This is a genomic window from Nostoc sp., from assembly GCF_036917465.1.
Lineage (GTDB): Bacteria > Cyanobacteriota > Cyanobacteriia > Cyanobacteriales > Nostocaceae > Nostoc.
Genome location: NZ_JBALDL010000055.1, coordinates 1 through 48,810 on the forward strand (window position 1 = coordinate 1; position 48,810 = coordinate 48,810).

Consider the following 48,810-nt stretch of genomic DNA (forward strand, 5'->3'; position numbering starts at 1 on the left):
GATGGCATTAACGGACAACCAGGAACCAACGGACATGATGGGGTTGATGGTCATCCAGGGAATGATGGCATTAACGGACAACCAGGAACCAACGGGCGCGATGGTGTTGATGGTCATCCAGGGAATGACGGCATTAACGGACAACCAGGAACCAACGGACGCGATGGTATTGATGGCAAAGATGGAGTTGATGGAAAAGACGCAAAAGTGGAATATTCAACTATTAATGTTCAAATTTTTGATACTTGTGATCCTGATACTAAAAAACCTAAATTTAAGACCAAAGCTATTCAGGTTATTCAAGGAACTGAGGCGCTCGAATCATTGAAATTTGAAAGACTGGCTGAAATTGACGGGCAACAATGTAGTGGAACTGAATATTACGCAGCAGTGCCTGAATGGTGGCAAGTGCGGATTGAAGCGGGTAGACCACAGATGATATTTATGTTTGCGGAAGACTTGGGTGAAGGTAATTTTGATTCAGCTAAATACCCAATAACAGTCCCTCATCCGATTGTTAAGCATTATGAAACCTCACCTTTACCTTCATATCAGAAAGGTCAATATGAAGGGATTGTTATTCTTAAAGATAATTCCAAAATCATTATTAATGCTATCTCTAACGAGGAAGCAGAAAGGGTACTAACCGCCATCAAGCAAATAGTAATACCTGAGTTCCTAGAAGGATCAATACAGAAAATCTCACCCCGAAGAGGAGTGGAACTTCTTACTATCACAGTGTATCCCAAACGTGTAGAGTATTTCTCGACAGGCTTAAAAAAAACTAAATCCGATTGGGTAGATGTTTTTAAGTAAATTTACTAAACAGATGAGGACTGAAGATTGATTTATACGGAATTTATAAGAGCAGTATAGAACCTTATAGGCTTTGGCGAGGCTTAAGGGGTCGCATAGAGCAACATAAATTGCGTAAGCTCTTGAAAGCTTATGTATCAACGCTTTTTAATCAAAAGTTGGATTAGATTAGCAATATCTTTTCAACCAGAATTATTGCTTTATGGCTAAAAAGCATAAACGCTTTGGGGCGCTACACAAAACCCTCAAAGATACGAATTATTCAGCGACTAGCGGCGCGGCAGGCGAGTATCTTAAGTACTTGCAAGGTACAAATAAGTTAGTTGTTGCTCGTAAACTTGACTCGAAATACCTTGTTAGGTTTAATGTTGGTGTTATTCCCTTTGATATTGAGCCAAGTAGTACCAGTGGTGCTATTAATGCTTATCAAGGAACTATCACGGTTGTTGCAAATAATATTTTGACAAAGTTTGCTGCGACAGCAACCGATGCTTTGTTGGGGATTGAAAGAGACCTAACTAAAACCAAAGAACAAGCAGGATTTTACCCTGCCTTGGCTCACATTGCAGTTATTCCATCAACCACCACTGATAAAACCGCCAAAACTTCTGGCATCACAAAACGAGCCTATAAAGCGTATCCGACGCGGACAGGTGGTGTGCCTTATGGTCGGACTACAACAACAGTAAAAGACCCTAGCGGGGCAGCAATTACTGATGTCACGAAGGAGACTGAGGAAGACTCACGGGGGTACATTATGACTGCCCTCAAAGGCATAACCGCAAATAATTTTAAGTGCATTGGTGTCAGCTTTACGCCGGAATTGCATCCAGAGGCAGGTTTCTTTGGTGTTGCCAAGCCAACAGGGACAGGCGTTCCAACAGACATTCCAGCAAATTAGTAAATGCTACAAGAACTTGTACAACTTCAGCGATCTGTTGGGGAATGTTTTCATCTTTTTATCCCCAACGATCCTTTTTTAGAAATGCAGCAAGCAATCAGCAATTCAATGCTTGTTGAATCGGCTGTAAAACTGATGATTTCTGGTGCAATTTCTCCTGAAGACTTGCTGGAGATGGTCGAGCCTGCAATCGAAAACATGGACGACTACATTGAAGAAGTTGAAGAAAACTTGATAGAAATTCATCTAGCTTAAGGCTTGGCATGGGCAATCCAGTTTTACAGCTTGGGAATTCAGCCAATTGGGATTTATTCTATAGCACTACTGTTGCGGCAGTAACTAGTAGCAATGGAGAATCTTATACTCCAATTCCTACTATTACTGTTCCCACTCTTTTAGATAGTCACATTCTGGCAATCTCTGTTAGTTGCTCTAACAGTAAACCAACTTGGTATTTCGGTGGTTTTTTAAATCAGCGAATTAATTTAGGTTTAACTGTTGGTGGACTTCCAGACTCAGACGCAGTGCAAAAGCGCAGAGTCTATCTTAATCGTCTGACTCTGATTATTTTTCCTAAGCTAGTTGATACTTATGCTGTCACTTTTGATGTACCGAAATGGTTCCAGGATGTAACTTTTACCCTCTTTGAGTACACCGGAACTGAAAGCGACTCGACAGACGATTTGGTTAATCAAATTATCAATGTAGACCTTCCACGAATCGAAAGCAAGATTGATGCTTTGTCTCATTAGGATATTTTTTACAGTAACATTCCTGTGAATGTTGCTATAAAAGTCTATTCTCGGAGAATTTTATGCGGATAAGTGTTTCTACTGTTTTTCAAATTATATCCCTGTTTGTTCAAGATGTTTTAGCGTACGAAGCCAAACAAGCTGCTTCTAACCCTACTCAGCCTTTAGCAACTTCACAAACAGAAACGCCTACTACCTCTACCCAAACTCCAGTTCAATAAATACAGGAGCGATTGCAGAAGTAAATTTTAATTACTTCTGCAATTGAAATACAAAATGGTTCTTCATGATTATGTTGCTCTTATTGTTGGCATTATTGCAATCTTTTCTGCTCTTTACAAATTCGTAATAGAGCCAAGCATAGATAATAAGATTTCTAATTTACAAACAAGTGGCTTTCTTTTAATTGATAATTTAAAAGATAAACTTGGTGAAAGAATCACTGTCATAGACAGAAAAGTCGATATCCACTTGCAAGATTATGCTAACTATAAAGAAGCTAATCTTTTACACTTCAACGGCTTAAATGAAAAAATTACTCATAGTTGGAATAAAACAAAAGAACTATTTCATGAAGAGAAAGCCGATAGAAAAGAAGTTCATGCAATGCTTCAAAAGCAGAATGAACTAATACTTCAGAAGCAGCATGACCTTCAAATCCGTGAGTAATTTATGATTATTGTCGCGTGGGGATTCACTCTTCAATTGCAAATCCCCTACAAACTCGTTTTATAGGGGATATAACTAATACATTGTTTGTTTAATTTCTCAGCCTTGAACTATTGGCAAACTTTATTAGCCACAGCTCCACTCCCAACAAATGCTGCTTTTCCACACTCCGATCCGTTTTTAAAAATTTTAATTTCCACTGTACCCTGATTAACTGTTCCGCCTGCCGCAGAAATTAGGGTATTTTTTGGAGCAGAAAAACTAACTTTATAAGGAAGTATCTCTGTTACCTTTTCTGCTCTTGAAGGTGTACTGGGAGTTTTAGAGCCAACAACATAGCTTCCAAATAGCTTGCTTCCCTTAGTTCCAGTCCACTGAACCTCATAATTGTCTAAGCCACTGAAAGAATTCAAATTACTCAAAGGGGTACACGCTGCTAATGAAATGCCTACAAATACTAGGCTTAAAAATCTTTTCATCTTGGTGAAAATAATAGGTATAAGCCTAACCTACCCAGTTGCCCTTTAATTCTTGCTGGGGATTCACTCTAGCGATTTGAGAGTTTAAAAACTTGAGTGCATATTTTCAGATGCCCTTGTATAGCCTCGTCCCAAGTGGGGTACAGATTCTTTTTTCCGTCCATTACCCCACCCATGACTAATGTCTCAAATACCATCGGTTGAGATTCAAAGTTGCAACTGCCAGAGTTTAAGTCTATGCCGACGAATCTGGTTGAAATGATACAATCCCTAAGTTCATTGATCATAACTGTGGTGCTAGCCGACATTATCCACAAAGACCACTCCATGAAAGACCCAACAGGAACAGGGGTCTGCCCTTCTAGCTTGTAAAACTGGCTAGTCATAATCTCCATTTTGTCACTTGAGGCTGCTGAGTATTATTGATTTCATTTATAAAAATTTATAAAAAGTCTATATTATCGAATTTCTCTTTTATCGATAACATGGATTTTTGCTTATCTCCATTTTGTCACTTGCACTCTGCTAAATGCCTTAATTGCGTTTGGCATTTAGGGCAATTTGTGATCAGCGATGAGGCTTCACCAAAACTAATTTCAGCACCACAAAGGGCAACCACGTAAGCTTCACCGTTCCAGCCACCAGAAACATAATGCGTGGTCGGTGGACCTTGGTAAAAATCACAGTGTTCAGCCCAATTAACGCCTGAGTTAAACTGCCCTTCTAAAAAATCAGTATTAGGAGAAGCACAGAACGGTTCCCACGAACCGCCAACGATATCCTCACTGGCATGGGCGCAGTTACGGCAGTAGTTAGTCATAATTCCTATTTCGTCACTAAATTGTCATAAATGACCTTAAAACTTTTGTGGCCCCATGCCCAACTGAAAAGGGACACGTCCTCAATTGCCTTTTTATCTATCTCTTTCTTGATCAAATCTAATTCTTCCAAGGAAAGAACTATTTTTATCTCAAGTGTTTGATCCAAGATTTTTAATTCTGCTTGGGTGGTCATAATTCCCTTTTTGTCACTTAGAGTCTAAAAGCCTTATTTTAACTGCCCAGTGGACACGCCAGACATTCCACTGGGCAGTAGGCGTTTTTATTTAAATTAGTCAAAGCTTCAGTGGTGTTTATCCTTGAAAATTGCGGCTTTTGGAGCGCACCGTCAACTCGATTTAGTCAAGAATTAGTCAAGGGTAAATTTGTGAGGCTGTGAAAGGTGGGTGACGAGGGAATCGAACCCGCAACCAATAGATTAAGAGTCTACTGCTCTACCGTTGAGCTAGTCACCCACACGAGAAATCATCATAGCAGACTTCTAGCAATTTAGCTAGTGCCGCGCTAAAAAACGAATTAAAGGGGGAATTTGATGGTGAAGGTGGTTTGACCGGCTCCACTCTCTACATAAATTGAGCCACCTAAATGTTTGACCATTTTCTGGACTAATGCTAATTCCAGTCCTGTGCCGCTATGTTTCCAAGGATCGTGTTTGGAAGGGTGATAGAAAGGCTCAAATATCCGTGAGAGTTCGTTGCTGGTAAGCTCTAGTCCAGAATTGCTAATATTAAGCTCTACTGCGTCCCCTCTTAGATGAGCAGAGACTGTGACAGACTTACCTGCTGGGGTATATTTGCAGACATGGCTGAGTAGTTCGGTGATAATCCTCTCCATATCTGTGATATCTGTCTCTAAAAGCGGGAGTTCACCATCGACACTTAGGTTTAACTGCTGTTGCTGGCAGTTGGTGAGTTCTCGAAAAGACTCGACAATGGGTTTAAGCCAGCTTTGTAAGTCAATGGCAATCAAAGTCGGGGGTTCTGGTTCGGCTTCGAGATATGTGAGTGTGAGTAAATCGTTAATTAACTTGCTTTCTCGCGCACACTCGTTATGCAGTATCTGCAAGAGTTGTGGAACTATTTCTATCTCTAATATCTCTGCTGGTGTGAGGACACTTTCGAGGGTTTGGACTGCAAGGCTGATGCTAGTTATGGGTGTCCGCAGTTCTTGGGAGAGGTTTCTCAGAAATTGGTTTTTGAGCCGATCGCAATTTTCTAATTCTTTAACTTGTGTCTGGGTTTGTTGGTAAAGTTGAGCTTGACGAATTGCGATCGCACATTCATTGGCAACCTGCTGCACTAATTCAATTTCAAATTCATCAAATGCCTCTTGTGATGGTCTTGTCAACCAAAGATTTCCTAAAATTCCTTGGGTATCGAAAATGGGACAAGCCATCTGGGACATAACCAACAGGTTGAGTTGCCATCCGGGATCAATTTCCAAAAATTGCAAAGGTTGTTTTTGCAGCAAGGACTGATAAACTTCTAGACGGTCTGCAATTTGTCTAGTCGATCCTTGATACTGGGGTAGGTTAATGCTGTACTCGTAGGCAATAGTTACCAGGGTTTGGCACTGGCTGTAGAGTTCAATTTGGCAACGTTCAAGGTTGAGTAACTCGGTTAATTCCTGAGTTACTGTCTGCAACACCTGAGTTTCATCTAGACTGTCGCGGATTTGTTCTGTCATCCGTCGCACTAAGGCTTCAAAGTTTCGTACCTGCTGCAACTGATTTTTCTGCTTCTGTTTTTGCAACTCCAACTTGGCATGGAGATCCTTGATCTGCTGACGAAATTCGGCTTGTTGCACAGCAATGCCGATTTGAGTTGCCAACTGTTTGAGTAAGTCCGTTTCAGTTTGCTGCCATTGACGCGATTCCTGGCAATGCTGGGCAATCAATAGCCCCCACATATCTTGCTCTTGGAAAATCGGCACGACTAGATTAGCTCTGTGCAAAGATGCCAGAAAATCTATATGGCAAGGATCTAAGCCGGCTGCATAGATATCTTCAACAACTTGAATGCAACCTCGCCTGTAGTGTTCTGAATGTTTGCCATTCAAGCAGGGATCGCTGATGGTTTTTCCCAACAGGGGATCGCTCACAATCACAGTTGATTCGGCAACGATTACCCCACTGCCATCAGCCTGGAAGCGATAAATTAGAATGCGATCGCAATTTAAGAACTGTCGCAGTTCAATTGTTGTCTGATGCAGAATTGTCTCTAATTCTACAGATTGGTGAATTCGGGCGGCGATCGCTTCTAGCAATCTTTCCCGTTCAATCTGGAGTCCCACTGCTTCTTGAGCTTGCTTCACAGGAGTGATATTGCTACTAGTACCAATCAGTCGATAAATCCGGGAGTTGGCATCCCTTAACGGCGTGAGAGTTGTACTCCACCAAGTCGGAACTCCCTGGAATTGCAAACATTGTTCGTAGGAAATAGTTTTGCCAAATAGCACACAATCAGCGTAATGCTGACGCACCCTAGTAGCATCGATGGGGGAAAGAATATCTTCTGGTTTTTTGCCCCGGAGATCGTCTGAGCGAATGCCTATCCACCGCTCATGAGTGGGATTAAGTGCCACATACTGAAAATCTCCATCATCTAGAACATCTACTACAAATATTGATGCCTGCACAGAATCGTACATGCTCAGTAGAAACTGCTCACTACTACTGTTCTCATCTACTTGTGTGCCGAAGATAATTTGAGGAGGAGATAATTTTGTCAACTCCATAGTTGATTCTGCTGGATTTATATTCATGCGAGAGTCCCTTTCTGGTATGACTGACTCTTCTAGGCGCTCTCTTCTCTTTACGCTTGTAGTAGATGCACTTTAGCGCCTATAGCAAAGTATTGTCAGCTATTGCTCATGGAAATTTTGATCTTTCTCTACTTCTTGTCAGAAATCTAGGAAAGCTAATAGAAGTCAGCTTAACAAATCCTGCTTTTTGAAGGCGAAAACATATTTGCAGGTTAGGGCAAACTTAGGAGATTGTGATTTTTTGACGGTTTTTCAGGATTTTTGCATACATCTAAGTGCAATCATCAGTATATATCAAATAATTTGATAATTCTTAATAACTTTTTGTTTAGGAACAAGAATTAAATAACATACAGTTTATGTCCCTAGCTTACCTCACCCTCAATCCCTCTCCTTTATAAGGAGAGGGAAGCTAGAGACAGGACGAAGTTTTGGATTTTATTTAATCCCCAATATTCCGAGAAAACAAGCAGGGAAGTAGGAACTTACAATCGCAATTTATGAGCATTCATTCCCGTGAGAATACCAACCAGCAGCCAAGTGATAGCTAGTCCGATGACTTCGCCTAAGAATAACTGCGTTAAGCGGTGCAAAATCATTCCCACAACAGAACCTACGGGAACAGCAACAGCCCAACTTGCCGAAGAGACAAATATCCATCGCCACGCCATCGCCTGAGGAATTGCCAACCATTGCGCTAATCCGATCCCCAAGCCGCCAAGTGCGCCATAAATCGCTCCCGACAGGATTCTCAGGGGAAGAATCTGAGTGCTAGGTACTATCCAACCCACAGCACCAATCCCGATGGCGGTGATGATACTCGAACCCAAAAGACTTGACAAAATCCACCTGATGCAGAATACAGGTTCTTTGAGAAGACAACCTTGAAAAAGTGCGATCGCAATTGAGCCGATAGCCGCCTCCACTACCCCAACATCTGGCTTCTCGCCAACTTCAACAAAGAATAAACTCAATAAAAAACCGCCACAAGTAGCGACAGTCCACAGCCATGTAAAGCTAAATCTAGTATTTTCCGGCGCGAATGACATTGAGGGTACTAGGGACTGGGGACTCGGAACATGGGAGAATGACAAATGACAATATCAAAGTTTCTTTGGTTTGAATAGTCTGACAGTTCTAGTATTAAACATCTCAAAAAAAGCTTTGCGTCGCTGTTGGGGCGATTCTGGTACAATGTAACCCCACAGACTCTCCCAATAGAAAAAGGAGATGCCATCAAAGTTGCGATCGCGCACAGCTTGAACCTGTTCTCTAACTTGTGCCATTTTCACAGGATTACGCACGGTTCCTGTAGATATCCCAATTCCGACAGGAATTAGACTTTGAGCCAATTTTATCGATGGTTGCTCCAGTTGAGCGATAAAAGAGCTTTGATCGTTTCGATATACTTGCAAAATTAACTCATCAACTAAACCTTTTTTTACCCAATTTTCCCAATCTTGTAAATAGTACTTGTAGGCAAAAGCTTGATAGTTGGGAGATAGAGATATTTTTGCTTTGGGCTTAACCGCCTTCACAGCCTGATATATTTCTGCCATAAAATCGGTAATTTTGTCTGCCCGCCAACGCATCCATTCTGAGTCAAAAGGGTTGATAGGGGGGCTTTTACCTTGATGCTCTTGCTGGTACAATTCAATAGTGAAGCGATCGTAACCAAACTGTACTGGCATTCCAAAATGGTCATCAATTTGAATACCATCCACATCGTAATCTCTGACTACTTCTAAAATTAGCCCTTGAATAAACTCTTGCACTTGTGGATGTAAGGGATTCAACCAAGCCAGCTTATTTACTAAACTATTATCAATTTCTTCTGGTGGTGCATCTTGGATAGACTTTATACCTTCTTGTCCAATCGTCAACCAGTCAGGATAATGCCTTGCTAATTGTGAATAATGCGGTGTCATAAACCCGTATTCAAACCAAGGGATGACTCTCAAATCTTTCTTTTTAGCAAGCGTTACTATCTTTGTTAAAACATCTTGTCCACCGTGCATAAACTTGAGAAAAGGTTGAGTATCCGAGCCTGTAGTCATTTTAGCTACAGTACTTTTATAAAAAGTATGTCCTCGGTTCCAAACCACAGGATAAATTGTATTAAAGTTGAGAGCCGATAATTGGCTGATAGCACGGTTAATCCCCCAGGGGACAAATAGCACACCACTAGCAACATTAGTGAGCCAAACGCCGCGAATTTCTGTAGTTAAAGGACTTATTTTTTGGGAATAAACTGGGAGTGAAGAGAGTGAATAGACTGTTAAAATAACTGCTAATCCCAAACACAGTAAGTAAGAAATACAACGGCGAACAACCCGATTCATTTGTAAGCGTGACCTAGTGCGATCGGAATATATATAACTACAAAATAAAGTTATAATCCTCCGGGTTATATAAACAAATGATGATTTTACGCCAACGTATAAATTAATAAATGTGCCTTAACGGACAATTATTACTATTTTTAATTCTGTGAAATACATGAAACCATGATGTGTGTTGTTTTCCAACGTTAGCTCACCCCTTAAATTCTCGTTCCTAATCAGAGACTAGGAACGAAAGGAAACTCCTAACTCATGTACAGATGCGATTTATCGCGTCTCTTCTAAAATCTTTCCACACCTTCAAATTGCTTGATAGCTGATGCATTTGCTGCTTCACCACAAGTTCGTGGTGTGGGAAATATCTTTTCAGGATTTGCTAACCCTTTAGGATTAAAAACTTGCCGCACCCATTGCATAGTTTCTAAATCGACTTGGCTAAACATCTGTGGCATATAGCACCTTTTCTCTGCGCCGATGCCATGTTCACCAGAAATACTACCACCAACTTGGACGCAAAGCTTGAGAATTTTTCCACCCATTTCTTCTACTTGTTCCAATTCTCCAGGCACAGAATTATCATAAAGAATTAGCGGATGAAGATTGCCATCGCCAGCATGAAATACATTAGCAACACGATAACCATATTGTTCACTTAATGCCTCAATTTCATGCAACACATAAGGCAACTGAGTCCGGGGAATTACACCATCTTGCACATAATAATCTGGACTTAAATGCCCAGCCGCAGCAAAAGCAGCTTTCCGTCCTTTCCATAATTTCAATCGGGTTTCTGGATCACTCGCAGAAGTAACATTACGCGCCCCATTCTTTTTACAAATTTCAGTAACTCGTTGCTTATTTCCTGTAACTTCCACTTCTAAACCGTCAATTTCGATTAGTAAAATAGCAGTAGCATCGCGGGGATAACAATTTGTGGCGACAACATCTTCAACTGCATTGATGCTGAAGTTATCCATCATTTCCATCCCACCGGGAATAATTCCAGCGCTGATGATGTCAGAAACAGTTGCTCCCGCAGCTTCAATACTTGTAAAATCTGCTAACAGCACACAAATTGATTCTGCACTTTTGAGAATTCGCAAAGTAATTTCTGTAGCAATTCCTAAAGTGCCTTCAGAACCAACAAATACACCTGTTAAATCATAACCAGGCATTTCTGGAATTTGTCCGCCTAAATCGACAATTTCCCCTTCTGGCGTGACAATTTTTAATCCTAAAACGTGGTTAGTGGTGACACCGTATTTGAGACAATGTACGCCACCAGAATTTTCAGCAATATTGCCCCCAATAGAGCAGATAATTTGACTAGATGGATCGGGAGCGTAGTAAAAACCAGCACCACTAACGGCTTGTGTTACCCAACTATTAATCACCCCTGGTTGAACAATTGCGCGTTGATTGTCCAAATCAATGTTGAGGATTTGGCGCATTAAGGAAGTGACAATTAAAATAGAATCTTCCACTGGTAAAGCGCCGCCAGATAGACCAGTACCAGAACCGCGTGCGATGAAGGGTATAGAATATTGGTTGCATATTTTCACAATTTCCGCAACTTGTTCTGTAGTTCTGGGTAACACCACCACAGCCGGACGTTGGCGATAGCCAGTTAAACCATCGCATTCATAGGTGATGAGTTCTTCGCGGCGTTGTACTACGCCATTTTTGCCAAGGACAGCCTCGAATGCTTTGATAATGGGTTTCCAGTTGCGTTGTTTTTTATCTTGGGTAAGCATAAAGTTCAAAGTAGATAACTATAAGTTTCTCAGAGTGAAAATTATTTCTTTAAATAAATTTCAAACCAGATTGAGAGATTGCAATTTTGATTGGAGGTATTTTGCTAAACCAACTGCGTGATATAAAAGCAAGACTGCATTCATGCTCTACTATCATATAAAAGTTCAGAAATAAACCTTCCCATTTTGTCAATAATGTATCCTTCTCTTTCCCCAGTTTCAACCAATGCCTTATAAGTTTGCCACTGTACCTGCATCGCATAATATTTGGAGCCTTGACATCCCAATGTATGACGTTGTTCTGATGGACAAACACTAGTATTTCTAGTACTTCGCATAGCATTTCCATCACATAAGCTTCACTTAGTGCTTGCCAAAAATGATTTCTTTACCTAAGTCTTGTCCGTCAATAAATTCTTGGATGAGATAAAATACACTGTTTTGCTCAAAATAGGCAAACATTTTAGGAATTTGGTTGTGGCTTTGTCTAAGTCTATATAGTATTTTCCCTTCTTTCTCAAACAGGCGGACAATTTCTGGTTGTATTGCTTGGAGTTTCAGTCGCTTAACAACACATTTCGGCTTGGGGATGATGGGTATATCTAAATCTTCAGCTAGATAGGTTTTGCCAAATCCCCCTACTCCCAATTGTTGAATAATTTTGTAACGCTGCCGCAATATTTGTCCAATCATCGTGCTGATGCTACATACCTTCTTCTTTATATTTTGACACGACTTACGCAATTATTGTGAGTAAACGAGTACGCATCCTTCGGTCTCTATCAATTAATCTAGAAATAACGCTCTTAAATACTGGATAAAATCATGGTTCAGCAAGTTCTAATTAATGATGATGATGATTACTATGTACCAGATGCTAACCAGCTAATCACTGAAAATGATACACCTGTGGATAATTTTGCATCTGCTAAACAACAACGCCTTTTAGTGAGTTCTCTTTATAGTTCTCTACAAACCCAGACTCTTTTAGCTGAAGCTAATGTAGGCATTTACTACACAGACCTTCAGCCGCCCATTGTCCCTGATGTTTTTCTCAGCTTAGATGTCCAAGTACCTGAAAAGTGGTGGGAAAAACAAAATCGTTGTTATACAGCACTTACGGTAGCTATGAGGTACATCCTCAAAGCTGAAAGCTGTGATAGAAGAGGGGCAAGAGGAAAACTGTATTGCATAATAGCCGGAAGCGCTGTATGGTTTGGCGTTTTGGCAAACCTCCCGAAGTTGTCCTTGAAATTGTCTCTAATAAAGAAGGTGATGAACTGGGCAAAAAGTTGAAAATTTATGAACACATGCGGGCTAGTTACTACATCGTATATGACCCAAATCAGCAATTAGCATAAAAAATACTGCATGTTTATGAACTTAGGGGAACACGCTACTTTGAAACTTCAGAAACTTGGTTAGAACAAGTTGGTTTAGGTATAACTCTATGGGAAGGTAAATTTGAAGGCAAACAGGATACTTGGTTACGCTGGTGCTACCAAGATGGTACTGTTTTGCTGACTGGAGATGAACGCGCCGAACAAGAGCGACAACGTGCTGAACAAGCTGAACAACGCACCAAAATTTTAGCAGAACGGCTACGAGCTATGGGCATTGATCCCGAAACTATCTAATACACTCATGTAAGAACGCGAAGATATTTGCGTCTTTACATCGGCAAAAAATATCACTAATTAGCGCAATTTGTAAACTCATTTATTCTGTGCCAAACCTTATCTAATAAATCAGGATTGTTCGCATCAAACCATTCAATTTGGGGATATGCTCGAAACCAAGTACGTTGTCGCTTGGCAAATTGTCGTGTATGCAAAACTATTAATTCTTTCGCTTCATTTAAGGAAATATCACCAGCCAAGTATTGCTTGATTTCTTGATAACCCAAAGTATTCAACAAAGACAAATCAGCGCCATATTTTTGACAAAGATATTCTACCTCAGCAACTAAACCATCTGCTATCATTTGCTCAGTACGCTGTTTAATCCGATTCCCCAACTTTTCAACATCGCAATCCAAACCTATTTGCAAAATCGGATAATTTGGTGGATTCTCTCCTTGTTGTTCGGAGATTGGATATCCAGTAACATAGTATACCTCCAATGCTCTTAAAGTTCGTACTGAATCATTAGCATGAATTTTTTCTGCTGCAACGGGGTCAACTTGTTGTAACATTGCGTGGAGTTGTGGTTGACCGAGAGATTCAAGTTGCGATCGCAATTCCATTTGTGGTGCAACTCTCGGAATCTTCAGGCCTTGGATAATAGAACGGATATATAAACCCGTGCCACCAACTAGTAAAAGTGGCGTAACATTAACAGAAGCAATTAAGGCTTGTGTTTGTTGCTGATAGTCTGCTACTGTCATCGTGTCTGTGGGATCGCAGATATCTATTAAGTAGTGCGGCACTAATTTTTGTTGTGCCAGAGTTGGTTTAGCCGTCCCAATATCAAATTCACGGTAAACTTGACGAGAATCGGCACTAAGAATTACAGAACCCAACCGCATCGCCAAAGCTAAAGCCAAACCCGACTTACCCGTTGCCGTCGCCCCACAAATCACAATTAATTTAGTCATTTGTCATTTGTCATTTGTGATTAGTTTTCTTCCTTTGCTCCCCTACCACTCTTGCACGGTAGTCCAACCCTAGTATAAACTTCTCTAGAAAATGCCCTACAGACGCTAGCAGGGCTTTTGTGTTACAATTTTGGAGTGTTTTTGCTTTTATTTATTTTTAGGCGAGTTTAACCCCACGCATCAGGAGAGTTTACATGACGAGCAGTTACAGTGCCGATCAGATTCAAGTTCTGGAAGGTCTGGAAGCCGTCCGCAAAAGACCAGGAATGTACATCGGTACCACTGGGCCGCGAGGACTCCACCATTTAGTTTACGAGGTGGTGGACAATTCAGTTGATGAGGCTTTGGCAGGTCATTGCACTCATATAGAGGTGGACATCAACGCTGACGGTTCCGTGACTGTAACAGATGATGGTCGCGGTATTCCCGTTGATACTCACTCGCGCACCGGAAAATCGGCTTTGGAAACCGTCATGACGGTACTGCACGCCGGTGGTAAGTTTGGCGGCGGTGGCTATAAGGTTTCTGGAGGATTGCACGGGGTTGGTATTTCTGTTGTTAATGCCCTATCTGAGGTTGTAGAAGTTACAGTTTGGCGAGATAAAAAGGTTTATCTCCAACGCTATGAAAGGGGTATCCCAGTTACTGAACTGCAAGCAAAGCCTTACAAAGAAGCTAGAACTGGAACTTCTGTTACTTTTAAACCAGATACCCAAATCTTCACTGTTAGCATTGAGTTTGATTACATCACTTTATCAGGTCGCCTACGGGAATTGGCGTATCTGAATGCTGGTGTCAAAATTACCTTTACTGACCACCGTCTGGAGTTACTAAAAAGCGATACACCGAAAGTAGAATCCTACAATTACAAGGGTGGCATTAAAGAATATATCGCGTACATGAACCGCGAAAAGCAGCCATTGCATGAAGAAATTATCTATGTGCAAGGGGAACGCAACAATGTCCAAGTGGAAGTTTCCTTGCAATGGTGTACTGATGCTTATACGGATAATGTACTAGGTTTTGCTAACAATATTCGCACGGTAGATGGTGGTACGCACTTAGAAGGATTAAAGGCAGTTCTAACTCGGACATTAAATGCGATCGCTCGTAAGCGCAATAAAATTAAAGAGAATGAAACTAACCTCAGTGGCGAACATGTCCGCGAAGGTTTGACTGCGGTAATTTCCGTTAAAGTCCCAGATCCAGAATTTGAAGGACAAACCAAAACCAAACTCGGTAACACTGAAGTTCGAGGAATTGTTGATTCTTTGGTGGGAGAAGTCCTCACTGAGTATCTAGAATTTCATCCTGCGATCGCTGATTCAATTTTAGATAAAGCTATCCAAGCTTTCAAAGCCGCAGAAGCAGCGCGTCATGCACGCGAATTAGTTCGGCGCAAATCTGTACTAGAATCTTCGCCATTACCCGGTAAATTGGCAGATTGCAGTTCTCGTGACCCTAGCGAATCTGAGATATTCATTGTCGAAGGCGACTCAGCCGGCGGAAGTGCGAAACAAGGACGCGATCGCCGCACTCAAGCGATCTTGCCTCTACGTGGTAAAATCCTCAACATTGAAAAAACCGATGACGCTAAAATTTATAAAAATAACGAAGTTCAATCGTTAATTACAGCCCTCGGTTTAGGTGTCAAAGGTGATGAATTCGATTCTACCCAACTGCGCTATCACCGGATAGTTATCATGACGGATGCTGACGTAGATGGAGCGCACATTCGGACTTTGTTGTTAACATTCTTCTATCGATATCAGCGAGCGCTCATTGAACAAGGCTTTATTTATATTGCTTGTCCTCCACTGTTTAAAGTAGAACGGGGACGTAATCATGAGTACTGCTATAGCGATCGCGAAAAAAATCAAGCGATCGCCAAATTCCCCGCTAACGCCAACTACACCATCCAACGCTTCAAAGGTTTGGGTGAAATGATGCCGCAACAACTCTGGGATACCACCATGAACCCAGAAAGCCGCAAAATGAAGCAAGTCGAAATTGAGGATGCTGCCGAAGCCGATCGCATCTTTACAATTTTAATGGGCGATCGGGTCGCACCCAGACGAGAATTTATCGAAACTTATGGTTCTAAACTCAACTTCACTGATTTAGATATTTAAGATCAATTCCCTAGCACTACTTTCAATACAGTTCGGTTAACGTTCTAATCTTTTGAAGATCCCCCCAACCGCCTTAAAAAGGGGGAATTTTAACCCACTTTTACCCCCTTTTTAAGGGTGTCGCCGCAGGCGGGGGGATCTTAACCTAACCGTATTGGCACTACTCTAATAATTTGTGACATTGGTAATGAGTGATACGTTTTCACCCATTACCTTTTTTATATCCGAAATTGATATAAAAAATACTTCTTATAAATTTTTTGTCCACGGCATAATAAATATTGCTTATCCTCATTTCTCCCTGTCCTCTGTGGTTTGTTATTCCGTAACTCTTGGATAAATCTAAGTTATTTAATATTCATATAATTTGCTTATTGTCAAGATTTTACAAAAATTCAATATTCTAGTGTTAGCCAAACTACCAACTTTGTTGGAAAGTTAGTTAAGACAATATTCTTTGCACTGATTAGCTAATTAATTTTGTCTACCAACTAGAAATACATTTGTTAACCTTTAAGAAAATAACTGAATATTATCTATTAAAGAAGAATTAATAAGTATTTTAAGGATTTTTCATCATCAGATGATAGAAACTTACTGAAACAAAAGTATTTAAAATTACAATTAATTTACGGGATCAAGCATTGTAACTAAAATCATCAGGTAATGTTTTGGGTTCTCTGAGTTTGGGTAATGGCTACTGGAAACACACACCATCTGGCTGAAAACTTGTTAATATCTTCATGTACTACCCAAGCAATAGCGATTGTATCGTATGTATCTAATGAAGTTTTGTCTGAAATAGGACTATACTGGCAAGTTCACAGGACAAATTATTTTTTAATTGATTAAAATATCCTTGTATACAATAAGAAGAGTTTGTCAAGTTTCATAGGGCTGAAATCGCCACAGTGCGCTAACGTGTGAATAAGGCCGAATTAGTTAAACCTAAATTGATCAACTATCAAGTCGATTCTGCCACAGCCTCAACTCCCCAGTTAAGGTAATTGTAAGCAGAAGGTTAACTATCTAAAGGCAAGCACCACCACCCTGGTTGTATTTACCCAATCGAAAGACTAGCTTTAATCTCAGGAATGCGTAATTTATGAAGGAAATGTAAAAATGGGTAGATTAATACTTGTCGTCTGAGTTAACATACAATGCACTTTCTCTAAGTAATTAATGTTGTGTAAAATACATGAGATCGGGCAGGAGCAAGCGTACTTACTCTGTAATGTAATAAGAGCGTCACTCGAATTCCGAAAAGTGGAGAAAAAATTTTAGGGCATAACTCCCGTTTTTAATGTCTTTTTGGTAATAGTGGCTAACAATTGCTGTAAGAGTTCATGATTAATACACAAAAAGAGTGCAATTTCTGTGAAACAGGCTACAATCGGAAGAGTCTTTATAGGAAAATCTGCCAGCATTCTGAACTCATTAGTATAGAGTGGCAAATTTTTTGAAAAAGACGAGTATTTTTTTGACCAGTTAGTTGAAAGCAGTATGTGATAGCAACACATATAAACATTTACTAAGGTGAGCAAATCACTTTTAGACATGGCTTAGACTAAACTAAAAAAACCTCCAACCGGAGGTGCAAAACGTCCGAAAATATTTCTGGCAAATCTGCCAAAAAGCTTATTTTCGGTTGACAATTGGCTCGTTTAAAAGAGCAACAAACACATCTTGAGTAATTGATTCTGCAAGGAGCATGAGGAACGCGGCATGAACCAGGCTAACAACGTACTCGAAAGCATATATCAGCCTGAACTAGAAATAATGAATCAGCCTGAGCTCGAGTTAGAAGAACTCTTAATAGATGATGAAGAGGACTTGCTTATCATCGATGAAGGTGACGATGAATTTTTAGAGCCTCAGACTGATGAGGACGACGCAAAGTCTGGAAAAGCCGCTAAATCGCGTCGTCGGACACAAAGCAAGAAAAAGCATTACACAGAAGATTCCATTCGGCTTTACTTGCAAGAAATTGGTAGAATTCGGCTGTTGCGGGCAGACGAAGAAATCGAATTGGCGCGGAAAATCGCCGATTTACTGGAATTAGAGAGAGTGCGGGAAAGACTCTCAGAACAGTTGGATCGCGATCCTCGAGATAGTGAATGGGCAGAAGCAGTCCAACTGCCCTTACCAGCTTTTCGTTATCGCCTGCATGTTGGTCGCAGAGCGAAAGACAAAATGGTGCAATCTAACCTCCGTCTTGTGGTTTCAATTGCTAAGAAGTACATGAATCGTGGTTTGTCGTTCCAAGACTTAATTCAGGAAGGCAGTCTCGGTTTGATTCGTGCCGCTGAAAAGTTTGACCACGAAAAAGGCTATAAGTTCTCCACTTATGCTACATGGTGGATTCGTCAAGCAATTACCCGCGCGATCGCAGATCAATCCCGCACAATTCGTCTTCCAGTTCACCTTTACGAAACCATCTCTCGGATTAAGAAAACTACCAAGTTACTGTCTCAAGAAATGGGTCGCAAACCCACCGAGGAAGAAATCGCTACTCGCATGGAAATGACCATTGAGAAGTTGCGGTTTATTGCTAAATCCGCCCAGTTGCCTATTTCACTAGAAACGCCTATTGGTAAAGAAGAAGATTCTCGATTGGGCGATTTTATTGAATCCGATGGTGAAACACCAGAAGACCAAGTTTCCAAAAATCTTCTGCGCGAAGACTTGGAAAAAGTCCTCGATAGTCTCAGCCCCCGCGAACGCGATGTCCTCAGACTGCGTTACGGCTTGGACGATGGTCGGATGAAGACCCTTGAGGAAATCGGACAGATTTTCAACGTCACCCGCGAACGGATTCGTCAAATTGAGGCGAAGGCACTTCGTAAGTTACGCCACCCAAATCGTAACAGCGTTCTCAAGGAATATATTCGGTAGTAATTGTCATTGATCATTGGTCATTAGTAAATAAACAAAGGACAAATGACAAACTGACTAATGACAAACAAATAAAAAACCTGGTAGTGAATTAGCACTCCAGGTTTTTTTATTTATAGGTCATCTTAGATATTAAAAATTATAGGATGCCCCAAAAATGTAGGAAGCCTTGACCAGAGAAAAATTCAACCAAAATAGCTGCTGAAAAGCCAATCATTGCCAAACGACCGTTCCAAACTTCTGCTTGTGGGGTAAAGCCCCAACGCCAAGCGTTGCGATCTTCAATTACAGGAGTGGTTACTTTTGTTGTGCTTACATTTGTCATGGTTTGGACTCCAAACTTAATTTTTAAGGTTTATTGCCTTATGTAAACTAATATAACAAATATTTTCAGAAAGGCAACATCTTTTATACTTTTGTTTCCATAGCTTGACATAAATAGATATAGCTATTTATACAGATTAAAACATCAGCCTTCAGTAAGATTTACTGAGGTAGAAGAAATGTTATTTAGACTTTTACAATCATAGACAACATTTTACTTATTGAGATAAGTTATCAAATGATTTGTTTGGATAACTACATTTTCCGTAGAGCTTGTTATTTAAGAATTAAAATTTATTGATAATTTATGGAGATATAGCGGTTCCCATTCAGATACGGTACAACATCATATCGTGAGGTATAAGGAAGGGTACAGCAATGCTGTCCCCCTACGGGTATACCTCACTCAAACGAGAACCGCTATATTGAGAGTCAAAAATACTTAGGAAGCTGCCCAGATCCCCGACTTCTTCAAGAAGTCGGGGATCTAAATCCAGTTTACGATCGCACTTCGGCGACAGTGATAATTTTTTCATCGCGGTTGAGTTGGATGATGCTTTCACCTTTCACATCTCTACCTAAAATCGGCACGGTTTCCACAGGTATCCGCACCACCCGTTCCTTATTCGTCACTAAAGCGACCTCGCAGGATGCGTTGGCGTAGCCCGCCGTTCGCGTAGCGTCTCGCAGAGAAGGCTTCGCTATAACCATACCAGCTAAATTATCAGTTTTGCTGGCAAATTTCAGCGCTTGCGTCCCCAAATCGCCACGATTAGCTGCTCTTAACTGGCTTGCAGCCATCCGCTTGGCATATCCTTCTTGAGTAACTAGCAACAATTGGTCATCTTTGCCGACAGTGACACAGCCAACCATTTGCTGATTTTTCAATAATCGGAATGCTTGTAAACCCATTGCTGCGCGACCCATAATCGGTAATTGTTCATCATTGGCTGCAAAGCGCAACACTCGCCCACCGGAACTAGCTAAAATCAGATGCGCTCCTGGGGTGATGAATTGAGTAAATGACAATTCATCATCATCTTTGAGCTTCAAAATGGTGATTCCACGCCGCGTTAAGTTTGTGAATTCTCCCAAAGACAGACGCTTAATTCTTCCCTGTTTTGTCAAGAGAATCATCTGCTGAGTTTCGAGATTTTCGGGAAGCAAAAAGCGACTGACCACACCCTCTTGAGCGCCTTGAGCAGTATTACTGAGCATAGTAATCAAAGGTTTTCCCCGTGGAGAACGCCCAGTAGTTGGCGGAATTTCTCCCACATTTACAGGATAAACTTTGCCACCACTGGTTAGGATTAGCAAGTCTTTTTGGGTGTCAGTCAACACAGTTTGGATAATAAAGTCGTTATCGTGCAAACCATTTTCAGCTTTTGACTTTCTCCCAGATGGTTGGGTGCGGCGAACATAACCCCGTTGGGTAAATTCTAAAATTGCTTCTTCTGACGGTTCAGAAGATTTCAGATTTTCCTCTTCCTCCTCTGCGCCTCTGCTCCTCTGCTCCTCTGCCTTAGACTTTTGTTCTTCTCCGATTTTTGTCCGTCGGGGATCGCTGTACTTGCGCTTTAGCGATCGCAATTCTTTTTTCAGCGCCTTGAGTAATTCGCGGCGATCGTTGAGTAATTGTTCCAGCAAACTAATTTGTTCGCTTACCTGCTCAAATTCTTGCTGCAAATTTTGCTGTTCTAAACTGGTGAGGCGACGCAACGGCATAGCCAAAATTGCATCTCCTTGTACCTCACTCAAATCTAGTTGGCTACAAAGATTTATTTTTGCCGTACTCCCATCGGGAGCTTGCCGTAAAATTTCAATTACCCGATCCAAATTAGATAGGGCTTTGAGTAAACCTTCTACCAAATGCACACGACTTTGAGCTTTCCCCAATTCGTAATTGTAGCGACGGTTCAGCGTCTCTTCCCGGAAACTCAAAAACTCTTGCAACAGTTGACGCAAACTTAACTGGCGGGGTTGTCCATTTACGATCGCTAGGAGAATTGCTCCAAACGTCATTTGCAAAGCAGTTTGGTGATACAAATGCTGAAGAACTTCTTGGGGATTGGTATCGCGTTTGAGTTCAATTACTACTCGCATCCCTTCGCGATCGCTTTCATCCCGAAGATCGGAAATTCCTTGCAAACGACCTTGATTTACTAAGTCCGCCACCTTCTCAATCCAGCCGGCCTTATTCACTTGATAAGGCAATTCTGTAATGATAATGGCCGTTCGTCGCTTGCTTCCCCTCGCGGCTGGAATTTCTTCCAGAATTGCAACTCCCCGCAGCAGAATTCCACCTTTACCTGTGGTGTATGCTTCCCGAATTCCCGTCTCACCAATTATTTCTCCACCTGTGGGAAAGTCTGGCCCTGGAATTAACTCGAATAACTTTTCATCTGGCAAATCTGGGTTGTCGATTAAAGCGATTAACCCATCGACAATTTCCCCCAAGTTATGCGGTGGAACATTTGTCGCCATCCCCACAGCAATGCCCGAACAACCATTGAGCAACAGAAACGGCAATTGAGCCGGTAAAACCGTTGGTTCTTGCTGAGAATTATCGAAGTTCCCCACAAATTCCACAGTTTCTTCGCCGATTTCTGTCAGCATTCCCTCATGACTGATGGGTGCGAGGCGCGTTTCTGTGTAACGCATCGCTGCTGGTGGGTCATTATCGACGCTACCAAAGTTACCATGTCCTGCTAGCAAAGGATAGCGGCTAGAAAAATCTTGCACTAGCCTGACCAAAGCATCGTAAACTGATTGGTCGCCGTGGGGATGGTATTTACCCAACACATCACCCACTACACGAGCACATTTTCGATAAGGTCTATCTGGTACTAAACCGAGTTCGTGCATTGCATACAAAATGCGGCGATGCACTGGTTTTAAGCCATCACGCACGTCTGGTAGCGCTCGCCCGACAATCACGCTCATGGCATATTCGAGATAAGACCGTTGCATCTCGGTGTGCAGGGCTGTTGGAATTACCTGTCCCGTTGAGAGAAGGTTTAACTGTTTTGCCATGAGTTTTTTCCCTGAAATTTAACTATACAAAAGCTGGCGTAACTCAATATTGCAGCAACCACAGCATAACGGATGAAATGGGATTCCTAACAAAATATTGATAGTCATAGAAGAAAAAGCAGTAGTATCATCCTTGATGATAAGGATGTACATAGACTATTAAAAAGAAAACAGATAGCAAGTAGCTGCTTTAATCGAATGATAATTTGCTGCCCACTTAATTTGAATCCACTTCATAGCCAGGATACTTGCCATGACTGCATTTGCTCATTTTTAATTTTGAATTGCGTAATCTCCTCACTTCTAGCTCTATTACTAAAATTCTCATGAAAACTGTTTTAATTGTCGAAGACGATCTAATTAATGCTCGCGTTTTTTCCAAGATTTTGTCCAAGCGCGGCGGCTTGGGAGTGAAACATACAGAAAATGTCGAAGAAGTAATAAAAATTGCCCAATCAGGAGAAGCCGATCTGATTTTGATGGATGTTTCTCTATCTAGAAGTGTTTACCAAGGTAAATCTGTTGATGGAATCAAGATTACACAAATATTAAAATCCGATCCAAAAACAGCAAAGTTACCTGTTATTTTGGTGACGGCACATGCTATGGAAGGCGATCGCGAGAATTTTCTTAAGCAAAGCGGTGCTGATGGCTACATTTCTAAGCCAGTTGTTGACCATCAGCAGTTTGTTGACCAAATCATTGCACTTCTACCCACAGACGACCAGTGAGAATTGACGACTTATTTCAGGAATACTCGCCCAAAAAGGTTTTTGGGCGAGTATTTCCTGTATTTAGTTAGTATAGATGTACTACGAAAAGGTGCTGTTAAGCAAGGGGTAATCAGAAAGTTATGAGTTATGAGTTATGAGTTATGAGTTGAAATATTCAATTTAGGACTTACATAAGACTATACACAGTAGGGGCAATTGATGAATTGCCCCTACCTGAAAATAAGGGTTTTTACCATTATTTGCGTAAGTTCTGTAACTCCTAACTCCTAACTCCTCTCTTAATTATTGAGTAGGCTGTTTTTCAGGCGCTGACGATGAGTTTTCTCGTTGCTGTAGGGCTGCTTGAATACGAGGTAATTCTAAGAATTTTTTCGTATCAGACAGGAGGCGATCGCCCCAAAGATTTTCTTTGAGAAAATTCAAACTAGCATAGCGCTGATCGATACGGAGTGCAGCTTCTCCCAAGTTTAATGCTTGTTGGCTATCGCCTTGAGTGTACAGTGCCACTGCCAAAGCTAACAAAGGTTCTGCGGCTTGCTTATCAAGGCTGACAGCAGATTTCCATCGCTTAATTGCTTCGGGTGTATTACCCTGTTCATAGTTGATTAAGCCAATGTTGTTAAGCGCCGGCCAGAATTTTTTATCTTGAGAGACTGCTTTATCGTACTGTGCGATCGCATCTGGCAATCGACCCAGCAGATAGTAAGCATTACCCAAATCAAATAATCCCTCTGGATCGTTGGGTTTTAACTTCAAACCGTCTTGGTAATTGACAACAGCTGCTTGGTAATTTTTCTGCTGAAAATTAGCTGAACCCAAAGCAAACAAAATATCTCCATTTTTGGGGTTGATAGATTGCGCTTTTTTCAGACTAGCGATCGCCCCGTCATACTCTTTGGTTTGTAGTTGCAATCCACCTAAGAGTAACCAAACTTTATCATTCTTCGGAGCCAGTTGACTAGCCAGCCGCGCTCGTGGCAAAGCTAATTCTACCTGTTGAAACTGAGCTAGTTGAGCCGCCTCTTGTGCCAGACTCAACCCCTGCTTCTCTAACTTTGCCCCGTCTAGTTGCAGTGTATGGGGTATCAATGCCTGCGCGTTAGCGGCTTTTGGCATACTCCACAAACTACAGATCATTAGAAAAGAAATTAAACGAACATGTTTAGGCACATTACCGCCTTTAAGCCACTAATCAAAGAATCTTTCAGCTAGCTTAAACGATCTCCGCTCTTGACGGCAGTAAAATCTTGCAAAGAAAGGCAGGAGGCAAGAAGTATTAGCAAAAACTTTTATTGGCTGAAAAGCTTGGGTTTATACTGTCTCATTCAATAGTTCTTGACATCCGTATCACAATGGTATTATATTAATAAATAAGTAATAACTTACTTATTTATGGCTCGTATATCTAGAATTACCAATCAGCAAATCTTAGAAGCGGCTCGTCAAGTTTTCTTACAACAAGGATTTGGTGCTTCAACCTTAGAAATTGCTCAACAGGCTGGGATTTCTGAAGCTTCAATTTTCAAACGATTCTCAACGAAAGAAGAATTATTTTTTGCAGCGATGGGAATTCCAGAAAAACCCCTGTGGGTGAACGAGTTGGAATCTCTTTGTGGGGAAGGCGATCTTAAAGAAAACCTCATAAATATCTGCCTCAAGATTATGGAATTCTATACCGAGGTGCTGCCTCAGATTATGATGCTGCGATCGCGAGGCAATGCGCTTCCAGAACCTGGAGATAAAGAACCAAGACCCATAGGAGATGTCAAAGCACTGACCGCTTTTTTAGAGGATGAAATAAACCAAAATCGGCTTCGCCCTTGCGATCCCCAGACAGTGGCTCATATCTTACTAGGATCGCTGATGAACTATGTTTTTTTGGAGCAAATTTCGTCTCAAGTCAGTATAAAAACGGATAATTTACCAACAATAACTTACTTAAATTCTGAAGATCGTGCCACAGAAGTATCAACATTTATCCAAAATTTTGTGGATATTGTTTGGCAAGGAATTGCACCAATACAGGATTAAATTTAAAAAGATTGGATATTGGATATTGGGTATTAATTATTTTCTCCGATCTGCACATAAAAAACTGATGACTTTGGTCATACATAAGTCTGGAATTACTTATGACTTTGGTCATACATTGGTTTAAAATTTTTGATCGATAATTATTATGTATGAATTTATACGATGAGGGAAAGATTGCACACCTTAATACCAAAACAAAAGCAACTGTCCAAAATTGCTGAATCTGAACCTAAGCAAAATAGAACTTTAATCTAAATAAGGATTTAATTCGATGTTGAAACCAAACCGTATATCAATAGCCTTAGCTACTGCTGCCCTGATAATTGTTCCTACTCTCTTGAATGCCCCTGCAAGCGCCCAGACAAAAGTCTACTCTGTTGCTCAGAACAATCAAGATTGGGATCGCGATCGTGACGGTAGACGCGACTATAGACAAGATGGAAATGGAGATAGGGGGAATTTGAACCGCGATCGCAACGATAGAGGCAACTATAGAGAAGATAGAAACCCTGGAGACAGAAGTAATTGGAACCGCAACGGCAGATCCTATCCTGGAGAAGTCAGAAACTCTAGAGATCGGGATAATCGGAACCGTGACAACCAATCCTATAGCAGAGTTGTCAGACTTGGTAATGGTGACATCAGATATCCCAACGGGCAAATTATTCCTGCTAGATCCATAGCCAGACTTCGTAATCAAGGTTACTTCAGACTTCCCAACGGAGACATTCTTCTTCCTAGTCAGGAAATTGTTCCTGCTGGGAGATTAGTTAGAGTGCGTGATGATTATTTCAGACTTCCTAGTGGACTGGTACTGCAAATAAACCTTTAAAACACTCGTAACTCAAAATAATTGTCAGTATAAAGGCTACCAGGCTATAGTTTTAGCCATGAACTACCCGCTTGGTAGCCGTTCCTTATAGAAAAAGTGGATATGAAGATTGATACACCAAATACCGTAGATTCATCAGTTTCGTTTCCAGAGGTAAAGAAAAAAAAGGGCAGACGTAATTGGCTCTCTTGGTTAATTGCTCTTTGTCTTTTGGGTGGAGTTGGCTATGCAGTTTATTACCAAGTAGGGGTTGTTTCCCGACAACAAGCGGGTCGTCGGGTGCTGACAAAAACTGTAGAAAGGCAGAGCTTGACAATCACAGTTTCAGCGAACGGAACAGTGAAACCTGAGCGTTCAATCAACCTCAGCCCAAAAAACTCAGGCATTTTGAAAAGACTGCTGGCGAAAGAAGGAGATATCGTCAAACAAGGGCAGATTCTCGCTTACATGGATGATTCCAACCTGCGGGGGCAACTAGTCTCTGCTCAAGGACAATTGGCACAAGCCGAGGCGAATTTGCAAAAGGCGATCGCCGGGAATCGTCCTCAAGATATTGCTCAAGCTCAGGGATCGTTAGACGAAGCCGAAGCGAATCTACAAAAAGTACAAGTAGGTAATCGCTCTCAAGATATTGCCCAAGCACAGGCACGCTTGCAAAGCGCTCAAGCCACCCTTCGCCAAGCAGAAGATGATTTGGTTCGTAATCAACAGCTTTACAACGCAGGCGGTATATCCCTTCAGACTCTTAACCAAAAACGTGCTACTCGTGACAGCGCCCAAGCTAGTGTAAATGAAGCACAGCAAGCACTAGGGCTGCAAAAAGCCGGGTCACGTCCAGAAGACATCGAGCAAGCAAGAGCCGTAGTGAAGCAGAGACAGCAAGCTTTGGCACTTGCCAAAGCCGGAACGCGCCAAGAAGATATTGACGCAAACCGCGCCCAGGTAACATCTGCTCGTGGTTCGCTGCAAAACATCCAAGCCCAAATCAATGACACGATTATTCGCGCCCCCTTTGATGCTGTCGTGACAAAGAAGTATGCCGATCCAGGTGCTTTCGTAACACCCACAACTGCTAGTAGTGAAGTAGCTTCTTCATCATCATCTTCAATCTTGTCTCTGGCTTCAACAAATGAAGTTGTTGCAAGTTTGGCTGAAACAAATATTTCCAAAATCCGCCTTGGTCAAAAAGTCTCAATTCAAGCAGATGCCTATCCAGGGAGAACCTTTGAAGGAAAAGTTAGGCAAATTGCTGCCCAAGCAATAGTAGAGCAAAACGTCACCAGTTTTGAAGTAAGAGTATCACTTTCAGACCCCCAAAGGCTACTGCGGTCTGGGATGAATGTGGCAGCAGATTTTCAAGTCGGTCAAGTTGAAAATGCTTTAGTAGTGCCAACCGCCTCGGTGGTGCGTCAAGAAAATGCCACAGGTGTATTTGTGGCTGGAGCAGATAACAAACCTGTGTTTACTCGCATCGAGACTGGCGTTACTGCGAATAACTTTACTGAAGTTAAGTCTGGATTGACAGGAAACGAGAGAGTATTGCTCAGTTTCCCACCAGGATCGCGTCCGCAATCAACACCACGAGGAGGAGTTATCCCTGGTCTAGGCGGTGGCGGTGGCAGTGGTAGTGGTAGTGGCGGTGGTGGAAGAGGAGCCGGTGGCGGCGGAGGTAATTCAGGCGGCGGTTCTGCCGGTGGTCGTTCAGGCGGTGGTTCCCCTTAAAGTGAGTTTTAAATAAAACCTTATGTTTAAGATATTTAAGGGCTTTTACAAAGCTAAGAAAACCCGCACAGTATCGTTGCTGGAAATCTTGACAATGGCAGCAGAGACTCTGTGGAGTAATAAATTACGCACAGGTTTAACTATGTTAGGCGTGATTATTGGGATTTCTTCAGTTATTGCGATTACTTCTGTCGGTCAGGGAGTGCAAAAGGGGGTTGAGCAACAAATACAAGCATTGGGTACAGATGTGATCCAAATCTTGGCGGGTGCGGCAAGAAGCGGGAATGTCCGTCAAGGAGTAGGTTCTAGCAGCACCTTGACCTGGGAAGATGCAAAGGCGATCGCTACACAAGCACCATCAGCACAGATGGTTTCTGCTTATCTCCAACGCAGCGCCCAAGTTGTATATGCAGGGCAGAATACCTCAACAACCATTTATGGCACAGATTTGAATTACCCAGAAGTCAGAAATACTCACCCCCAGCAAGGTAGATATTTTACTCAAGAAGAACTAGATATTGCTGCACAGGTAGCTATTCTTGGCCCCACAGTTCAAAGCACGCTCTTTGGACAGGGTGCAAATCCGCTCGGCGAGAAAATTCGCATTCAGGGAGAGGCTTATGAAGTAATTGGGGTGATGGAAGCTAAAGGTTCTCAGGGGCCGATGGATCGAGATGACCAAGTTTTCATTCCTCTAACTAGTATGTCAAAGAGACTGGTTGGGAACAACGCCCTGGTAGGCGTTTCTGTGAATGGAATTTTAGTTAAAGGGGCTAATCAGGAGCAGTTAGAAGCGGCTCAGTTTCAAGTTACCAATCTCTTACGGCTGCGTCACAATATTTATCCACCGCAAGCCGATGATTTTCGACTGACTAATCAAGCTGATATTGTGAGTACCTTCACTAGTATTGTGGGTTTATTTACAGTCATGGTGGTAGCGATCGCTGGAATTTCGTTAGTGGTTGGCGGAATTGGGATTGCCAATATTATGCTAGTTTCCGTGGTTGAACGGACGCGAGAAATCGGGATTCGTAAAGCTGTAGGAGCCACCAATTCAGCAATCCTGAATCAATTTTTAGCCGAAGCGATCGTGATTTCCATTGTCGGTGGAGGTATTGGGATGGCGACTGGGGTTTTATTAGCCTTTACCGCTTCAAGCGTTTTCAAATTTCCCTTTGTAATTTCTTTATTGTCGATTATTGCTGGGTTTGGACTCTCGTTAAGCGTTGGCTTACTTGCTGGGGTCATTCCAGCACGGAACGCATCTAAATTAGATCCAATCAACGCTTTAAGAAGCGACTAGATAATTCGTAATTCGTAATTCGTAATTCGTAATTAATATGCCAACGATGATTTGGATGGAATCTATTACTAAAACTTACTATTTGGGAGAAGTTAGTGTTCCGATTCTTAAGGGAATTGAACTCTCTATTGAGGAGGGGGAATATGTCTCGATTATGGGTGCATCAGGTTCGGGAAAATCCACACTGATGAATATTTTGGGATGTCTGGATCGTCCGACAACTGGAGATTATATTTTTGAAGGGAGAAATCTAACGACTTTTGATGATGATGAATTAGCCTATATCCGCAACCAAAGGATAGGTTTTGTTTTCCAACAATTTAACCTATTGGCGCGGGCGACAGCGCTGGAAAATGTTATGTTACCAATGGTTTATGCTAACTTAACCAAACCAAAACGCCGTGAAAGGGCATTAGAAGCTCTAGAAAAAGTGGGATTACAGACACGTATATCTAACCGTCCTAGTCAACTTTCTGGAGGACAACAACAACGAGTAGCGATCGCTCGGGCTTTGGTCAACCGGCCTGCATTAGTTTTGGCAGATGAGCCAACAGGAGCTTTAGATACTGAAACTTCTCGTGAGGTGATGAATTTGCTAACAGAACTTAATGACCAAGGCATCACAATCGTGATTGTCACTCATGAACCAGATATCGCTGCTCAAACCAAAAGGATTATTCGAGTTCAGGATGGCTTGATTGTCGGCTAATTTGTTAATATCAACCCTTAGAAGGAGAATTTAAGATTTAAATCTCTGTAGGTCAATCAAAATGAAAACTTTTGATTGCAGCCTCAAAGAAACCTAATTAATGACTACAGCTAGATTATGAATTTCAGGTTATTACTCGTGCATTCTACCTGGGTTAGCGTCACGTTCGCTATTCTTTTCCCAACTTTAGCAAGTGCAGCAACTCCCCCAAAACCGCAGAATGCCTCAAGCACTGTACAGGTTCCTGATTACCTTAACCCTAATCCCAATCCTCTGCAATTTCCTACCAAACCAGAGGAAGTAAGGATTCAGGGAACTGTATCAATCACTTTGGCACAAGCTTTAGAACTAGCACGACGCAACAATCGAGACTTACAGGTAGCCATATTACAGCTAGAACGTAGTCGTTCATCGCTACGCGAGTCTCAAGCTGCCTTGTTTCCTACGCTTAGTATTAACAGTAATATAACTAATAGTGGCAATGGTTTTGCTAAGAATCCATCTCAAGCCAGCACCTCTTTTAATGGTTCAGCACAACTGAATTACAACCTGTATACCTCCGGTAATCGCCAAGCGACAATCCAAGCAGCTAAAGAACAACTACGTGTAGATGAATTGAATGTTGAAACTCAGTCTTCGACAATTAGTTTAAATGCCACGACTCAATACTACGATTTGCAACAAGCAAATGAACAAGTAAGAATTAATCAGGCTGCTGTGAAAAATGCTCAGGCTAGTTTGCGGGATACTCAAGCGAGAGAACAGGCTGGAGTAGGTACGCGGTTCGATGTGCTGCAAGCTCAGGTGAATTTAGCAAACGCTCAACAAGAACTGACTAATGCTATCTCTCAGCAGCGAATTGCCCGTCGTCAACTTGCCACCACATTAAGTTTGTCACAGTCAGTTGATATCACTGCCGCAGATCCTGTACAGTTAGCGGGGCTTTGGCCGCAGACGCTAGAAGAAAGTATTGTCAGAGCGTTTCAAAATCGTCCAGAATTGCAACAGCAATTAGCACAACGAAATATTTACGAGCAACAGCGTCGTCAGGCACTTTCACAGCTAGGGCCACAAATTAATTTGGCAAGTAGCTACAGCCTACTAGATCGCTATAACGATGGCGTTAGTGTTACTGATGGCTATTCAGTAGCACTCCAAGGAACTCTAAGTTTGTTTGATGGAGGAGCAGCAAGAGCAAAGGCGGCTCAGTCGAGAGCTAATATTGCGATCGCAGAGTCTCAATTTGGTAGTCAGCGCGACCAAATTCGCTTTAATGTAGAACAGTACTATTCTCAATTGCAATCCAATTTAAATAATGTGCAGACTTCTAGCGTGGCTTTAAATCAAGCTAAAGAAGCTCTGACTTTAGCAAGGTTGAGATTCCAAGCAGGTGTGGGCACTCAAACAGAAGTGATCTCTGCTGAAAATGACTTGACAAGAGCAGAAGGTAATCGAGTCACAGCTATTTTGGATTACAATCGCGCTTTAGCTAATTTGCAAAGATCGGTAACTTCCAGAGCTTCACGCTAGTAACGCTTTGCGTAATTCGTAATTCGTAATTACCATTGCGTAAGGGTTTTAGACATTTCATAAGGGTGGTTTATTTCCACCGTGCTGTGCTAGGGTTCAATCATGAAAGAAAAGTTTGCTTAGATCCTTAATACATCTAAGCTGAGAACAACTAGGGTACAGTAATTACCGCTACCGGGCAATGGGCTTTATTCAGAATTGCATCTACTCTATGACCGAAGAAAACGCGACCCGTAACCATGCGGATATTACTTCCGAGAATAATTAGGTCAACTTCCTGAGTTTGGGCAAACTTAAGGATTTCCTTTTCTGGGCTGCTTCCTTGAAGAATATAGGTTTTGACATTAGCACCTAGATTGCGGCCAATTTCTGCTTGCTGTTCGAGCAGATCGCGAGCAATTTCCTTCACTGGAGTGAGCGATCGCTGCTCGTAAAGAATATACTCAACCTGTGGCAAATTAATCACATTCACGATCATTACTAATGCCCCTGTCTGAGCAGCGATCGTACTTGCCATCTCTACAGCATTTTTGCTATATTCTGTCCCTACTGTTGGCACCAGAATCTTTGTCAGCTTTTGTTGACCGATTTTGCATATCTCGCCTTTGGGGTGGGGTAGGTGCGACTTTACCACCATCGTTGCACATGGCGCTTCTTGTACTACCCGGTCTACAAGCAAATTAAACAATGTTTTCTGAGGGCGTATCTGTTCAGAACTTCCCAATACGATCAAGTCATAGTTTTTGTTCGCTTCATTCAGAATTACTTCCGCTTTACTACGTCCCGACTCCGTTTTTGTTTGCAGGATGGTATCAGCAGGTAGTTGCATTTCCTCAACAACAGAAGCTAGAGCTTCCTCGGCGGCGGTATCTTTAACCTGGGTTGCCGTCCGGCGGGCTTTTTTTTGGGGCTGCTTGTCACTCAGGGCATATAGAGATGTCACTTCTATGGAGTTTTGGTGAGCCATGTAACCAACTAATTGCGCCGCAAGTTGGATGTTGGGGCCACCGCTAGTAGGTATTAAGACACGCTGAATCTGCTTGATAAAGCTGCGGCTATCCTGTTCTTCTTGTTCCAAACGTTGCGCTTCTTCGTCACTCATCACCACGTTCGACAAACACCAGCGCAAAAGGGGTGGAGCCATTAGCGAAGTGACGATCGCCACCATCACAATAATCGAGTACATCTGGGGATTCAGCACTCCCAAAGATAAACCAATGGTGGCAACGACAATTTCCATCGCCCCGCGAGCATTCATCCCCGAACCCATTGCCAAACCTTCCCAATGACTCAACCCGCCGACGCGAGAACCAATATAAGCACCTGTAAATTTGCCAACACAGGCGACAGCGAGAACAATCAAGCCAAATAGGAGCGTTTGGGGGACTAACAGAGTTCCCAAGTCAACTTTCAAGCCAGCTGAAGCAAAGAAAATTGGCGCTAGAAAGGATGCTGTAAAGACTTCTAATAGATGTCCAGCTTCATTACTAAAGCGGCGAGATTGACCTGCCAGAATCCCCAGCACGAAAGCACCTAATGCAGCTTCTAAACCTAATGCGTGGGTAAGGGCTGCTGCCGAAAGCGAAAGAATCAGCACAGCCGATATACTAGCGGAGATGCCGCCAACGTAGTCATCAACCCACCGTAAAATCTGATCTACAATGGTACGTCCAATTGTGAATGCGATCGCTAAAAACAATATAGCTGCACTCACGGAATGAAAAATTGTCCCAAAGTCAAATTTGCCACTACTAGCTAAACCTGAAACCACAGAAAGTAAAATCCAGCCGATGGTGTCGTCAGTCATCCCAGCCGCTAAGGTGACTTGACCAATGTCACGGCGAATCAAGTTTAAATCCATCAGCACCTTAGCAATCACTGGTACTGCCGAAATACTCATTGCTGTAGCGATGAACAGACTGAATACTAGTCGTTTTTCTGGGTTGGCTAAAAAACTATCTGGCAACAGCCACCCCAATCCAAATCCGGTGATAAATGGGATGATAATTCCGCCCAGTGAAATCAACAGAGCCGTTTTACCCTTACGAAGAATCAGCTTGAGATCCGTTTCCAGCCCAGTCACAATCAGCAAAAATAACACACCTAACCAAGAAATCACCGAAAGTAAATTAGACTGTTCTTGACTTTTGGGAAAGATGTGTGCATGTAAGTCTGGAAGGAGTAAACCAAATAGAGAAGGGCCAAGCACCACACCTGCCAGTAATTCCCCAACAACAGGCGGGAGATTAATCCGCCGCATCAACTCACCTAATCCCCGCGCTACCAGAAGCAATAGTGACAGTTGCACCAGCACCAACAACAGCTCATGATGACCGAGAGGTTTAATTACACCGTCACCTGCTACTTTCTGTGCAGCGAGTATAGGGACTAACATCAAGGGCAGGTTTTGCATAGTGTCCAAAGATGAGATTACAAATTTTTAAACGGCCTGTTCAAGTAAATCCTGAAAATGTTTACTTCCACATCGGCCTATGAGATTAAACTGTCATTATCATTAGACATCTAGTAAAAATGATGTAGGCACAATTCATGAATTGTCCTGTCCCTACCAAGTATTTCGGGCAAAGCCTAATTAATTTCACCAGATGGCTATGTATTGACGGCAATAACGATCGGGCGCGATCGCCTAAAGTTGTCAGTTCATGAACACTGCTTTGCTCATCAACTTATTTTCGAGCGCGAACAAAGAACTTTGTAGTATCTTCCCAAACGCCTTGCTCGGTTGCTAATTTTTCAATTTCAGCTTGGTACTCAACTTGCAACTGATTTAATTGTTCTTGTGATAGTTTTGACAACAGAGGATTGCCTTTAAAATTTATACTAATTACTGTCTCAGATAATCTGCTATCTCTAAGATGCCGATAACGTCCTGATGGCTCAATTTTAATTTCGACATCTCTAAAACCTGCCTGATTAAGCAAATTTCGACATTTTTCTGGAGTCCCCAGTGGTTCAAGGATATGTGGTAACGATCTGCCTAAAACTTTAGCAAAGATCCTCTGCTGAAGAGATGCCATAAAAGCAGTTTCAGGAGGACAGGTAAATGCTACAAACCCTCCTGTTTTCAAGAAGCCATACCACTTTTTCAAAATAGCAAGAATATCAGGAAAAAGTACAATCGCCTCACAGCAAAAGACAACATCAAAACTACTATCGCTAAAGTTGAAAAATTCTGCATCTGCCTCAATCAACTCGATATTTGGTAATTTTGCGGCTGCGATCTTAAGTTTTGCTTGATGCAACATTTCAGGGGTCATATCAATCCCAATCACATAGCCATCTGAACCAACTTTTTCAGCGGCGGGTATTGCAACTAAACCTGTCCCAGTCGCTACATCAAGGATTTTTTGTCCAGAATCTAGGGTAACGAATTCAAGTAGAATCTTCGCGTCTAGAGGATGACGAGTATCTTTTTCATGGTCATAAGTAGTTTTATTACCATAAAATTCTTTTAGTTGCTGCTTATAACTATCCAAATCAGTCATAACCAAATGTCAAATTTTCTCCACTTTATAGTAACTTTTATTGTGATGCTGAGTTGTGTACTCTTGAACCCAACTCTGACAGCACAAGCCGCATCTTCGTCTACCACAGTTTACGAACAACGGATAATTCATAGTCCAGATGGTATCGGCAAATATTACATGGGGCGCGAAATTGCCCAAGTTATGGGATACACAGGCGCTGGCTGGCTAGAACGTCCCAACCGAGAGGGAGAGGAACAGCCAAGTAAGGTAGTCAGCCTCCTCAATCTGAAACCTAATGACGTAGTGGCGGATATTGGTGCTGGTACAGGTTACTTTAGCTTTCGCATTGCACCGTTATTAACAACAGGTAAAGTGTTAGCTGTTGATGTTCAGCGAGAAATGTTGGAAATAATTGAGTTGTTCAAAAAAGAGAAAAATATCACTAATGTTGAACCTGTTCTGGCAACCCTTAGCAACCCCGACTTACCATCTGAAAGTATCGATTTGGCCTTGATGGTAGATGCTTACCATGAACTTGAGTATCCCCAAGAAGTGATGCAAGGAATTGTAAAATCCCTGAAACCAGGTGGTAAGGTGGTGCTGGTTGAATATCGGGGTGAAAATCCCTTTATTATGATTAAACATCTACACAAGATGACTCAAAAGCAAGTCCGTAAAGAGATGCAAGCTGTTGGTTTAGTTTGGCAGGAAACTAAAAATTTGTTACCTCAACAGCATTTAATGGTATTTAAGAAACCTGATTCTAGCGATATTTTGACAAGATGAGGCTTGGAAAGTACATCACAATAAAAATATGAACCAAGCCATAATAAAGTAAAACTCTTTGCCAGAGACGAAAATCATGGTCAAGCTATCACTCAAACAGCAAATTCCTTTTTTGGAGAATGGCGATCGCCTCACTCGCTACGAATTTGAACGTCGCTATCAAGCAATGCCCCGTCATCAAAAGGCAGAATTAATTGAAGGAGTTGTATACTTGGCATCCCCATTACGCTTTGAAAGTCATGCTGAACCACATGGTCATCTAATAGGTTGGTTGTGGACTTACCAAATTGCCACTCCTGGTGTGAGATTGGGAATTGAGCCAACAGTCCGTTTAGATCGAGACAATGAACCGCAACCTGATGGAGTGCTATTAATCACACCAACATCTCAAGGACAATCTCGTTTAAGCGATGATGATTACATCGAAGGTGCGCCAGAACTCGTAATAGAGATAGCAGCTAGCAGTGTTGCTATTGATTTACATGATAAGAAAAAAGTCTATGGTCGTAATGGGGTGAAAGAATATATTGTTTGGCAAATATTTGAAAACAAATTAGATTGGTTTCACCTGCAACAAGGAGAATATGTATCTTTAGAAGTAGACGCAGATGGAATTATCAAGAGTCAAGTATTTCCTGGTTTGTGGTTATCAATGTCAGATTTACTTGCTGGGAATATGCAGCAAGTATTAGCTGTGTTGCAATTGGGATTAGATTTGCCAGAACATCAAATATTTGTGCAGCAGTTGTCTGATGAAGATAGTTAGTCAGAATTCAGAAGTCAGAATAGTTAAAAAATCAGGAAAACGTTTGATAAGCCGATCGTCTTGTAATTTACACATTGTGATTTATTCAAATTATTGTAGTGCGGGCATCCTGCCCGCGTCGAGCGTGCAAATTAAATGCAGAACAGCTTAACTATTTTGACATCAGTCGATTTTTTGGGAAATGAGACTGGCGTTTTTGGTTGCACTATCCCAAACAATCCAGCTAAGAGAATTATCTAAATCATCGGGGCTATTTGAAACTTTAAAATATAGCTTTTCTTCACCCTTTCTTTCAAGAGCAAAGTCGGCATTTTGAGCGTAAACGACTATAAAACCTTTATCTCGTAAACAATACATCGCCCAAGCTTTCAATGATTGCTTGTATGGTTCGTGTGGAATTGGCGGTTTTGCGATCGCGTCTTCAATTACTTTAAATATTTGTGTGAGTTTTGCGGTCATAGTAGAGATTTTTGTTATTACTCTTAAGTTAACTAGCTTCTGGATCGCAACGAATTTCAATCATAAAGCCATCTGGATCGTAAAAATACACACCTCTACCAGTAGGACGAGTGACGGGGCCATAAGCGATCGCTATTTTATTTTCCCCGATCACTGTCACCGCGCGATCGAATAACTGCGGCTCGATGTCAAAAGCCAGATGGTAGGCTCTGGTGAATGTCTTCTCTGGATTGGGATCTGGTGGTGATAATTCTGGTTCCCCAAATAAATCGAGTATCGTACCATCTGGGGTGATGAAGTTGGCTACTTTCCCAGATGCAACAAGTTCCACTAGGGTTGCGGGTACTTCGTCGCCTGTGAGTTCGTGCAAACCCAAAATTGTGCCATAAAAGTAGCGGGAAGCTTGCATATCCTGGACGTTAAGGGCAATATGATGTACTTTACGCAGATTTCCTGGCGCAAGGACACTGTTCGCAGATTGAGTGCTAGATAGCATAGTGGAACAAAATCTCAATACTTTAGATAGAAGCTGAACTTTTGATTTAAAGTTTACTATTCCTAATAAAAATCTATCATGCCATTTGATTATTCTTTAGACTTTAAAAATATTGATTTTCGCCAACATCGTGAGTTATATCGTGTTGGCAAGGGTGAGCAGGGTGTACTTTTGGTTGAACCATACAAATCAGAAATTCTTCCCTACTGGCGCTTTAAAACTCCTGATATTGCTAGAGAATCGAGTGCAAAAATCTACGATATGTTTCTTGATTATCTAGAACAAGATGATTTTATCGGCGCGGATATGGCACGAAAATTTATCCAAATGGGTTATACTCGTTCTCGCCGTTATGCCAATCATAAAAGCGGCAGAAAATATAAACAAAATTCGGAAACTTCAGATTCTAAAAAAGAGATTCTTCCCTACGAAGAAGATCCAGTTAAAGCGGAATCAGCAGCAATATTTAAAGCTAAGTGGATACAAGCAAAGACAAATAAGAAATACCAAGAGCTTTTAGCCAAGCATAAACAGATGTATGAGAGCAACTGAACTATGTAACTAAATATACCTAGTTACTGGAAATCGGCGCTACATAAACGTATAATACCAAGAGTTTGGGCGTTTTATAGGTCAGGCTCCTTTTTCATCAAGATCCCTATCCAGTCTGAGGTTAATAACTCCTGTGCCTTTACCCTGCTAGCGATCGCTCCTAATTTAGCCACCTTTGCAAATGTTCACAAGGAAGGTTTTACTGACAGTGTTATTTAGATAGTTTTATTCTTTGAAAATCGCTTGCTTACCCAGTTAAAAGAAGCTATCTCTGAATGCGAGTTGGTATCATTGTGCAAAACTACTCTAATCTGGTAGCGATCGAGTTACGATCTTGTCACACCCCTTTTTTGATTTGAGAAGTCCTATTCCAGAATTTTCTGGTTAAAATAGTATATCTGTTCTACTCAAACTCCCAAAGCAACACTCCTTAAAACCATATATTTAGAGGCATTAGAGGCAGAAATGGCTATCAACACCGATACTTCCGGCAAGCAAAAAGCGCTGACAATGGTGCTAAATCAGATTGAGCGCAGCTTTGGTAAAGGAGCAATCATGCGCCTGGGTGATGCTACCCGGATGCGGGTGGAAACAATTTCTAGTGGAGCGCTCACCTTAGATTTAGCGTTGGGCGGTGGTTTACCCAAGGGGCGGGTAATTGAAATTTATGGGCCAGAAAGTTCTGGTAAGACTACAGTAGCCTTACATGCCCTCGCCGAAGTGCAAAGAAATGGCGGTATTGCTGCTTTTGTTGATGCTGAACACGCCCTTGATCCCACTTATGCTGCGGCATTGGGTGTAGATATTGACAATTTGCTGATTTCCCAACCAGACACTGGCGAATCAGCTTTGGAAATTGTCGATCAGCTTGTTCGCTCTGCTGCGGTTGATATTGTAGTCATTGACTCCGTAGCAGCACTAGTTCCCCGCGCTGAAATTGAAGGCGATATGGGTGATATTCACGTTGGTTTACAAGCGCGGTTGATGAGCCAAGCCCTGCGTAAGATTACGGGCAATATTGGTAAATCTGGTTGTACAGTAATTTTCATTAACCAGTTGCGACAAAAAATCGGTGTTACTTACGGTAGCCCAGAAACTACTACTGGCGGTAACGCATTGAAATTCTACGCTTCGGTGCGCTTGGATATTCGCCGGATTCAAACCTTGAAAAAAGGTACAGAAGAATTTGGTAATCGCGTTAAAGTCAAAGTCGCCAAAAATAAAGTAGCGCCGCCCTTCAGAATAGCGGAATTCGACATTATTTTTGGCAAAGGAATTTCTACCTTGGGTTGTATTGTAGACTTGGCAGAAGAAACTTCCATTATTGTCCGCAAGGGGGCTTGGTATAGTTACAACGGCGATAATATCTCCCAAGGACGAGACAACGCCATTAAGTATCTAGAAGAAAAACCTGAATTTGCTGAGGAAATTAAGAAACTGGTGCGTGAGAAGCTAGATAAAGGCGCTGTTGTTTCTGCTAACTCCGTAGCTAAAGTCAGTGAAGAAGATGAAGAGGAAGAAACTGATTTAGAGCCAGAAGAATAAGGAACGTAGATTTATTAATTAGATAGGCATTACTAATTTGTAATTAGGTTATGTATGGAGAGAAGAGCTAAAATGCAATCTTCTCCCATGCTATTCATCATTATGGCGCTCGGCAAAGGCGTTAATTTCATTCACTAACCATGCTTTCTCTTTGTCGCTCAAAAATAGTCCAAACTTGATTTTCGTTGAGGCGATCGCTAAAGTACAAAACGAGTTGAGATTTTTTACGAAAGAAAACTGGTGCTGTATTGGAGTCAAACTTGCCTGAAGTTTGGCGTTTCTCCCCATCGGTAGCGGTAGTAGCTGGAAAGTCAAAAATCCTAAAGAGTATGTCATCTGAATATTCAACAACGGCTGAATTTCAATCTGAGTCCGAAAAGGACTGCTAAAGAGCAAACTTTGAGCCGCATAGGGGCAAATGCCTAAAGCTAAGGGGAAAAAGCCAGAGATCAAGACAATAAGGTGAAATATTAGCTCCCATTCAGGGTTAATCTCAAGGGCAGGTTCTAGTACCTCAACAATCAAAGCATAAACAATCCAAAAGATGAAGACATATCCAAACATCGGTGATAAACCTAACCACAAACTCTGAGGGCTATTGAGGAGTGAGGGAGGAATATTAACGATCATTTTGTCAGTTGTTGTGGTTAATTGAATTTTGCTTTGTTTTGGTCGTTTATAAGTGGCTGTACGCGGCGGGAGTGGTTGCTTTCCTTGCAAGACAGCTAACGCTTCTACAGCCGAGGGGAATCGGACTGTACTGATTGGTTCAATCATTCGCTCTAACCAAGCAGTAAAGCCTTTGGGCAATTGGACAAGACTATGAAAGTCGATGGCAAGTTGATGGTGTGGTAAATCTGCGGGGGATGTGCCTGTTAGCAAAAATAACAATGTTGTCCCCAGTCCATACAAGTCGGTAGATAACACCGCCTGTCCACGAAATTGTTCGGGAGCCATATAGCCAAAAGTTCCTACTACAGTACTGCCACCAGTTACAGTGTTGTGATAGGTATCTTGAACTGCTCCAAAATCTACCAGAAAAATCTGCCCATTGTCGTGGCGGATAAGATTTTGTGGTTTAATGTCTCGATGAATTACAGGTGGAGTCAAGTGCTGCAAATACACCAAAATTTCCAGCACTTGAGTAGCAATAACCTGTACTTCCTCAACACTTGGTTTCCAGCCTTGATTAACTAGCTCAAAGAGAGATTGTCCTGCGGCTAGTTCTTGCACCAAATAGAAAGTGCGATCGCCATCTGTCTCTATTTGAAAGTAATTCAAATATTGCGGAATCCCTGGATAGTTGAGATGAGCAAGAATTTTCGCTTCTCGTTCAAATAATTCCAGCATTTTCCAATCTTTGATGCGATGCAAGGAAAGCACTTTCAGCGCCACAGGTTGATTAGTTTGCAAATCCTCAGCCGCATAAGTAATACCCATACCACCATGTCCTAAAACATGGCGAATTTGATACCGTCCTGCGATCGTATCACCCCAGTTATGTAACGGGTTCATCCTTACTTCCTATTTATTATTTTGGTTCTTGAGTTCTTGCTGCCAATCACGAAGGCGCTCAGAATCAGACTCACGATTGGCGATCGCACCTTTTTCTAACAGCATGAGAGCAATTTTGACTTCATAACGCATGGTTGCTATATCTAATGCTGTGTTGCCATTACTATCTTTAGCGTTGATATCAACACCATTCTTAATCAAAAATTCGGCAACTTCCTGTTGACTGTTGAAAATGACTTGATTACAGCACTTACCGAAGTTATCAGGTACACTAATTGATCGAATTATCGTTGATCTGGGATAAGAAAGTTCGTAGTCAGGAATGAAGTGCTGATTTTATAAGCACGTTTTGTGCTTACTACAAACTTTTCATTACTAGCTTGACAGACTACTAATAGCATCCCAAGTATGTGTACCTCATAGCAGGAGCAAGTGCTGTAAGTATCGGTTTTTCCTCGTACAAGCGTCCATTAGTGTTTTTACTAAAAAGTTTGGCGTTGGGACTTGCACCATATTTCAATAGCAGTTTCATGAATTCTAGGTCATTGTCAAGTGCTGCTTTATATAGAATTGGCTCGCCTGACTCTACAACGTTCGGATCGGCTCCATACTGAAGCAGTAGTTCTGCATTTGCAAGAGAAGAGACACAAAATAATAAAGGCCATTGACTACCCGCACCCCAAGGAAACCTTCGGTAGTACTTAATGCGAAGATTCGGGTTGCCGCCTTGCTGAAGATATTTTTGGATAACACCGATATTCTCACAAATACCGCGCGGTGCTAGACCAAAAGTACTAAATACTTTCCACTTGAAAGAATTACTTAGGCAAACTGCTGCAAATGTCCCGATAATTAAGGCGTTCACAGCATTACGAGGCAATATCTTGCTGCTTATCTGCACAGCTTTTGCTGGTTGTCTTAAGGCTAACAAAGCTGCTTCGGCTGAGGGAAAGCGATCCTTAACATCAGGTTCTAAAAGTTTCTCTAACCAATCGGCAAAAGCATCAGAAATTTGAATGCGATCGCCTACGGTGGGGCGCAGTTCACTGCGAAAATCCACAGATAAACCATTCTGGGGTAATTCTGCTGGCGATCGGTGAGTCAATAAGAATAATAATGTTGCTCCCAAGCCGTACAAATCTGTTGCTGGTACCGCTTGCCCAAGAAACTGTTCGGGAGCCATATAACCATAAGTACCAACAATTGTACTACCCCGCATGAATGTGCTGTAGTAAGTATCTCGCACTGCACCGAAGTCTACTAAATACAATGAACCGTCTTCATGGCGAATGATATTTTGCGGTTTAATATCACGATGAACGATCGGCGGATCTAACCGTTGGAGATAAACCAGAATCGCCAATATCTGTCGAGCAATTCGCTTAAGAGTTGTTTCATCGCCACGCCATCCTTGTTCTACCCATGCAGCCAAGGATTGCCCTTTTGCTAATTCCTGCACAATATAAAATCGGCGATCGCTTTGTGTATCGATATGAAAATAGTTGAGATAACGCGGTATTCCTCGACGATCGAGCTTTTCTAGTACCTTCGCCTCGCGTTCAAATAACGCCAACACTTTCCAGTCTTGTGTTTGCTCCAGAGATATAACTTTTATTGCTACGATCAAACTAGGCTGCGTCATATCTTCGGCAGCATAGGTGATACCGCTATTTCCTTCACCCAAAATGTTAATAATGCGATAGCGATCGCTGTGAGGCTGCTTTGTAGGATCAACGATCGCATCACCTGGTTGATGCAATAACCCAGCCATGATGCTTCCTATTTACTTAATTCTGATTACAGTATTCCCAAAATCAAGCAGGTAAAGCACTCTTAATTTTTGCAGATATTCTTTAATTTCCGATTTTTTCGCTGGGATTGTAGGGTTTTTGTCTACTAAAAAAACGGTCTAAAATTTCCGATTTTTGTTCTGAACTAAAGTTATCATACCAATCTTCAAATTTATCAACTAGTCCAGAATTTCTCAAAATCTTTAAATTGTCATTTTGTTTTTCAATTAGAGGTTTTTGTCTGTCACGAAGACAAGTAAGTATTTCTGCCTGAGTATCACTCTTGCGATGCACCAGATGCATTAATAACTCCATTGCTACACTTGGCAACATACGGTGAGTAGAAGTCATAAAAAAATCAAAATTCATGTTGCCTACACGGATGCGATCGCCATCTTTGAGCTTGATCAACCCAAAAGCGCGATCGCCATTCACAAAGGAGCCATTGGTACTGTTGAAGTCTATAAAGTAAAACCCTTGATCGTTAATATATTGAATAGCCGCATGGCGACGAGACATATAATTGTCAGCAATGCAAATACCACTGTTGCGATTACGCCCTATTGTCCATATCCTCTGTGGCTGTCGTAAACTTTGAGTCTGATTGTCACACAAGTTAGTCATCAAATAAACGGTATTAGTATCCACTACACCATGTACGTAACATAACTTCATCTTCTTAAACAACGGTTGAGATAGATTTTCTTGTTGAAGAATTTCATCTAGAAGGCTGCTGTGATGCTCATACAACTTGAGGAATACCTGATATAAACTTAATCTCCGTTCTATTTCCGTTTGTGCAAAGTCAGTCATGATACCTAAACCTTGTATTACCTGATTTCGGTTGTAAATATTCTGCTTCAGCCTACAATCAGGGATAATTAACTAATTTTTCACTTTTCGCTGTAATCTTAAAATTTGCGTGGCTTTAGAGCTTTATATTTTACAGCTTTTAAGTGCCAGATCCCCTATTGTTTATAGCAATAAAAAGCATGGAAATATCTATGAAAAATTATTATGATGCTTTATTGTTTATTGTAAATAATCATTTATTATTTTTAACAGATCCTTATTATAAAGATTTAATTAAAAATTGCCAACTAGCTGTGTATTTTTTCTAGCTCGTCGGTTATTTCTTAACATTTTCTAGAGCGGTCGCTATTGCTAGGCTCAACTATAACAATCCTGAATTATTTGCGCTCAACAAAATCCCCGATAACTTTTACCAAGTCGGGGATGTATGGATTGCAATTCTCACAAACCAAATAGAATTGCTAGATCCTAATTACTTGGTCAATTCTGAATAAATTTGAGTTTTATCAATAAAAACCAGGTTTGATTTATCAAACTAATAAAAAATCCAAGCTTTGTAAGCTTGATAAAATAATATAGTTAAACTTAAGATTTTATTCTCACTAACTTTGTTCAAAAGTAGGAAAGTAGTCTAAGAGCCAGAGCAAGGGACTGGCTCCAAAACCGCAACTTTCAATTTACAATAAACCTCGTTTACCATTGGGGCGAATGGTCATCCAGTTTGTTTTTGCTAATGCTAGCTGCTCATCAGAAATTTTGGCACTGGTAAGATTAGCACCACACAAATTAGCTCCTCGAAGGTTAGCATTGCTGAGATAAGCATTATTGAGGTCTGCACCTCGCAAGTCTGCCCCTTCTAAATCAGCATGGTTAAAGTATGCTTTGCTCAAATTAGCATCCTTGAGATTTGCTTTAGTAAGACTGGCTCTACCAAAGTCACTATTGTGAAGATTAGCTCCCTGAAGATTAGTTTTTTGCAATTGAGTGGAATGGAAATTTGTTTCTGATAAGTCAGCACCTTGTAGGTTCAGCAAATTTAAATTGTGGAGAGCAAAATCCCGTCTTCCCTTCTGATAGGCGGTTAACAAACTTTGGGTATCTAACTTACGCTCAACTTTAGAATTTTGACCTTGCGAACTATTACTGTTGCTGTTAGCAAAAGTCGTTGATTTGGCTATCCCAGAACCCTGGTGCGATCCAGCCGCTTCTGCTGTCTTAGCTCGTCTGGCACGAATTGCTGCCGCTACCTGTGCGACTCCTGAACTGGTAGCAGCGACAGAAGAATTGTTACATAAAACAGCAGAATTTTCTAAATGGTTGTGTGTTCGCTCTTTAGAGCCAGTATCTGATTTAATTAATAAACCCTTTGCTAAACTTTCTAAGTATGGTTCTATTTGCAAGGCTCTGAGGACTTCTGCCGCCGACTGATAGCGACTACGTACAGACACGTCTAACATTTTTCGCAATACATTGCTCAAGTGATCGCTCACTTGCACAAGTTGCTCCCACATCATCTCGCCAGTGTTGGGATTGTAATCTAAGTCTTTGGGAGTTTTGGTAGTAAGTAAATAAATACATGTGACCCCCAGTGCATAAATATCACTGGCGTAGACTGGACGCATAGCCATTTGTTCTGGAGGGGCAAAACCAGGAGTACCAATAGCATAAGCGGTTAATGCTGTCTGTCCTGATGGACTTGTCGTACTTTGGCTGATTTGGTCTTTGACGGCACCAAAGTCGATGAGTACCATTCTGGAATCTTGAGTACGGCGAATTAAGTTAGCTGGTTTGATATCACGGTGAATCACCTTTTGCTCATGGATGTATTGGAGTAGTGGCAAAACTTCGCTCAAAAATTGCTTGACTCCAGTTTCACTTAAGATGCCGTTAAGTTTGACCTCCTCCTGCAAAGTATCACCACTGATGTACTCTTGAATTAAGTAAAATTGCTCATGATCTTCAAAATAGTCTAATAATCTTGGTACTTGGGGATGATTGCCAATCTTACCTAGAGTTTTAGCTTCTCGTTCGAAGAGTTCTCTGGCCATCTGTAAAACGTGTGGGGCGCTTCCTGATGGGCGTAATTGTTTGATTACGCAACTTGGTTCTCCTGGTAAGCCTTGATCGTTAGCTAAGAAGGTTGCTCCAAAGCCACCTTGACCTAATGGTTTGATCACCTGATAGCGATCGCGCAACAGTAGTTGCGAGCCACAAGACTGACACCTTTGGCTATATACCAAATTTTCTGGATTGGGACAGATAGGATTTAAGCAGTAGCTCATGCACTGTCAACTCGCTGCACGAATAATCACGGGGAGCATTACACTCTTTCTCAATTATTTAGATATTAATCAACTGTTACCAGGTAATTTTTGCTGGAAATCCTTTAAAGAGTTCCTAAAGGTTACTTAGTCTTACGTAAATTGCTTGCCTAAACAAGATTATTTCTTCTACTGGCACTAATAACTAATTCCAAAATTCTAAATTTGTGTTATTAAGCAGTGACTAATGTCAGTTGCTGTACTTGGGGGGATGCACCAATTGCTTCATTTGGGGAGATTCCAGACGCTAGTGAGTTCGCTAACGCTTTTAGCATCTCCCCTGGTGAAAAGACCGCCTTGGCTCCCCATCGCCCTTGGTGTCTCCCCTCCCCTTGTCTACGAGACGCTACACGAAGGAAGAAGACCGCACTAACTACCTTACAGAAAATCGCTGTAGGATTTTGGATACCCTAATTTGGAAGCAATTTAGAATCGTCTCCTGTTAGTTTCCATTAATCCTTAAGAGACTTTTAGCTGGCTTTCATGTTCACACTAATCAACTGTTCGATAAGTGCAAAAACATCACTACGGCTGAGTTTTTCTTTACCATTAGCAAGAGCGTCAAGAGTACCATTAGCCAAGGTTAAGGGAATTTGGCAAAAATCTAAAGCTGGACCGGTAGGAAGATTTTTGGTATAAGCTTCAGCCAAGGCTAGATTACGCCGTGCATACTCTTGCATATCTGCCGCACTCCAACCTTCTGGGAAGAAGTCTACCCCACGCCCCAAATCTTCAGTATGATTACGCAGAATATTAACCGCTTGTAAACTTCGACCAAACCCAATAGCCTGAGTACGGTTCGTTGGTGTTCCATCGTACCAAGTCCATAAGTCAGAAAGTAATAATCCCACTGCACCTGCAACCCCAAAGGTATAACGATCCAAATCAGATTCTGTGTAAATCTTCCAATTGGTTTCTGCCCAATAAGCCATGCGGTCTGCCATTGCAGCAGTAGCATCCCAAATTCGAGGTGCAATGGTTTCTGGTGCTAGCAGTGACCATTCCCTAATTCTTATGGTGACTTCTTCTAAGGTATTCTCATAGCCACTAAATCCGGCAAAGAAAGCATCGACTGCGAAGCCATCAACACCTGCCTGTAATGTCAGACTAATTGTTCTCAACAGCTTTGCTTTAGTAGCATTATCTAGCCCAGGATGATCCTCAATTTCATCAATGGCACGCATACACAAATATGCTGATGCTACTGCTTCTTGCAATCCCGGCGGTAAAAGATTAATTGGAATATAAAAAGTTCGACTAGTCTCTTTGAGGATTTGCAATGCATCTCTACGTAAATCCATGTTTTCACTCCCCGCTTGATTTTTGCACCACATGAAGTTTGCAGTTTTTTGATGATACTGGATATAGTTTTGACTAAACTTTAAAAACTATAGACTATAAGATACGCTGCTATTTCATCTAAAAATTAATAGTTTTTGGTGTTGCGATTAACAAAACTCTCAAATTTATCAAATTTTAACCTACTATATAGGCTTTTGGTTGCAAAAATTTGAAAGGAGTTGTTTAAGATAGCTTTCATGATTTTCTAGTGCAGATACCAATACTTATGCTAATATTTGGTCGATTAACGCGAAATTTTTCCATGAGCAAACATCTGTTTTAGGGATTTGAAAGTGTTTTAAGTCTGCGTTAATCTGATTAACAAAGTGTAATCATTGTATATATCAAGACAATACAGGGAAGGCTGGTAACGGATAAAGTAACTATACGTACCTTTAAATCTAAACGATGGCTTGTCGAAGAGTTAGAGGAAGTTAAATTGGACATCGAGGGCTGTCATACCTGAGTTAGGCATCGCCTAAGCTTGCTCGGTTATCGTTGGAGCCTCCTTGCTATTCAAGGTGACATAAAGTGACCATAATCCAGAACAAGAAGTTCCCATATATTTATTTACGAGATTGATAATACAAAAGTAGTCTGTTAGCCCACCCGACAAAATATTTGTGAATATTTGACCAAATACTTCGCAGCGTGTAAGCCCTTAAATTTATTACCAAATCAAGGGTTTAAGACCCCTACGTCTACACGTAGTATCAGTTGAGTTGGGGTTTAAATCCCCGACTCCAACTGTCTTTAATTTTGAAGTAATGAGTAATAAGTAACTGGCAAAAGTCGGAAGTGCGATCGCAATGGAACAGTCTAGTTTAATTGCTTCTTTGGAAAAACAAACTGAGCAGATGCAAGAGGCGAACCGGATGAAAGATGAATTTCTGGGGATATTGTCTCACGAATTGCGATCGCCCCTCAATGGAATTCTGGGCTGGGCGCAACTTCTACAACGAACCAAGCTGAGTGAAAGCCAAATGGCTAGAGCTACCGAGACAATTGAGCGCAATGCCAAAGCACAAACCCAACTAATTGAAGATTTACTGGATATATCACGGATGATTAGAGGCAAGTTACACCTCAATGTCCATACTTGTAACTTTGTTCCGATGATTGAGTCGAGCCTAGAGACTGTTAGCCTAGCCGCCCAATCCAAGGAAATCGATTTAAGATTTTCCATCATTTCCTCAAAAGAAACCCCAAATTCAGATTTAGGATTAGGATTTAATATTGAAAATCTAGATTTTCCAGAAGCACAATCCCAAAGTAATCAACACTTAGTAGACAGCAAACTTGGCGAAAATTTCCAATTCTTAGTTTCCGGTGATTTCGAGCGTTTGCAGCAAATCATCTGGAATATGCTATACTTGTATCCGTGAATTTACCACCACAGTCCTCGAACAGTGCCAAGCGGAAGTCAAAGCAGTAGCATCAGTTCCAGAAACATTGCAGGTAATTGCACAGTGGAAACCAGATGTTTTAGTTACCGACATTGGTATGCCTGATGAGGATGGTTATTCTTTGATCCGCAGAGTGCGTTAGCGAAGCTCACCGCAGGCATCGCAACCACCAGAACTATGGGAAAATATTCCCGCAGCAGCGTTGACAGCTTATGCCAGAGCAGAGGATCGAATGCGAGCATACAAGAAGGTTATCAGCTACATTTACCCAAACCTATTGACTGGAGTTTAGACTAGGCTATGCAAAACGACCCAGCACTGCTGAGTTAATCAGAGACTTAGCGAAATGATGAATAATCTTTAGTATTAAACC

The 48,810-nt window shown here is 41.6% G+C and carries 41 protein-coding genes, 1 tRNA gene and 3 pseudogenes; 21 read left to right on the plus strand and 24 right to left on the minus strand.

Annotation, left to right across the window (positions count from 1 at the left end):
* The 6 genes and pseudogenes from V7K38_RS11280 to V7K38_RS11305 all read left to right on the plus strand — a co-directional run.
* A pseudogene (locus V7K38_RS11280) lies at positions 1 to 816 on the plus strand (hypothetical protein); the annotation flags it as partial.
* A gap of 202 nt (positions 817 to 1,018) precedes the next feature.
* On the plus strand, positions 1,019 to 1,717 hold the full coding sequence (locus tag V7K38_RS11285; RefSeq protein ID WP_334857808.1) for a hypothetical protein: 699 nt from the start codon (positions 1,019 to 1,021) through the stop codon (positions 1,715 to 1,717).
* A 3-nt stretch (positions 1,718 to 1,720) separates the two neighbouring features.
* Complete coding sequence (locus V7K38_RS11290) at positions 1,721 to 1,972, plus strand: hypothetical protein (RefSeq protein WP_334857809.1); 252 nt, start codon at positions 1,721 to 1,723, stop codon at positions 1,970 to 1,972.
* Between the two features lie 8 nt (positions 1,973 to 1,980).
* Complete coding sequence (locus V7K38_RS11295) at positions 1,981 to 2,469, plus strand: hypothetical protein (RefSeq protein ID WP_334857810.1); 489 nt, start codon at positions 1,981 to 1,983, stop codon at positions 2,467 to 2,469.
* Between the two features lie 62 nt (positions 2,470 to 2,531).
* Positions 2,532 to 2,690, plus strand: coding sequence for a hypothetical protein (locus V7K38_RS11300; protein ID WP_334857812.1), 159 nt, complete (start codon positions 2,532 to 2,534; stop codon positions 2,688 to 2,690).
* A 55-nt stretch (positions 2,691 to 2,745) separates the two neighbouring features.
* On the plus strand, positions 2,746 to 3,138 hold the full coding sequence (locus V7K38_RS11305; RefSeq protein WP_334857815.1) for a hypothetical protein: 393 nt from the start codon (positions 2,746 to 2,748) through the stop codon (positions 3,136 to 3,138).
* Between the two features lie 110 nt (positions 3,139 to 3,248).
* Here V7K38_RS11305 and V7K38_RS11310 read toward each other — a convergent pair whose 3' ends face one another.
* From V7K38_RS11310 to V7K38_RS11355, 10 genes are all read right to left on the minus strand, one after another.
* A complete protein-coding gene (locus V7K38_RS11310) occupies positions 3,249 to 3,617 on the minus strand; it encodes a hypothetical protein (RefSeq protein ID WP_334857817.1) in 369 nt (122 codons plus the stop codon).
* Positions 3,618 to 4,128: 511 nt separating this feature from the next.
* Positions 4,129 to 4,437 (minus strand): hypothetical protein, encoded by a 309-nt coding sequence (locus tag V7K38_RS11315; RefSeq protein ID WP_334857819.1) that lies wholly within the window; start codon positions 4,435 to 4,437, stop codon positions 4,129 to 4,131.
* 5 nt (positions 4,438 to 4,442) lie between these two features.
* Positions 4,443 to 4,631: a hypothetical protein gene (locus tag V7K38_RS11320; protein ID WP_334857820.1), complete on the minus strand. Its 189-nt coding sequence runs from the start codon at positions 4,629 to 4,631 to the stop codon at positions 4,443 to 4,445.
* A gap of 208 nt (positions 4,632 to 4,839) precedes the next feature.
* Positions 4,840 to 4,911 (minus strand) — tRNA-Lys (locus V7K38_RS11325).
* A gap of 61 nt (positions 4,912 to 4,972) precedes the next feature.
* Complete coding sequence (locus V7K38_RS11330) at positions 4,973 to 7,219, minus strand: sensor histidine kinase (RefSeq protein WP_334857821.1); 2,247 nt, start codon at positions 7,217 to 7,219, stop codon at positions 4,973 to 4,975.
* 485 nt (positions 7,220 to 7,704) lie between these two features.
* On the minus strand, positions 7,705 to 8,268 hold the full coding sequence (locus V7K38_RS11335; protein WP_334857823.1) for a hypothetical protein: 564 nt from the start codon (positions 8,266 to 8,268) through the stop codon (positions 7,705 to 7,707).
* 54 nt (positions 8,269 to 8,322) lie between these two features.
* Entirely contained in the window at positions 8,323 to 9,561 is a 1,239-nt protein-coding gene (locus tag V7K38_RS11340) for a glycoside hydrolase family 10 protein (protein WP_334857825.1), read from the minus strand.
* Between the two features lie 281 nt (positions 9,562 to 9,842).
* Positions 9,843 to 11,315 (minus strand): glycolate oxidase subunit GlcD, encoded by a 1,473-nt coding sequence (gene glcD, locus V7K38_RS11345; RefSeq protein ID WP_334857826.1) that lies wholly within the window; start codon positions 11,313 to 11,315, stop codon positions 9,843 to 9,845.
* Positions 11,316 to 11,455: 140 nt separating this feature from the next.
* A complete protein-coding gene (locus tag V7K38_RS11350; RefSeq protein ID WP_334857827.1) occupies positions 11,456 to 11,653 on the minus strand; it encodes a hypothetical protein in 198 nt (65 codons plus the stop codon).
* Positions 11,654 to 11,678: 25 nt separating this feature from the next.
* A complete protein-coding gene (locus V7K38_RS11355; RefSeq protein ID WP_334857828.1) occupies positions 11,679 to 12,008 on the minus strand; it encodes a protein kinase domain-containing protein in 330 nt (109 codons plus the stop codon).
* A 132-nt stretch (positions 12,009 to 12,140) separates the two neighbouring features.
* On the opposite strand from V7K38_RS11355, the pseudogene V7K38_RS29650 reads away from it, so the two are divergent.
* Positions 12,141 to 12,952 (plus strand): annotated as a pseudogene (locus V7K38_RS29650) (Uma2 family endonuclease).
* A gap of 56 nt (positions 12,953 to 13,008) precedes the next feature.
* On the opposite strand, the gene miaA reads toward V7K38_RS29650, so the two are convergent.
* Positions 13,009 to 13,911 carry a tRNA (adenosine(37)-N6)-dimethylallyltransferase MiaA gene (gene miaA / locus V7K38_RS11370; RefSeq protein ID WP_334857830.1) on the minus strand — a complete coding sequence of 301 codons (903 nt, stop codon included), beginning with the start codon at positions 13,909 to 13,911 and terminating at the stop codon, positions 13,009 to 13,011.
* A 194-nt stretch (positions 13,912 to 14,105) separates the two neighbouring features.
* Between miaA and gyrB the strand changes: the two genes are divergently transcribed.
* Both gyrB and rpoD read left to right on the plus strand, forming a co-directional pair.
* The gene (gyrB, locus tag V7K38_RS11375) at positions 14,106 to 16,043 is read left to right on the plus strand and encodes a DNA topoisomerase (ATP-hydrolyzing) subunit B (RefSeq protein WP_334857831.1); all 1,938 of its coding nucleotides are present in this window, start codon (positions 14,106 to 14,108) and stop codon (positions 16,041 to 16,043) included.
* A gap of 1,725 nt (positions 16,044 to 17,768) precedes the next feature.
* The gene (rpoD, locus tag V7K38_RS11380) at positions 17,769 to 18,938 is read left to right on the plus strand and encodes an RNA polymerase sigma factor RpoD (protein WP_094332804.1); all 1,170 of its coding nucleotides are present in this window, start codon (positions 17,769 to 17,771) and stop codon (positions 18,936 to 18,938) included.
* A 139-nt stretch (positions 18,939 to 19,077) separates the two neighbouring features.
* On the opposite strand, the gene V7K38_RS11385 is transcribed toward rpoD, so the two are convergent.
* Entirely contained in the window at positions 19,078 to 19,263 is a 186-nt protein-coding gene (locus V7K38_RS11385; RefSeq protein ID WP_334857833.1) for a chlorophyll a/b-binding protein, read from the minus strand.
* Between the two features lie 497 nt (positions 19,264 to 19,760).
* A complete protein-coding gene (gene gyrA / locus V7K38_RS11390) occupies positions 19,761 to 22,295 on the minus strand; it encodes a DNA gyrase subunit A (RefSeq protein ID WP_334857835.1) in 2,535 nt (844 codons plus the stop codon).
* Positions 22,296 to 22,621: 326 nt separating this feature from the next.
* Between gyrA and V7K38_RS11395 the strand changes: the two genes are divergently transcribed.
* A complete protein-coding gene (locus tag V7K38_RS11395) occupies positions 22,622 to 23,026 on the plus strand; it encodes a response regulator (protein ID WP_334857837.1) in 405 nt (134 codons plus the stop codon).
* Positions 23,027 to 23,311: 285 nt separating this feature from the next.
* Here V7K38_RS11395 and V7K38_RS11400 read toward each other — a convergent pair whose 3' ends face one another.
* Positions 23,312 to 24,199 (minus strand): tetratricopeptide repeat protein, encoded by an 888-nt coding sequence (locus tag V7K38_RS11400; RefSeq protein WP_334857839.1) that lies wholly within the window; start codon positions 24,197 to 24,199, stop codon positions 23,312 to 23,314.
* Positions 24,200 to 24,421: 222 nt separating this feature from the next.
* Between V7K38_RS11400 and V7K38_RS11405 the strand changes: the two genes are divergently transcribed.
* The 6 genes from V7K38_RS11405 to V7K38_RS11430 all read left to right on the plus strand — a co-directional run bounded on the left by V7K38_RS11405 (position 24,422) and on the right by V7K38_RS11430 (position 31,159).
* On the plus strand, positions 24,422 to 25,060 hold the full coding sequence (locus V7K38_RS11405; RefSeq protein ID WP_334857841.1) for a TetR/AcrR family transcriptional regulator: 639 nt from the start codon (positions 24,422 to 24,424) through the stop codon (positions 25,058 to 25,060).
* A gap of 274 nt (positions 25,061 to 25,334) precedes the next feature.
* On the plus strand, positions 25,335 to 25,895 hold the full coding sequence (locus tag V7K38_RS11410) for a hypothetical protein (RefSeq protein WP_334857843.1): 561 nt from the start codon (positions 25,335 to 25,337) through the stop codon (positions 25,893 to 25,895).
* Between the two features lie 102 nt (positions 25,896 to 25,997).
* Positions 25,998 to 27,617 (plus strand): efflux RND transporter periplasmic adaptor subunit, encoded by a 1,620-nt coding sequence (locus V7K38_RS11415; protein WP_334857846.1) that lies wholly within the window; start codon positions 25,998 to 26,000, stop codon positions 27,615 to 27,617.
* A 22-nt stretch (positions 27,618 to 27,639) separates the two neighbouring features.
* Positions 27,640 to 28,920, plus strand: coding sequence for an ABC transporter permease (locus V7K38_RS11420; RefSeq protein ID WP_442940763.1), 1,281 nt, complete (start codon positions 27,640 to 27,642; stop codon positions 28,918 to 28,920).
* A 37-nt stretch (positions 28,921 to 28,957) separates the two neighbouring features.
* Entirely contained in the window at positions 28,958 to 29,629 is a 672-nt protein-coding gene (locus V7K38_RS11425; protein WP_334857848.1) for an ABC transporter ATP-binding protein, read from the plus strand.
* Between the two features lie 117 nt (positions 29,630 to 29,746).
* Entirely contained in the window at positions 29,747 to 31,159 is a 1,413-nt protein-coding gene (locus V7K38_RS11430) for a TolC family protein (protein WP_334857850.1), read from the plus strand.
* Positions 31,160 to 31,310: 151 nt separating this feature from the next.
* Here V7K38_RS11430 and V7K38_RS11435 read toward each other — a convergent pair whose 3' ends face one another.
* Both V7K38_RS11435 and V7K38_RS11440 read right to left on the minus strand, forming a co-directional pair.
* A complete protein-coding gene (locus V7K38_RS11435) occupies positions 31,311 to 33,572 on the minus strand; it encodes a cation:proton antiporter domain-containing protein (RefSeq protein WP_334857852.1) in 2,262 nt (753 codons plus the stop codon).
* A 274-nt stretch (positions 33,573 to 33,846) separates the two neighbouring features.
* The gene (locus V7K38_RS11440) at positions 33,847 to 34,665 is read right to left on the minus strand and encodes a class I SAM-dependent methyltransferase (protein ID WP_334857853.1); all 819 of its coding nucleotides are present in this window, start codon (positions 34,663 to 34,665) and stop codon (positions 33,847 to 33,849) included.
* Positions 34,666 to 34,710: 45 nt separating this feature from the next.
* Between V7K38_RS11440 and V7K38_RS11445 the strand changes: the two genes are divergently transcribed.
* Both V7K38_RS11445 and V7K38_RS11450 read left to right on the plus strand, forming a co-directional pair.
* The gene (locus V7K38_RS11445; RefSeq protein WP_442940764.1) at positions 34,711 to 35,433 is read left to right on the plus strand and encodes a class I SAM-dependent methyltransferase; all 723 of its coding nucleotides are present in this window, start codon (positions 34,711 to 34,713) and stop codon (positions 35,431 to 35,433) included.
* A 76-nt stretch (positions 35,434 to 35,509) separates the two neighbouring features.
* A complete protein-coding gene (locus tag V7K38_RS11450; RefSeq protein ID WP_334857855.1) occupies positions 35,510 to 36,199 on the plus strand; it encodes a Uma2 family endonuclease in 690 nt (229 codons plus the stop codon).
* Positions 36,200 to 36,361: 162 nt separating this feature from the next.
* Here the strand turns inward: V7K38_RS11450 and V7K38_RS11455 are convergent, their stop codons facing one another.
* Positions 36,362 to 36,658, minus strand: coding sequence for a hypothetical protein (locus tag V7K38_RS11455; RefSeq protein ID WP_334857857.1), 297 nt, complete (start codon positions 36,656 to 36,658; stop codon positions 36,362 to 36,364).
* A 28-nt stretch (positions 36,659 to 36,686) separates the two neighbouring features.
* Positions 36,687 to 37,154 (minus strand): VOC family protein, encoded by a 468-nt coding sequence (locus V7K38_RS11460; RefSeq protein WP_334857859.1) that lies wholly within the window; start codon positions 37,152 to 37,154, stop codon positions 36,687 to 36,689.
* A gap of 78 nt (positions 37,155 to 37,232) precedes the next feature.
* On the opposite strand from V7K38_RS11460, the gene V7K38_RS11465 reads away from it, so the two are divergent.
* Together V7K38_RS11465 and recA are read left to right on the plus strand one after the other, a co-directional pair.
* A complete protein-coding gene (locus tag V7K38_RS11465; protein ID WP_334857860.1) occupies positions 37,233 to 37,706 on the plus strand; it encodes a DUF4385 domain-containing protein in 474 nt (157 codons plus the stop codon).
* A 465-nt stretch (positions 37,707 to 38,171) separates the two neighbouring features.
* Positions 38,172 to 39,251, plus strand: a complete 1,080-nt coding sequence (gene recA, locus V7K38_RS11470; protein WP_334857861.1) for a recombinase RecA — start codon at positions 38,172 to 38,174, stop codon at positions 39,249 to 39,251.
* A gap of 90 nt (positions 39,252 to 39,341) precedes the next feature.
* Here the strand turns inward: recA and V7K38_RS11475 are convergent, their stop codons facing one another.
* The 6 genes from V7K38_RS11475 to V7K38_RS11500 form a co-directional block, all read right to left on the minus strand.
* Positions 39,342 to 40,766: a serine/threonine protein kinase gene (locus V7K38_RS11475; protein WP_334857863.1), complete on the minus strand. Its 1,425-nt coding sequence runs from the start codon at positions 40,764 to 40,766 to the stop codon at positions 39,342 to 39,344.
* Positions 40,767 to 40,775: 9 nt separating this feature from the next.
* The gene (locus V7K38_RS11480) at positions 40,776 to 41,090 is read right to left on the minus strand and encodes an ankyrin repeat domain-containing protein (RefSeq protein WP_334857871.1); all 315 of its coding nucleotides are present in this window, start codon (positions 41,088 to 41,090) and stop codon (positions 40,776 to 40,778) included.
* A 67-nt stretch (positions 41,091 to 41,157) separates the two neighbouring features.
* Positions 41,158 to 42,537 carry a protein kinase domain-containing protein gene (locus V7K38_RS11485; RefSeq protein ID WP_334857864.1) on the minus strand — a complete coding sequence of 460 codons (1,380 nt, stop codon included), beginning with the start codon at positions 42,535 to 42,537 and terminating at the stop codon, positions 41,158 to 41,160.
* Between the two features lie 82 nt (positions 42,538 to 42,619).
* Entirely contained in the window at positions 42,620 to 43,369 is a 750-nt protein-coding gene (locus tag V7K38_RS11490; protein WP_334857865.1) for an FHA domain-containing protein, read from the minus strand.
* 677 nt (positions 43,370 to 44,046) lie between these two features.
* Complete coding sequence (locus V7K38_RS11495) at positions 44,047 to 45,651, minus strand: serine/threonine-protein kinase (protein WP_334857866.1); 1,605 nt, start codon at positions 45,649 to 45,651, stop codon at positions 44,047 to 44,049.
* 509 nt (positions 45,652 to 46,160) lie between these two features.
* Entirely contained in the window at positions 46,161 to 46,991 is an 831-nt protein-coding gene (locus V7K38_RS11500; RefSeq protein ID WP_334857867.1) for a phytoene/squalene synthase family protein, read from the minus strand.
* 840 nt (positions 46,992 to 47,831) lie between these two features.
* Between V7K38_RS11500 and V7K38_RS11505 the strand changes: the two are divergent.
* A pseudogene (locus V7K38_RS11505) lies at positions 47,832 to 48,734 on the plus strand (hybrid sensor histidine kinase/response regulator); the annotation flags it as partial.
* Between the last annotated feature and the right edge of the window lie 76 nt (positions 48,735 to 48,810).

Excerpts from the sequence above, each read along its gene's own strand:
- V7K38_RS11310 (WP_334857817.1), bottom strand. The coding sequence starts at position 3,617 with ATGAAAAGATTTTTAAGCCTAGTATTTGTAGGCATTTCATTAGCAGCG.
- V7K38_RS11305 (WP_334857815.1), top strand. The coding sequence starts at position 2,746 with ATGGTTCTTCATGATTATGTTGCTCTTATTGTTGGCATTATTGCAATC.
- V7K38_RS11430 (WP_334857850.1), top strand. The coding sequence starts at position 29,747 with ATGAATTTCAGGTTATTACTCGTGCATTCTACCTGGGTTAGCGTCACG.
- V7K38_RS11290 (WP_334857809.1), top strand. The coding sequence starts at position 1,721 with ATGCTACAAGAACTTGTACAACTTCAGCGATCTGTTGGGGAATGTTTT.
- V7K38_RS11385 (WP_334857833.1), bottom strand. The coding sequence starts at position 19,263 with ATGACAAATGTAAGCACAACAAAAGTAACCACTCCTGTAATTGAAGAT.
- V7K38_RS11340 (WP_334857825.1), bottom strand. The coding sequence starts at position 9,561 with ATGAATCGGGTTGTTCGCCGTTGTATTTCTTACTTACTGTGTTTGGGA.
- V7K38_RS11460 (WP_334857859.1), bottom strand. The coding sequence starts at position 37,154 with ATGCTATCTAGCACTCAATCTGCGAACAGTGTCCTTGCGCCAGGAAAT.
- V7K38_RS11435 (WP_334857852.1), bottom strand. The coding sequence starts at position 33,572 with ATGCAAAACCTGCCCTTGATGTTAGTCCCTATACTCGCTGCACAGAAA.
- rpoD (WP_094332804.1), top strand. The coding sequence starts at position 17,769 with ATGAACCAGGCTAACAACGTACTCGAAAGCATATATCAGCCTGAACTA.
- V7K38_RS11315 (WP_334857819.1), bottom strand. The coding sequence starts at position 4,437 with ATGACTAACTACTGCCGTAACTGCGCCCATGCCAGTGAGGATATCGTT.
- V7K38_RS11285 (WP_334857808.1), top strand. The coding sequence starts at position 1,019 with ATGGCTAAAAAGCATAAACGCTTTGGGGCGCTACACAAAACCCTCAAA.
- V7K38_RS11495 (WP_334857866.1), bottom strand. The coding sequence starts at position 45,651 with ATGAGCTACTGCTTAAATCCTATCTGTCCCAATCCAGAAAATTTGGTA.
- V7K38_RS11330 (WP_334857821.1), bottom strand. The coding sequence starts at position 7,219 with ATGAATATAAATCCAGCAGAATCAACTATGGAGTTGACAAAATTATCT.
- V7K38_RS11405 (WP_334857841.1), top strand. The coding sequence starts at position 24,422 with ATGGCTCGTATATCTAGAATTACCAATCAGCAAATCTTAGAAGCGGCT.
- V7K38_RS11445 (WP_442940764.1), top strand. The coding sequence starts at position 34,711 with ATGCTGAGTTGTGTACTCTTGAACCCAACTCTGACAGCACAAGCCGCA.
- V7K38_RS11490 (WP_334857865.1), bottom strand. The coding sequence starts at position 43,369 with ATGACTGACTTTGCACAAACGGAAATAGAACGGAGATTAAGTTTATAT.
- gyrB (WP_334857831.1), top strand. The coding sequence starts at position 14,106 with ATGACGAGCAGTTACAGTGCCGATCAGATTCAAGTTCTGGAAGGTCTG.
- V7K38_RS11455 (WP_334857857.1), bottom strand. The coding sequence starts at position 36,658 with ATGACCGCAAAACTCACACAAATATTTAAAGTAATTGAAGACGCGATC.
- V7K38_RS11420 (WP_442940763.1), top strand. The coding sequence starts at position 27,640 with ATGTTTAAGATATTTAAGGGCTTTTACAAAGCTAAGAAAACCCGCACA.
- V7K38_RS11350 (WP_334857827.1), bottom strand. The coding sequence starts at position 11,653 with ATGCGAAGTACTAGAAATACTAGTGTTTGTCCATCAGAACAACGTCAT.
- V7K38_RS11295 (WP_334857810.1), top strand. The coding sequence starts at position 1,981 with ATGGGCAATCCAGTTTTACAGCTTGGGAATTCAGCCAATTGGGATTTA.
- V7K38_RS11425 (WP_334857848.1), top strand. The coding sequence starts at position 28,958 with ATGCCAACGATGATTTGGATGGAATCTATTACTAAAACTTACTATTTG.
- V7K38_RS11320 (WP_334857820.1), bottom strand. The coding sequence starts at position 4,631 with ATGACCACCCAAGCAGAATTAAAAATCTTGGATCAAACACTTGAGATA.
- V7K38_RS11475 (WP_334857863.1), bottom strand. The coding sequence starts at position 40,766 with ATGAACCCGTTACATAACTGGGGTGATACGATCGCAGGACGGTATCAA.
- V7K38_RS11465 (WP_334857860.1), top strand. The coding sequence starts at position 37,233 with ATGCCATTTGATTATTCTTTAGACTTTAAAAATATTGATTTTCGCCAA.
- V7K38_RS11410 (WP_334857843.1), top strand. The coding sequence starts at position 25,335 with ATGTTGAAACCAAACCGTATATCAATAGCCTTAGCTACTGCTGCCCTG.
- V7K38_RS11415 (WP_334857846.1), top strand. The coding sequence starts at position 25,998 with ATGAAGATTGATACACCAAATACCGTAGATTCATCAGTTTCGTTTCCA.
- V7K38_RS11500 (WP_334857867.1), bottom strand. The coding sequence starts at position 46,991 with ATGGATTTACGTAGAGATGCATTGCAAATCCTCAAAGAGACTAGTCGA.
- V7K38_RS11300 (WP_334857812.1), top strand. The coding sequence starts at position 2,532 with ATGCGGATAAGTGTTTCTACTGTTTTTCAAATTATATCCCTGTTTGTT.
- V7K38_RS11395 (WP_334857837.1), top strand. The coding sequence starts at position 22,622 with ATGAAAACTGTTTTAATTGTCGAAGACGATCTAATTAATGCTCGCGTT.
- V7K38_RS11450 (WP_334857855.1), top strand. The coding sequence starts at position 35,510 with ATGGTCAAGCTATCACTCAAACAGCAAATTCCTTTTTTGGAGAATGGC.
- V7K38_RS11485 (WP_334857864.1), bottom strand. The coding sequence starts at position 42,537 with ATGGCTGGGTTATTGCATCAACCAGGTGATGCGATCGTTGATCCTACA.
- V7K38_RS11355 (WP_334857828.1), bottom strand. The coding sequence starts at position 12,008 with ATGATTGGACAAATATTGCGGCAGCGTTACAAAATTATTCAACAATTG.
- glcD (WP_334857826.1), bottom strand. The coding sequence starts at position 11,315 with ATGCTTACCCAAGATAAAAAACAACGCAACTGGAAACCCATTATCAAA.
- V7K38_RS11335 (WP_334857823.1), bottom strand. The coding sequence starts at position 8,268 with ATGTCATTCGCGCCGGAAAATACTAGATTTAGCTTTACATGGCTGTGG.
- recA (WP_334857861.1), top strand. The coding sequence starts at position 38,172 with ATGGCTATCAACACCGATACTTCCGGCAAGCAAAAAGCGCTGACAATG.
- V7K38_RS11440 (WP_334857853.1), bottom strand. The coding sequence starts at position 34,665 with ATGACTGATTTGGATAGTTATAAGCAGCAACTAAAAGAATTTTATGGT.
- gyrA (WP_334857835.1), bottom strand. The coding sequence starts at position 22,295 with ATGGCAAAACAGTTAAACCTTCTCTCAACGGGACAGGTAATTCCAACA.
- miaA (WP_334857830.1), bottom strand. The coding sequence starts at position 13,911 with ATGACTAAATTAATTGTGATTTGTGGGGCGACGGCAACGGGTAAGTCG.